Raw genomic sequence first — 43,668 nt, 5'->3', positions numbered from 1 at the left:
TTTTTTATGGCCATTTAACACACTGTATATTCATGATTTTTTAGGTGAGTCGATGACACTTGCTGGGGTGGCACTTCTTGTGAACTCCGCACTCGCAATCGTCGGAAACTACATCGGAGGGACATTATTCGACCGAATCGGTGGAAAGATGACGCTCATGATTTCTGTCGGTTTGTTGCTTGCGAGCTCACTCGGATTTTTACTGTTCCACGCCACGTTCTTCGGCTATTTGGTATGGCTTGGTATGATTGGGTTCTCAGGTGGACTCGTCTTTCCGACCGTTTACGCGTTTGCGGGACTCATCTGGCCAGAAGGTGGACGCCGTTCGTTTAACGCGATTTACGTTGCGCAAAACGTAGGTGTCGCACTCGGTACGGCCATGAGTGGTCAAATCGCGCGCTTTAACATCGAATGGATCTTTTATGCAAACTTCTTCTTGTCGGTCTTATTTGTCGTGGTCCTTTTATTTGGACTTCGCTACCTGAAAAACCCGGCACGTCCTGTCGTTCAATCACAGTTAGAGGCAGCTGCCACGACGCTCTCGAGCGCAACGATGAAGTCGATGTGGTATGTCGCAGTCGGTTACGCCGTGCTTTGGTTCGTTTACGTACAGTGGCAAGGGACAATCGCCGTTCATTCAAAAGACCTTGGTGTCACAATCAGCCAGTATTCACTGCTTTGGACGGTGAACGGGGCGATGATCGTATTCGCACAGCCGTTACTCAACCGTGTATTGCGACAGTTTGAGGATGACTTAAAACGTCAACTGATTATCGGAGCCTCGATTTTCCTCGGTGCTTTCTTGATCGTGCCGTTCGCAGGCGGATTTGGCATGTTCATGGTCGCGATGGTCGTCATGACAATCGGGGAAATGTTCGTCTGGCCAGCAGTCCCGACGATTGCTGCGAAACTTGCCCCTCCTGGTAAGGCGGGACAGTATCAAGGGCTCGTCAATATTGCAGCATCTGTCGGTCGGATGATTGGACCGACATTCTCGGGCTTATTATTCGATGCGTTCGGGATGAACGCAGTATTTACGTTGATTATTTTGCTGATCATTACGGCTAATATTGTCTTTTTACGTATTCGTTCATTAAATGTTCAAAGTTCGTGACGTTTCGCATATTCTCTACAGATTTAAACCTTCGTCTTATTGACTTTCGTAGATAAAATTTAGATGAAGGATCCTTTCAACCACATATGTTTGTTGTCGGTCAGCTCTGAGGTAAAGGGGATGGGTATGATGAACGAGGAAGTCAATTTACTCGTGTTGGCAACGCAGTATATGTTTTGGGTTGGTTTTGTAGGAATGGCGGCAGCGACATTATATTTTCTAGTTGAACGGAGCAGTCTTGATCCTGAATACCGTTCGGTCGCGACTGTTGCGGCACTTGTTACGTTTGTGGCAGCGATTCACTATTACTTTATGAAAGACGCAGTCGGAGATTCTGGATTGCTGTCGGAAATCACAGGATTTCCGACGGAGATTCGGTACATCGATTGGCTCGTGACGACACCGTTACTATTGATTAAGTTCCCGCTACTTCTTAGTTTGCAAGGAAAGATGAAGACTGGATTATTAACGAAGTTGATTATCGCAGATATCATCATGATTGTAGCTGGGTATCTCGGTGAGTCATCGATTAACTTGAACGGTGGCTTTACGCAACTTGGACTTTGGGGATATCTTGTCGGTTGTATCGCTTGGATTTATATTATTTACTTGCTCTTCACGAATGTCACGAAGGCGGCTGAGTCTTCACCTCCACCTATTCGAAAAGCATTGCTCAACATGCGTCTCTTCATTTTGATTGGATGGGCGATTTACCCAATCGGCTATGCTGTGACGTTGTTCGCTACAGGGATCGAAGTTCAACTCGTGCGCGAATTGATATACAACGTGGCAGACTTGATCAATAAAGTAGGATTTGGGTTGATTGCGTTCTTCGCTGTTAAAACCATTTCGACGCAGAAACAAGTCAAAGCTTGAAAACTTCAAGTTGACGTTGAATTTCAGAATGGGCTAAAATAGACTACGATGAATAGCAAGCGATGAAGAGGATTAGTAGCGAACGTTCCGTTTCAAAGAGAGTCGATGGTTGGTGTGAATCGATAAATGGAGGTCGTGAACTCGCCTTGGAGCTGTTTTCCTGAACCGAGTAGGGAAAACCGGGGTTACGCCTCGTTATCGGCGTCTCAAGTGGCAGCAATGCAACATGGGTGGTACCGCGGAGAGCTTTCAAGCCTTTCGTCCCATTTTCGGGGACGGAAGGCTTTTTATTATGCAGAGGAGGAAGAATGTTGAGCTATTTTAAACATCAAGAAATCGAGCCGAAATGGCAAAAGCGTTGGGAAGAGAAAGACGCATTCAAAACGACAGAAGACCCGGAGAAGGATTGTTTCTACGTCCTCGATATGTTCCCGTACCCATCAGGTGCTGGCCTTCACGTTGGTCACCCGGAAGGTTACACGGCGACGGATATCATCGCCCGTATGAAGCGGATGCAAGGATATAATGTCCTCCACCCGATCGGCTGGGATGCGTTCGGTCTTCCTGCCGAACAATACGCACTCGACACAGGGAATGACCCACGCGAATTCACAGCGCGTAACATCGAGACGTTCCGCCGTCAGTTGAAAGAACTTGGTTTCTCGTATGACTGGGCCCGTGAAATCAGTACGACGGACCCGAAATATTATAAATGGACACAATGGATTTTCACGCAATTGTTCGAGCGTGACCTCGCATACGTCGACGAAGTTGCCGTTAACTGGTGCCCTGCACTCGGTACGGTCCTTGCGAACGAAGAAGTCATCGACGGCTTGTCAGAGCGTGGGAACCACCCGGTATACCGTGTCCCGATGAAACAGTGGGTGCTTCGCATCACAGAATACGCGGAGCGTTTGCTTGAAGACTTGGAAGATCTTGACTGGCCAGAGAGCGTAAAAGAGATGCAACGCAACTGGATCGGGAAATCAGTCGGTGCCGAGGTCGATTTCAAGGTCGACGGTCACGACAAGATTGTCACGGTCTTCACGACACGTCCGGACACACTTCACGGAGCGACATATGTGACGCTCGCACCGGAGCATCCGTTCACAAAAGTGATCACAACACCTGAACAATCAACAGCAGTTGAGGCTTACATCGAGGAAGTTTCGAAGAAGACGGACCTTGAGCGTACAGACCTTGCGAAAGAGAAGACAGGAGTCTTCACGGGCGCTTATGCGATCAACCCGGTAAACGGTGAGAAACTTCCGATTTGGACAGCAGACTATGTCCTCTCGACATACGGGACAGGTGCAGTCATGGCCGTTCCTGGGCACGATGAGCGTGATTATGAGTTTGCGAAAACGTTCGACCTCCCGATTCGTGAAGTCGTCAAAGGTGGAAACTTGGAAGAGGCGGCTTATGTCGAAGACGGGGAGCACGTCAACTCAGGTAGCTTGAACGGACTCAATAAAGCCGATGCGATCAAGACGATTATTGAAGAACTTGAAGCTGCGGGTACGGGTCGTGCGAAGACGACATACCGTCTTCGTGACTGGTTGTTCAGCCGTCAACGTTACTGGGGCGAGCCGATTCCAGTCGTCCACATGGAAGACGGAACGATGAAGACGGTACCGGTCGAAGAGCTTCCGCTCGAACTTCCAATCATCGATGAAATCAAACCATCTGGTACAGGTGAGTCGCCACTCGCGAACGCAGAAGAGTGGTTGACGTACACAGATCCTGTCACGGGGGAAAAAGGTCGTCGCGAGACGAACACGATGCCACAATGGGCAGGTAGCTGCTGGTACTACATCCGTTACATCGATCCAGATAACGAAGAAATGATTGCGGACCCTGAAAAACTCAAGCGTTGGCTTCCAGTCGACTTGTATATCGGTGGTACGGAACATGCCGTTCTTCACTTGCTCTATGCACGTTTCTGGCATAAAGTCCTTTACGATATCGGTGTCGTTCCGACGAACGAGCCGTTCCAAAAATTGTACAACCAAGGCATGATCCTTGGTGAGAACAACGAGAAGATGTCGAAATCTCGTGGGAACGTCGTCAACCCAGATGATATCGTGAAATCACACGGGGCGGATACACTCCGTCTTTATGAAATGTTCATGGGGCCACTTGACGCGGCAATCGCATGGTCAACGAATGGTCTTGACGGGGCACGTCGCTTCCTCGACCGCGTATGGCGTTTGTTCGATCAAACGAACTTTGCGGATGTGGCACCGACTGCCGACTTTGAACGTACGTATCATCAGACGGTGAAAAAAGTCACTGAAGACTATGAAGCACTTCGCTTCAACACAGCAATCTCGCAGTTGATGGTCTTTGTCAATGAAGCGAATAAGCAAGAGACGTTGCCAAAATCGCAAATGGTCGACTTCATCAAGATGCTTTCACCTGTCGCTCCACACTTGTCTGAAGAGTTGTGGGAGAAGATGGGCATGACGGAAGAGTTGACGTATGCGGCTTGGCCGACGTACGATGAGTCAAAACTTGTGAGTGACACGATTGAAGTCGTCATTCAAGTAAACGGGAAACTTCGTGCGAAAATGCACGTTTCGCGTGACGCATCAAAAGAAGCGCTTGAAGCGGAGGCACTCGGCAACGAGCGTGTCCAAGAGTTCACAGAAGGCAAGACGGTTCGTAAAGTCATTGTCGTTCCTGGAAAACTCGTCAATATTGTAGTGGGATAATTAAAAGAATGTGTGACATTGTCGCACATTCTTTTCTTTTTGGTGAGGTCATTTTCTTTTACGGTCGGTTTTGATACACTAAAGGGCGATACTGAAGTAGAAGGGGACGACATGTCCATGAAACGTTCTTATGTGCTATACACGACACTATGTGCTGTCGTGGTCGGTGTGATCCTTTGCTATGTCTTTGTCTTCTCTGATGAAGAGATTCAGCGGCAGGTCGCCTCGACATTTGAAAAAATCGACATTCAAACGAGTCATCAAACGGCATCCCTCCCACCTGTGGAGGCAGCACAAGATGACGAAGATATTGATACGACCGATGCGCTCGAGCAAATCAACCAAATCGATGAAGTGTACTACAGCGATACGATTGGGGCTTATCTCGTGCTTACCGAGCAGGCTGAATTTTTCGAAGTGAGCGGGAACGGCACACGCGTCAACTCAGTGCTTCAACTCGAAAATACGGGACAGGCGCGACTCGATGATTTTATCGGGATGCGGATGGTCGAAGAGAACCTAGTATATGCGGTGACTGCAAACGGGACACTCATCACAATTGAGCGGGAAGAAGGACGCTGGGTCGAACGACCACGTAAACAAATCAAAGGTCTCGTATCGGAAGACCGAATCTTTGGTCTCGGCTATGACCGAGAATCGAATCGTCTCTTCATGATGAATCGATTAGCAGACACGCCGGACCTTGAGCTCCTCTATATTGAAGAGCGTGAAATCGAGCCGGAAGTGCCTGCGGAAAACGAGTCAGAAGAATCGACAGAATCTGATGATAATGTTGAAGGCACTGAAGAATCAACAGAAGAAGCGACGACAGAAAATGTCTCGACGAATGACAATGTCTCTAGTGAGACGGCCGCTGCGGAAGAAGAGGCACCTGAGAATGAGCAGGATACGCCAGATGAGGCAGTCGAGGAAAAAGAATCGGAAACGGAATGGATGCTCGATTCGCGTCAAGCGTTATCGGCTGACGGGATGAGCGCCTCAATCCAGCAAAAGTTTGAGCGATTCGAAGGCGTTGGGCTTGTCGAGCGACAAGGCCGAATATACGTGCTCGACTCGGAAGAACTCGTCCTCTATACGGTCAACCCGGAAGAAGGTACTATCAACGGTCAGATGGTGACACCTCGCGTGTATGACTCGACCGGCATGTTTTTACAAGACAATGAAATCTTTGCAATCGTCCACCCGGAAGTATTTGATTTGGATGCTTTCGTCTCTGTGGACTAACAATGGGGGAAAGACAGATGAGCAAACGTTACTTTTTTGAAGAAGTGAAACAATTCCACGAGACTTTCGGACATCCAGGAGCAAAATCTCCGCAACCGTTGACACTTGATCGTGCGACGAAACGATCAGTTTGGACGGCAGAGGAAGCGGTCGTTGAATTTTTACACCAATCGTCACAGACAGAAGAAGAGTTCTTACAGGCCATCGAGCAATTCCAAGAAGGATTCCAAAAAGCGGTCCAAAAATCATTACAAGACGCACCACCGTCAGATGATGTGGAACGTCTCGTCGGTCAAGGGGATGCGTTAACGGACGCGCTATATTTTGTGATGGGCAGTTTCGTTGAACTTGGACTTGATCCGGTGCCGTTGTTTGAAATCGTCCAGCGTGCCAATATGGCGAAGCTTGGACCGGACGGGAAACCGATCTTACGCGAATCGGACAATAAAGTCATGAAACCTGAAGGTTGGATGCCACCGGAGCCGGAGCTCGAAAAAGAAGTGCGTCGTCAAATCGCAGGGAAAGAATAATCACAAACGGCTTGAGCCCTCATTAGAAAGGGTTTGAGTCGTTTTTTGTTGTGAAGGTCATAATGACATCATGGTATTAGATGAGATTAGGAAGGTCATGAGAGTAATTAATGGTATAATTTAACATAAGCAAGCGAACGATGAATATTAATCATTGAGATGGAGGTCATTCAGCTGAAAAAATTATTCGGTATTCTATGTTGTAGTTCAGTACTTCTGTTAGCATCATGTAGCAATGATGAAAAAACGTCAGAATCTAAAACGTCTGAGCCTGACGTTTCAATCGAAACGATAAAAATCAACGAAGAGAATGAATTGACAATCGTTCCACTTTACACCCAATACCAACAATATTTGAATGCATCCCTTGAAACAACCGATGCGGAGGAGAACAAACAAAACTTCAAAAAATACGTACTAGATTACATAGGAGAGGTCGGAAAGGAAGAAAAGATCGATACATCCCTCATCAAAACAAATTTTTTACTAAAGCCGACTCCTCATAAGCAACAATTGCTGAAGCAGTTGGACGCATTAATCGAGCGGCATGACGAGATTAATGAGATTATTACATCAACATATATCGATTCAAATCAAATCCTTCCTAAAAAGAAGGGTATGGTGTTTGTTGCCCCTTACAATCCTGAATTCTTCTACGATAGTGAAGCGTTGGAAGGTGTGGCCGGCCAAGCCTATAATGATACCTTCATCTTGTTTCTCGATACAGATTTTGACAAAGGTGTGCTAGCCCATTCGACGGCTCATGAGTATCATCATCTGATTCTTTATGATCAACCTGAGTTCCGTCTTAATACAATTCTTGATTCTGTCATCATTGAAGGGAAAGCCGATACGTTTGCCGACCGCATTGTCAAAGGGGTAACGCCACCATGGTATGTACCAATCGATGATGCGACCATGGAACATATCGCGAGCCGAGTGAATGATTATGAAACGTCCCACACCGATTTTGTAGTCGGTAATTATCAAAAGGATATGCCACGTTGGAGTAACTATATTCTAGGGAGAGATGTGCTCCATGACTATTTGACGGCGCACCCAGAGCTGTCGATTTCCGAATGGACGTTCAAAGAAGGTCATGAAATTTTAGAAGGATACAAATATCGAGATGTGATGGAATTGGAAAATTAAGTTGAAAAAGAATGTTAAAAGGCTTGACCCTGAATGATACAGGATCAAGCCTTTTAATTGTTAGTGATCACGATAGAACGCAGACGATGCGTTGGGCCGAATCCTTTACCGCTCTGTCGCCAGTTCAGCTGCGTGCGATCCGGCACAATGTCCAGTTGTGAAGGCGGCCGTGATGTTGTAGCCACCTGTGTATCCATGAATGTCGAGCACTTCACCGGCAAAGAATAGACCTGGCGCCTTCTTTGACATCATCGTCTGTGGCGCAACTTCCTTAACCGAAACACCACCACCTGTGACGAACGCTTTGTCAAAGTCGAGTGTCCCGACGGCGTGCATCTCGAACATTTTTAGACGCGTTGCGAAATCAATGACGGATTGCTTCTTCAACTGACTCGCATCTTCTTCTCCAAATGCGAGCTCTTCTAATAACAAGTCAAGAAGTCGCTCGGGGATATAGCCTTTCCATACGTTTTTGACGGCACGCTTCGGTTGGCTCTGTACTTGATTCCACAATTCTTGGACGAGCGCATCTCGTGATGTGTCCGGGAAGAAGTCGAGTGACAAGAGTACGACTTGTTCTTTGCTGCGTTTCCGTTCTTTGATTGTGTACTGACTGCAACGGAGCGCGATCGGACCCGAGATCCCGAAATGGGTAAAGATCATGTCACCTTGGTGCGTCTTGATCGCTTTTCCTTTTTTGCCGTGCACCGTCAACGCGACGTCACGTAACGATAATCCTTGAAGTTGTTTCGTTCCGATGAATGAATCATTCAATTTGATTGGCACTTCTGTCGGGAATAGCTCCGTAATCGTATGCCCAGCTTTTTGTGCCCATGGATAGCCGTCACCTGTTGAACCTGTATGAGGAACAGATTGTCCACCGACCGCGACGACACAAGCTTTCGCTTCAATCATTTCACCGTCCATCAACTCGACCGCGTGAAACTCATTTTCTTCATTAAAATGTAGCGTTTTGACTTCTGCCTTTTTTCGAATCTCGACACCGAGGTCTTCGATTGCGCGAAGCAACGTGTTGACCACGTCCTGTGCCTTATCCGTTACAGGGAACATTCGCCCGTTGTCCTCTTCTTTTAGCGGGATGCCAAATCCTGTAAAGAGGTCGATGATGGATTGGTTATCGAACTGGGCGAGGGCGCTATATAAAAAGCGGCCATTCCCAGGGATGAACTGAATCAATTCATCGATTGGTTTTCGGTTCGTGACATTACAACGCCCTCCACCTGAAATCGCTAATTTCCGACCGAGTTTAGACCCTTTATCAATCAACAAGGTCGATGCGCCGCTCTTTGCAGCTGCATACGTTGCCATAAGTCCGCTTGGACCTCCGCCGATGACGATGACATCTTTCATGTAAAATCTCCTCATTTCTTCATCTATATGATTAGTAAAATTATCGTAACTTTATTATCCGTAACAGTAAGAGTATAATGAGAAGCGGTTGTTTTGTAAAACCGAATTCATATGAATAGTTGATTTATAGATGGAGGTGCCTCATGTCATCAAGCGCCAAACAAGATTCTGGAAGAGCCTCCTTCGTCAAAGGAACGCTTCTTTTATCGGCGGGAAACTTGATTTCCCGGATGTTAGGGCTGTTGTACACATTCCCGTTCCAAGCGATGGTCGGGATTGCCGGAGTGACGTTGTATCAAGCGGCTTATACGTATTACGCAATCATGATCTCCATATCGACGGCAGGGATTCCTGTTGCCGTCTCGAAATTTATCGCCAAATATAATGCGCTAGGGGAATACGGAACGAGTCAACGATTGTTCCGACAAGGAATGAAGCTGATGCTTGCGACCGGTGTCGTCGCTTTTTTATTACTCTTTTTTGCGGCACCATGGCTATCCGAGCTGATGGTCCGAAATTCGGAGAACAATCAGCAATACATTGACTCGCTCACACTCGTGACGAGAAGCGTCAGTTTTGCGTTACTACTCATCCCAGCGATGAGTATGGTTCGTGGTTATTTCCAAGGACATCAAGACATGGCTCCAACGGCAATCTCACAAGTCGTCGAACAGATTGTACGCATTCTATTTCTTCTCAGCGGGACGATGCTTGTCTTGTTCGTCTTTGCGGACTCTGACTTCATTCGACCAATCGCGAACGCTCTTGGAGGGACGCAATCCGTCGAGACGACTGAACTGAATGGATTGAAAGTCATTGCCGTCACGATTGCGACGTTTAGTGCTTTTGTTGGGGCGATCGGTAGTTTCGTCGTACTCATGATGTATTGGAAGCGTCGAAAAGACATCCATCGTCAGACGGATAATCCAGCGGGCACACCTGTCCGTTCGATGAAGTCGTTGTTACTCGAGTTGCTCAGTTACTCGATCCCAATCGTGATGGTCGGGGTATCGACCCCTCTCTATCAGCTGATTGATCAGTTGACGATGGTCAATACGTTACTCAGTTCGGGTGCGACCGTATCCGAAGCGACTTCAGCTTATGGATTCTTAACCGGAAACGCACATAAAATTGTATTGATCCCTGTGTCGATTGCGGCGAGTGTCTCGATGGCGACAATCCCGCTCGTGACTCGTTCCTTCACGACAGGAGATATGCTGAAGGTACGAAATCAGGTCAACCATATTTTCCAAGTTTCGTTCTTCGTGACGATTCCTGCTGTCATTGGTCTCGTGGCTCTCGCGGAACCATTGTTTGGGACGTTGTTCCCGGGAGACCGTGAAGGCTGGGTGTATTTACTTCATTATGCACCGAGTGCTTTCTTCTTAGCCTATTACTCGGTTGCGGCTGCGATCCTCCAAGGGATTAACCGTCAGTACTTCACCATCTTTGCTACATCGATGGGGCTATTGGCGAAACTCGCCCTGAACGTGCCGTTCGTCTATTGGCTCGGTGGCATCGGGGCGGGTTATGCGACGATTGCTGGATACATTGTGGCGATCGTGCTCATGGTATGGATGATTCAGCGCTCTCTTCACTTCCCGTATAAGCAATTGCTTCGTCGGACCATCTTGATGTTCTTGATGGGGGCGGCGATGTTTGCGGCTGTTTACCTTTCTCTTCTCGTCACGTTGCAAGAAGAAGCGAGTTGGGGAAATGACATCTTTGCGACAATCGTCGGTGTCATCGTCGGGATTCTCGTATACGGATATCTCGGCTGGCGCAGCCATCTTGCAGGGAAATTATTAGGGAAACGCTTTGAATATCGGAGGAACGGATAATGCGAATTGATAAATTGCTATCGAACATGGGATATGGGTCACGAAAAGATGTAAAAATCCTATTAAAACAAGGGGCAGTACGAGTCGATGATGCACCTGTAAAAGATGCGAAACGACACGTTAACCCAGAATCAGAGCGAGTCACGGTGTTCGGGGAAGTCGTTGAATATCGTCCATTCATCTATTTCATGATGAACAAGCCTGAAGGGGTCATCAGTGCGACGGAAGATCAAGTCGAGACGACAGTCATCGAGTTAATTGATCCGGAGTATGCCCATTACGACCTTTTCCCGGTCGGACGGCTCGATAAAGATACGACGGGACTTCTCCTCATAACGAACGACGGCGCGTTCAACCATGCGCTCATGTCACCACGTAAACATGTCGACAAAGTGTATATTGCTGAAGTCGATGGGGAGATGACGGCTGAGGACATCAAAACGTTTGCGAACGGCGTCGAATTAGAGGATGGATATACGACGAAGCCGGCCCGACTCGAGATTTTGAGTCGGAGCGGGCGTCGCTCTGTCATCCGTCTCACGTTGTCTGAAGGGAAATATCATCAAGTGAAACGAATGGTCGCGGCGGTAGGCAAACACGTCGAGCGATTAGAGCGTGTACAAATCGGGGAGCTTGAACTCGATGAGACGCTCGAGCTCGGGGCATATCGTGAGTTGACGGAAGAAGAGGTTCAATTGTTTCTTCAATAATTAAAGAGGTGAGAGGGAATCTGTCCAATTGGGCGGATTCTCTTTTTGTATAAAAAGCTCTAATTTTCGATCATATCTTTTTGAAAATGGCATCAAAATCAGCACGCCAATAGTTAACTAACCAGTCGTTGTATTTGTGATATAAAGGGACTAATGGTTCAACTTCATTTGAACTTAAGGTACAACCTCGATCATCATACATATGAAAAACGATGTTCTTTTCAGTGCTTATAAAGTATACCGTTTGTCCAATAGAAGGTTCTCTTCCTTGCTCGTAATTTCCTATACCTCTAAGGATTTTCTCGTAAGAGATTGACTTTATCTGCGAGGATACAAATTTCGCTTTATATTCATGTTTGATTTTTATAATTTCCCCTGTTTTTTCGTCTATATCTTCATCTAATTCGAATAACGTTTCTTCTTCAATCTGTTGCTTCATGAATAAACCATACAAATATTCGGGAGTGGTATTCCCGAACATGATGTCCTCTGTTTCGTTCCAATCCTTGATAAAGATATGGATGTAATCATCAGATTGAAACACTTCCTCAAACAATGTAGTCACTCTTTTCACCACTTGCTCTATTCTCTCATCCGTTCCGTTTTTATACGGTTCGCCGAGTTCGAATCTTAGATGGACTTCTCCAGATAGGTTTGGAAAATGATTATCTATGTACTTCATTATTTCTTCTTTCACATCATCACCTCATCTTGAACATTTGATACAACCCAAAACCACAAGACCTTCTTTCATAAAAAAGAGACCTGAATGTCAGGTCTCTTGAATCTACATATACGTTTCAATTTGCCGTCTTGAGTGAACGTTTCGATGAAGTCCACGTGCCACGGCTAGGGCTCTCCACAAGATTATTGTACTCAAGCACGTTCAAATCACGTTGCACAGTGCGCGACGTAATACCGAACTCTTCTACTAGTTCTGAAGTGGTAACTGTCTCCCTTTCATTGATGAACAAATAAATGGACTTGATGCGCGTTAACATCCGATCTGTTGAGCCTTTCATTGGATAACCTCCCAATGTGTAGAATAATGATAAACCATACCTACAGACGACAAAATGAAATATAAAATTGTTATTTTCTAAAATTACACCTTTAGTATACCGCTCCTGTACAAAAATGCAAGTAGAAAGCACGAACAATCTGTTTGTAAAGATTTGATTATGAACGTAAATATCGAATGAAGATTGTTTTTTTGTATTTAAAATGAGGTCAAACACGAACGAAAAAAACTTTTCTAAATGAATGTTCGTCTTTCATTCATTTGGATATACTAGTAAGGGAGAGAACATTCGCAAAAGGGGAGATGAACATGAATTGGAGACAAGAAGTCGACAATCGTAAAGATGCATTTTTAGAAGATTTAAAAGGATTATTACAAATCCCTAGCGTGCTCGATGAATCAAAAGCCGCGCCGAACATGCCATTCGGGCCAGAGGTTCGAAAAGCGCTCGACTACATGTTTGAGCTTGGTGAGCGAGATGGCTTTAAAACGAAAGACGTCGGTGGATATGCAGGACACTTGGAGTATGGGGACGGTGAGGACATCGTCGGGATCTTATGTCACCTTGATGTCGTCCCTGCAGGCGAAGGGTGGACGTATGGTGCGTTCAATCCGACGATTACATCGGACGGAAAAATCGTCGCTCGTGGAAGTAATGATGATAAAGGACCATCGATGGCTGCTTACTATGGTTTACGCATCGTCAAAGAACTCGGGTTACCACTCTCGAAACGTGTCCGCCTGATCGCAGGTTGTGACGAGGAGAGCGAGTGGCGCTGTGTCCGCGAATATTTTAAACAAGAACAGATGCCGACATACGGCTTTGCACCAGACGCTGACTTCCCAATCATTAACGCAGAGAAAGGGCTATATGACGGTGTATTGACACAACTTCCGATTCAACGCGCACCAGAGTCGGCGTATCACCTTCTCTCATTCACGAGTGGAGAGCGTCCGAATATGGTGCCGGACTTCGCGAAAGCTGAATTGAAAACAGACGAGGTACTCGAAGAAAAGTTCGAGGCTTATCTTGAAAAGTATGAAGCGGACGGGACGTGCGTGTATGATCGCGGCACATATACGTTCACGATGAAAGGAAAAGCGGCACACGCGATGGAACCGGATAACGGGATCAACGCGGCCTACGTCCTCGCTGGATTCTTGTTGCACCTTCCTCTCGATATTCAAGGGGAACGCTATATTGAACTCGTTCGTCATGTGTTTGCCGATTCTCGCGGCATTTCGCTCGGGATTGAGGCGAGTGACGAGACAGGTGATTTGACAATCAACGGTGGTGTGTTCCGCTATCACGAAGATGAGCGCACGGCTACGGTTAACCTTCGCTACCCTTATACGGCGAAGTTTGAAGAGCGGTTGCAAAACCTACGTGAAATCGCGTTGTCGCTCGGTTTCGAATTGAAGACGCGTCAACATATGCCACCGCATCACGTGGCTGAAGATCATCCGCTCGTGAAGACGCTCGCGAGTGTTTACGAACGTCAGACGGGGGAGCATGCCAACTTGATGGCAATTGGTGGGGGAACTTACGCCCGTTCACTCGAGGCGGGGGTCGCATTCGGTGCATTGTTCCCAGGCGCTAAAGATGTGGCGCATCAGGTCGATGAATATATGGAGATAGAAGATTTATTACGCGCAGCAGCGATTTATGCTGAAGCGATTTACGAGCTCGCTAAATAAGAACCGTGGAGAGCTGACTGATGTAGTCGGCTCTCTGTCCTTTAGGAAGGAAGTTATCATTGAATTCGCAAAAAAGATTGTTTCAATCTGTATATGTCGCCATTTTCTTCGCACAAGGGGCATTGATCCCTTACATGGCTTTATATTTTTCACAAGATCAATTCGGACTGAGTCCTAGTCAAGTCGGAAATATCGTGGCCATTCTTCCCATTCTTTCGATTGGTGTACAACCACTTTGGGGAATGTTGACCGACCGCACCGGGCGGGTGAAGGCGTGGCTCATGTTAGCGATGTTAAGCGCAGCCCTTATTTCGTTTACTTTTTTAGTGGCAACTTCATATGTATGGATTGTGATGCTCATGGTGATTTGGTCTGTATTCCAATGTGCACACATTCCGCTCGTCGATATGATGACACTCGACTATACGACACGTTCAAAAGTGGATTATGGAGCGATTCGTTTGTATGGGTCGGCAGGTTTTGCCATCGCGGTGTTTGCGATGGGGTGGATTTCCGATACGACGTGGGGCCTTGCTAGTACGTTCGTATTAAGTGCCGTCCTACTGATCCTCGGAAGTGTGTTCGTCCGAATGATTCCGGAAAAGAGCTCGATTCGTGACGTCACGTTAGCTCCGATCTCATGGACAGCTGTATGGAATAAGTCCTTCTTATTCTTTCTGCTCGGGGGCATGCTCGTCTTCGGACCAATTTATGCGAACAACTATTATTTTGGATTGTACGTGACAAGTAGCGGGGGATCGACGACGCTCGTCGGAACACTATTCCTCGTCGCGGTTTTGTTTGAAATTCCCTTCATGAAAGTGGCGTCACAATTTGTAGAACGCTTTGGCAGTGTCCCGGTACTCGTCGGGGCGGCAGCCATCTCGGCCATGCGAAATGGAATCCTTGCATTAGAGCCGCCCATTTGGGTTGTTTGGCTTCTGGCGATTGCACAAGGTCTTGTCGTCGGACTTTTAATTCCGGTCGCGCTTCAGTTCGTCCGGAAACTTGTCGACCGTCAAGTCTCTTCAACGGCAATCGGTGTTTACATGGCGTTGACTTCGGGACTTGCGACAGCGGGATTCAACAAGTTGAGTGGTACAATCATCGAACTCGATGACATCATCGGCGTATTTTGGATGTATACGATCGTCACGGCAATCGGGGCAGTGATTTGGATTGGACTGACACGTCGCGCACTGAAAGGATGAATCAGATGAGCACGCATTATTTTATTGCGATTCCAATCGAAGCGGCCGAACTCGCCGCTGTGCAACAAGCCATCTTACCGTATTACTCGTATCGGCGAATTTATCGACCGGACGAGTTTCATTTGACGATACAATTTTTAGGGGGGATCGATGGTGAAGAGCTGGATGAAGTGAAAGAAATCACTAGAAGAATCAGTCAAGAAACCCTTCCGTTCACGTTGACGTTTCATGCCATCGACCATTTCGGGAGAACGGACCGTCCACGCGTGTTGACGATTGTACCTGATGCGTCAGATGCTCTTCAGCGATTTGCGACGGCGCTGCGTCAAGAGCTCGTCGCATTGATTCCGAATTTAGACCGAAAAACATTCGTCCCTCATGTCACTCTCGCAAAAAAGTGGGACAAAGGGGAACGGGTTGCTTACGTCCCACCCGAGTTCAGCGTAACCGAGTCGGTGGAAGAAGTGATCTTGTATGAAGTGCAGCCGAATCATACTCCGTCCTATAGGGCGATTGAAGTATTTCCGTTAAGACGGCCAGAGGAGGACATATGGCAATCCCGGTTAAAATTTTTGACGTAATCTCAAAATATGAACGTGATGTATTAGATCAATACAATCGCTATTTGGAATATGTAGAATCCGATACGGCCCGATTGCAGCGTCTTCATGAAAACAATCGACTAAGTCCAGTCGAAGTGCTTGAGATTGATCGGCCGTGGTGGAAATTTTGGGCGAAGTCGGAACGGATTGAACTAGAACCGAAACCACTCGCCGAATCACAGTATCAGAAATTACTTCGAGAGCGCCGACACATTCAAAAACTGCAATTTGCTTGTGAAGGAGTACTTGAGGCAGATTTACCACATTTGGCATTCACGAGAGATTTTGCATATCGCGTGATGCGTTCCGAATGGAATGAACGACACTTCTTCTTTTATCGTCCCGTCATTGAGTGGAACGGTGCGACCGTTGAATTAAGTCATCTCCTTGTCGGTCCTACGCATCTCTATATCATAGAGTGGCTCGAGGGAGACAGAAGCATCTATCACATATCGAAAGAGAAGACGTGGGTTCATCAACCGCTGAAAGGGGAAAATACTCGTGTAGTGAACCCGCTCATTGCGTTGACTCGCACCGAAGAACTTGTTCGACAAATTATACCGAACTATGCGGGTGTCCTTCAAAAGGTCGTCATTGCAGCAGATGGTTATTTTGATAACGTCCCGAGCGTTCGAACGACGCATTATGTGGGACGAAATGAGTATAAAGAGTGGATGAAACAAGTGAATGGGCGTGCAACAATTGTAAAAGCGCAACAAGTTCGCGATGTCGCTACATTGTTAGAAGTGACAGCCAAGATGCCGTTTCGTCAATTTATGGATCAGTGATTGAGAGGAAGGGACGCATATGCATCACACACCAGATCAAAAGACTGCCTCGCATGTAACGATTGAGAGCGCGTCTTTCGTATCATTTGAGACCATACAACTTGAGATTGTGCGCGAATATGAATCCGTTCCAGTACAAATTGAACAGAATGGACGCCCGATCGACTACATGGTCGAACAGCAACATGTGAACGAATCAGGGATGATTGAACAAATTCTGCGACTATATGAACCCATTTCTTTAGACATGATGTATACAGTGTTTCATCCGGGACAAAAGACGACGGTCATCGTTCCACGAGAAATAGTGCGCTCCGAAGAGTTCGAACGTCGGTTCTCATATGATGGGCCACTTGGTGTGTCATTTACGCCACACGGGATGGAAGTGACCGTATGGTCGCCTGTCGCACTCTCGATGTGGATTACCGTCCATGATGACACGAACCACCGTGAACTCGAACGCTTCCATATGCACCGCGGCACACGTGGGGAATGGAGTGGTGAAATACCACAAGCGTTCCAAGGAATGTTATATCGCATAGAAGTGAAGACACCGGTCGACACGAGGCAAGTCGTCGACCCTTATGCGCGAGCCGTCAGTTTGAACGGTGAGTATGGTGTATTGCAAGATGTGGCACGATTTGTCCAGAAACAGGTCGAACAAGCCGTGCGCCCCCCTTTATGGAAGGCAACGGATGCCGTCATCTATGAACTTCACATCCGAGACTTCACAAGCCATCCCTCATCCTTGAGTCAATTGAAAGGACTGTACGGTGGGGTGTCTGAAAAAGGAGTTCGGACGAAAGCAGGCAATAGTGCCGGACTCGACTATTTAAAAGAACTTGGCGTGACGCATGTCCAGTTGCTCCCTGTCCATGATTTTGGAAGTGTCGATGAGGCAACTCGTATGCCGTACAACTGGGGCTATGACCCAATTCATTGGTTCGGACTTGAAGGAAGTTATGCCTCAAGACCCGATGTGCCGATGAGTCGGGTATTCGAGTACGCGTCACTTGTCGCGGACCTCCACCGGTCAGGTCTTCGTGTCGTCACAGACGTCGTGATGAATCACATCTATATTCGTGAACATTCACCGCTCGAGGCGCTCGTCCCTTATTATTATTTTCGGTATGAGCATGACGGAACGGTCGCAAACGGGACCGGTGTCGGGAATGATACGGCATCGGAACGTTATATGATGCGGCGAATGATTGTCGACTTCGTTTCATACTTTGCCACAACTTATCGAGTGGACGGATTCCGTTTCGACTTGATGGGAATCCATGACGTCGAGACGATGAATCAGGTGCGAGCCGCCCTTGATAAAGTTGACCCGTCCATCCTTGTGTATGGAGAAGGGTGGGACTTGGCGACACCTCTCGGACAGTCCTTGAAGGCGACTTCGCAAAATGCAGCCCGAATGCCTCGTATCGGACACTTTAACGATATGATTCGAGATGCTCTAAAAGGCTCGACCTTCAATGACCGAGAACGTGGATTCATTTCAGGAAATGAGTGGCGAGAATGGGAGCTCCGTGAATGTCTGACCGGGGCCGTCCATATCCCGAACGTGACGGTTGGACGTTTCCCGAGTCCGACGTATTCAATCAACTATGCCGAAGCCCATGACAATTATACGATTTATGACAAATTACAGTTGTCGTGTGAAGGGGTTGATGAAGCGACTCGCCTCGCAATGCAGCGACTCGCCAATGCGGTCGTCATCACGTCTCAAGGGATCCCATTTATCCACGCGGGTCAAGAGTTCGGTCGAACGAAACATGGCGTGGAGAATAGCTATAATTCACCAGATCACATCAATCATTTCGATTGGGACTTACGCGATGCGCGAATCAGTGAGATCGAGTATGTGAAGACGCTATTGAAATTGCGACGACTGCATACATGCTTCCGTTACGATTCACGTCAGGAAGTCATCGACCATTTCACATTCCTGCCGTCGCCGCCGGGCGTCATCATTTATGAACTGACGGCGAGCCACTCGTATGACGCTTGGCAGCGGGTACGCGTATATATTAATGGAACGTTCGAAAAACTGTCATTCGAGAGCGATGCGAAATGGAACGTCTACGTTCAGGGGGAGACTGCTAGCCTCGTCCCGATTGAAAGAAACCCGTCACACATTCAAGTCGAGTCGTTGTCAATGACGATTCTCGCGTGTTAAGATGTTGATTGTATCTCTTTAATTCAAGTAAGATTTGAGCGTGATGAATATGTATTCAGATATAGTCGGTGCGCTCGGTAAAGAGTGGACAGTCGCTTCTGCCGGAGGTATTACGGGCGAAGCGTATGTAGCGACGACGCGCCAACAGAAGATTTTTGTGAAACGGAACTCTTCTCCATTCTTGGCAATTCTTTCAGCGGAAGGAATTGTTCCGAAACTTCTTTGGACAAAGCGGATGTTTAACGGGGACGTATTAAGTGCCCAACAATTCATTGAGAGCCGCGAACTTTCACCAGAAGATATGAAGCGACCAGATGTCGCGGCACAACTCGGAAAGATTCATGATTCGAAAGAGCTATTATTCATGTTACAACAATTAAATCACACACCGGTGACGCCGCACTTGTTGCTTCGTCAGTGTGAAGCATATGAACAAGACGAGACAGATCCAACGATTGGAGAGGCGATTCAATGGTTAAAACACCATTTGCCTAAAGTCGACGAGCAAGAGTTCGTCGTATGCCACTCTGATTTAAATCACAACAATTGGATCGAAGATGAAAACGGTCTTCTCTATTTGACGGATTGGGACGATGCGATCATCGCGGACCGTGCCTTTGATTTGGCGATGGTAGTCTATAGCTATGTCGAAGAGGCGGAATGGGAGCGTTGGTTCACGCATTATGGGGTCGAGGTTTCGAGTGAACTTCATAATCGAATGCATTGGTATGCGATTGCCCAAACGATTTTAACGATTTATGGGGAACGAAACGATGCAGCACGAACAGAAGGTTTTCATGTACTGCGCGAATTAATCGATGAGGCGTATGAACGAATCAATTAAAAGGGATGGCTGTGCGCCACCCCTTTTTGAATGTGTTTAGATGTCGTCCGGATTCATGAAGTAAGCCCAAACGAACGTTGCGATAACGCCTGCGAAAAACGTAAGTGGAGCGGCATAAAAAATTAAGAATTGATCTAATGTACTCATCGTATCTAACCTCCTTGTGAAGGATGATTCACGTTCATTAAACTATGATTTCGTGTATAATCGCAAGAGGACTGCTCGTACGTAACGTGCATATTCCCATTAAACTTGAACATTTGATGAACGAAAGGTAGGATTTCCATGCGTTTACGACATAAGCCTTGGGCAAAAGAATATATGGAAGCTCAAGAACACGTATTTATTCAACATCCTGAACAATTAAAAGGGAAGTGGGACGCCGAGTTCGGCAATGACCACCCGCTCTTTATCGAAGTCGGTTCAGGGAAAGGACAATTCATTTTAGGGATGGCAAAACAACATCCGGACGTGAACTTTATCGCAATCGAACTATTTGAAAGCGTAGCTGTCTCAATCGTTCAAAAGCTCGTCGAGACACCGATGCCGAACGTAAGAGTACTGACGGTTGATGCGAAGCGACTCGTCGAATATTTTGAAGCTGGAGAAGTCGACCGCGTATACTTAAACTTCTCGGACCCTTGGCCGAAAACACGCCATGCGAAACGTCGCTTGACGTACAAGACATTTTTAGCGACATATGAAGCGATTCTTCCGAAAGCAGGGGAGATTCATTTCAAGACGGACAACCGCGGACTCTTTGAATACTCTCTTCAAAGCATGAGTCAATACGGGATGTTCTTCACAGAAATTTCACTTGATTTGCATGTAAATGAACCGGAAGATAATATTCGAACAGAGTATGAAGAGCGCTTCAGTGCGCTCGGTCAGCCGATTTATCGAATGGAAGCTGTATTCCGTCCGAAAAATTGACACGCTTTTTTCTTATTTTAATAGTATTTTCTTCACACTTTTTTCTTTCTTCTTGGTACAATAGGAATGACGCTAAACTGGAATAAGAGAAGGGGGAACATGGGGATGTTGAAAAAAGCATGGGCAAGCCTGCTTGCAGTAATCTTCATTCTAACAATCGCACCAATGAATACCTCAGCGAACGAAGCGTTCTTGGACGCACTCGAAGAGGATTTGAAAGCGACGCATTACGATTATAAAGAAGGAACAGCTGAAATCATCAAAGAAGAGACGCTTCGCCATTCAAATGGCAACGAAGTGATCGCGGCTGTCGTAGAACTCGATACGATTCGTGATGGGATCTTCATCACACGTAAAACCGAGTATCATTACTTTGATACGACAGACAACAAGATCCTCTCATCAGCAGATCTCGTAGAAGTTGAAGGAGCAGCCGAATTCGCAGATGCGAACATCGATATGCTCGGTCAACAAATTGTCTACTGGTTGCCGGTATTGGTATTGCTTCTATTGATTGCGATTCCAGCACTCATTTTGTTCTTGGTCGTACCACGTTTCTATTCAACAAGCTCATATATGAATGCCGTATATGAAAAGAATGACAACGGTACTTTTTCATTGTTGCTTCAACTGTTCGACGATATCTGTGAGAGACATGTCGTTTCCTGAGGAAACTGAAGCGATGAATGCACTTTCGACAATCGGACCGTCGAAAAATGCGACCTCTTTACTTCCTTCGTACATGTCGATGGCAAGTTCGGCGTTCATCGTCGCCGAACCGATATCGCTGAGAAGAAGCGCTTCCCCTTCGACTTGGTCGAGTGCCTCCAAGATGCGCGTGACGTCTGTTCCAATCGAACCGTCTTCGAGACCGCCGGCTAGATGGATGGGGACGGATGGTGCCATCTCTTTCATGAGATCTTGGATCCCTTCCGCAATTTTTGCACTGTGCGAGACGATAATCAATTCGACGATGTCAATCGACCTCCTTCATAATCGCGGCTAACAGAATCGAACTGGAGAGGGCACCTGGGTCGACCGTCCCACGCGAATTTTCACCGAAGTAGGAAGCTCGACCTTTCGTTGCCACCATATCTTCCGTTTTTTGCACAAGTTCGTCTAACTGTTGTTTGTAGTCGTCCCCTTGTTTCACATGTTCGAGGAACGGGTCCCAAACGTCGACCATCGTTTTCTGACCGACTTCTGACTTTCCTCGCGCTTTAATCGAATTTGAACCTTCTTGGAGTGCTTCTTTGAGAAGGTCAAAGTCGGCTTCGGTCGCATCCCCGAACTTGGTCGCCATCTTGACGAAAGCAGAACCATATAATGGACCAGCCGCACCGCCTACTTTTGACATCAGGGTCATCCCTACTTTTTTACTAAGCGCACCGAGAGAGTCATACTCTTCATCTAAAATGGAAGAGACCGCGTCGAAACCACGGGACATGTTGATCCCGTGATCTCCATCCCCGATGGCACGGTCTAAATCTGTCAGTGTGTCTTTTTGGTCTTCAATCCCGACTTGTGTGTCGCGTAACGCTTGCTTCATCCGATCAATCGTCAACATAAAACAAACACCTCATTCATCAAAGTTTAAATCCAAGTGCTTCCGATGGAGCATCCAGATAAGTGGTCATCTCATCATCAAGCGGTAAAAGGGTAATCGAGAATCCGTGCATCTCGAGTGACGTCATGTAGTTCCCGACATATTTACGTTTCAGCGTATATCCAGCAGCTTCGAGTTTTTGCGCGACGAAATGATACGTCACATATAGTTCGGACAATGGAGTCCCACCCATTCCATTTACCATAACGGCGACTTCGCCAGGCTCAACTTCTTTTTTCAAATGGCCGAGAAGGTCATCGACGATTTGGTCGACATCACTCGTTGGTTTACGTTCGACACCGCGCTCCCCGTGAATCCCGATCCCGATTTCCATTTCTTCCTCGTTCAAGTCGAAACCTGGTTTTCCACTCACTGGCATGTAGCAAGGTTCTACCGCCATCCCCATTGAGCGGACGTGTGATGCGACTTTTTCTGCAATCGATTTAACTTCCTCGAGTGATTTACCGCTTGCTGCAGCGGCACCTGCGATTTTATGAACGAAGACGGTACCAGCAACACCACGACGGTCTTCCTTGTTTGAAATCGCGACGTCATCGGCGACGACGACATGGTCGACTTTAATCCCGTCTCCTTCAGCCAATTCGGCGGCGAGTTCGAAGTTCATGACATCCCCCGAATAATTTTTGACGATCAACAAGACACCGTTGCCACCGTCAGCTGCTTTGATTCCTTCAAGCACCATGTCCGGAGTAGGGGATGTAAAGACTTCCCCGCAAACTGCCGCATCGAGCATGCCGTCTCCGACATAACCGGCGTGTGCCGGTTCGTGTCCGCTACCACCACCCGAGACGAGCCCGACCTTACCGGATTTTGCACCGTTCGCCCGACAGATGACATTGAATCCTTCGACACGACCGTACAGTTCAGGATGGGCATGGACCATTCCTTCTACCATTTGCGATACGAGTTCACTTGCCTCACCGATTAGCTTTTTCACGCGAGATCACTCCTTTTTTAAATTGAAAACTACCAATTTCAATTTTCCACTCTTTCGCTGTAACTAAACAAAAAAACCGACGAATCATTCGTCGGTTTCGTGTCATGCATATTCGAGTAAAGCGCCAGTCTCAGAGTCGACTGTGAACTCATACGTTTTTTCTTCGTCGTTCTCAAGAACCGAGATTCCACCTTTGTAGACATCGTATTCACGACCGTCGTATGTGTAAATCTCAGGTGATGCAGAGATCCATGCCCCTTGGACATGACCTTTAGCTGAGAAAGCACGTTTTGTGTATTCCAACGCGTTTTCTGCAGATAAGCTACGTTCATCTAAAGCCTTTTTCGTCATAAGTGCGGCAATGACGGCAACCCCGATTCCAATAAACCAATACCTTTTTTTCATATGACTACCTCCCCTTGAACTATGGCTATCATGTACATCGTACCAAAACCTGTACCCGAATGGAATGAAAAGCATTCGCATCCTATCAAAACTTTTGTATATAATGAGACAAGAACGGTTAAGAAGGGATGATAAAAGATGGATCAAAAGACGAGAGATTTATTCAAGACGTTAACAGAACTACCGGGAGCTCCGGGGTTCGAGTCAGAAGTTCGTCAGTTCGTACGTGAACGAATTGAACCACACTCAGATGAAATCGTCACGGATGGCATCGGATCAATTTTTGGGAAACGTGTTGGGGACGAAGCGGGACCTAAAGTAATGGTAGCCGGTCACATGGATGAGGTTGCCTTCATGGTGACACGCATCACGGAGAATGGAATGTTATACATACAACCGCTTGGCGGATGGTGGAGCCAAGTGCTCATGGCACAACGTTTTGACATCATCACTTCGAACGGGAAAATCCCAGGTGTCGTCGCGTCGACACCGCCTCACTTACTCGGACCAGATGCGATGAGTAAACCGATGGATATCAAACAAATGTTCATCGATATCGGTGCCGATTCAAAAGAAGAAGCAGAATCATGGGGAGTACGTCCGGGTGTTCCTGCAGTACCATCGAGCGCATTTACACCACTTCATCACCCGAAAAAAATTATGGCGAAAGCATGGGATAACCGTTACGGTGTCGGTCTTGCTGTCGAATTGTTAGAAGAGACGACAAAAGCAGATCACCCGAACATCTTGTTCTCGGGTGCTACCGTACAAGAAGAAGTTGGATTACGTGGAGCGCAGACAGCATCTGAATTGATTCAGCCAGACGTGGCACTCGTACTCGATGCTTCACCGGCGAACGATGCATCTGGAAGTAAGACGGAGTTTGGACAACTCGGTGAGGGTGCCTTGATTCGAATTTTAGACCGGGTCATGGTCATGTCGCCTGAAATGCGTGACTTCTTGCTCGACACGGCTTCTGATGAAAATATTAAGACGCAGTATTTCGTCTCGCCAGGCGGTACGGATGCTGGACGCGTGCATATGAGTGGCGAAGGTGTGCCGACAGCCGTCATCGGTGTCGCATCACGCTACATCCATACACATGCTTCAATTCTTCATACAGAAACGACTTGACCGTTCGACGCTTGAAACACTACGTCCGTCTCGCTAAACGTACATGCCGTTCACTCATGATGTTGAGTGGACGGTTTTTTGTATAGATGTTCTTGCTATTTCAAGAAAACACCTTATACTGATAGAGGTGTTTATACATGTTGTTTACTCGTGTCAATACACCTGTATTATTGTAAGGAGGATCTCATATGTTCAAGAAAAAAGGAATCTCACTTAGCCCGTCTGTTTATTTTGTGACGGCACTTAGTTATATGGCATTAGGGTTGTTCAGTACATTGATTATCGGCTTGATTATGAAGACGATTGGTGGTCAGCTTGAAGGGACCGCTCTTGCGGGAATAAGCGCGACGCTCGTTCAAATTGGGGACGTGGCGATGAGCCTGACGGGTCCAGCTATCGGGATTGCGATTGCTTATGCCCTTGAGGCGCCGCCTCTTATTCTATTTTCTGCACTCGTTGTCGGGACGTTCGGATACGAATTCGGACCTGCTGGTAGTTACATCGCCACACTTTTAGCTGTTGAGGTATCAAAACTTGTATCGAAATCGACGAAGCTTGATATTTTGGTGACGCCGTTTACGACAATCGCAGTCGGTTTTTTCACAGCGACATATATCGGAAAATATGTGGGGATGTTCATGACGCAGCTCGGTAGTTGGATCGAGTGGGGGACGGAGCAACAACCATTGTTCATGGGAGTCGTCGTAGCGACACTCATGGGATTGGCATTGACTGCGCCAATTTCGAGTGCGGCCATCGCTTTGATGCTCGGGTTGAATGGTATTGCGGCTGGTGCCGCGACGGTCGGATGTGCAGCTCAAATGATTGGGTTTGCGATTACGAGTTATCGCGATAACGGAGTCGGCGGAGCGATTGCGCAAGGAATCGGTACGTCGATGCTCCAAGTCGGGAATATCGTGAAAAATCCGTGGATTCTTTTACCCCCTACATTAGCTGGGGCTGTCCTCGCACCAATTGCGATTCTATTGTTTGAATTAGAAAGTGTGGCAGCCGGGGCAGGGATGGGGACGAGTGGACTCGTCGGACCGATTGTCATGCTTGAAACGATGGGCTTTAGTTGGTACACCTTTATCATTGTCCTCGGCTTCCTAGTCATTGGACCTGCTCTGTTAAGTTATGCGGTATACGCTGTATTGAGAAGGACTGGACGTATTCAACCGAACGATATGAAAATTGACTATTAAAAGAGCGGCGCTTTTTCATGTTATCCGATACCGAATAAGACTTTGACAGAATCCACCGTCTCGCGAGGGACGCGGAAGCTGATGAGGAACAGTAAAAGGACGATTACATAGATTGGGATCAAATATCGTTTTCGTACAATCGGTAAATGACGGGCGAGTTGCTTGAGCCACTTTTCGAGGACATAAATGACGGCAAAGCCCACAACTAGCCAAATCAAGATCTCGAGTCTCGTTTTATCGGTATCAATAAATAAATATCCATATCGCAAGATGGCGAGCATGCCAAAGACGCCGACCATCTGTTCGAGCAAATGTTTCATTTCAGGATTCAATTTTTCTCGTGTCAATTTCATATGGTTTCACCTGTTTCAACTAGTTTCGGCTTTGATTATAACAAACAGCAGAGCAGAATGTGTGACAGGACTTATGCTATTATAAGTGAGGAAAAAACGAACAGGAGTGGTTAATCATGAAACAACTATCAACAATGGCAGAATATACAGAAGCAAAAGAATCAAAAAGTATTTTCATGTTCTCGGCAACATGGTGTGGAGATTGCCGTTTCCTCGACCCGTTCATGCCTGAAATCGAACAGAAATTTGAAGACTGGACGTTTTATTATGTCGATCGTGACGAGTTTATGGAACTTGCGCAAGAACTCGATATTTTTGGGATTCCAAGCTTTGTCGCATTTGAAAATGGTAAGGAAATCGATCGCTATGTCGGTCGCGAACGGAAGACGCCGGAACAGGTCGAAGCATTCTTGAATGGATTAGGGTGAGCCTGTATGGAACGGAATGAGTTAAGACGCTATTTAGAAGCGAATTTTAAAGAGGATTATCGCACATCTTATGACCGCGAGAATGAGGTGTTGCGCGTCGAACGGAAAACTGATCGCTTTGGTGTGAATATTCGACTCGCACCAATCGTCGCGAAAGCGAAAACGCGGGGCAAAGTGGCAGTCGATGAAGTCATTGAATACATCGAGTCGGCAATGAAGGCAGATGATCACATCTCACTCGCTGGAAAATTGGATGCCATCTATCCGGTCATTCGTTCGAACTCGTTCGCAAAGACGACGAAAAGTGGGGAACCGCTAATTTTCAGTCCGCATACGGCGGAGACCGCCATCTTTTACGCGCTCGATCGCGGGAACGGCTATCGTTTAATCGAGGAGAAGCATGTATCCGGTGATTTGACGCTTGAAACGATTGAGCGCATCGCCCGGGAAAACGTCAAAAAACTCCCGACCGAGATGAAACAAGATGAAGTTGCCGGCAACCCATTCTACTTTTTATCGACGCGAGACGGCTACGAGGCATCGCGCATTTTAAACGATGATTTTCTTCGAATGATGGAGCGCCGAGTCGAAGGGGATATGCTCGTCGGTGTACCGCATCAAGATGTGATGATCATCGCCGATATCCGAAACGACCAAGGGTATGATGCGATGCAACAATTGATGTTTGACTTCTTTACCAATGGTCGTGTCCCAGTGACTGCACTCGCCTTTCATTATGAGGCAGGGCAACTTGAGCCGATTTTTATTGTCGGAAAAAAGACCCCGCCATCGAACACATAATCTGATAAAATAAGTGAGATGAGTTTGAAAGAAGGGACGTAGGAACGTATGCAAATGAATGTATTTTACAACCGAGAAGGAATCGGCGATGTACTCATGGTGTTATTGAAAGAGGGAGAACGTCACCATCAATCTGTAGAACGAACAGGTGACGTTGCCATCGTCAAATCTGAAGACGGAGCCGTTAACGGATATAATTTGTTTCAAGCAAGTGAGCATTTTGACGTCACAGGTTGGAACGGTCCGGTTGATTTGACGACGGAATTGGTTGAACAGGTACAAGCTGTCTTGAAGGAACATGGAATTGACGAAGACTTCTCATGGGTAGATGTGACACCGAAGTTTGTCGTCGGTTATGTGGAAAGTGCGGAAAAACATCCGGATGCGGATAAATTATCCGTTTGCCAAGTTCAAATCGACCAAGGCACTGTGCAAATCGTATGTGGCGCACCAAACGTCGCGACTGGCCAAAAGGTAGTCGTAGCCAAACCAGGAGCGGTCATGCCGACCGGTTTGATTATTCGACCATCGGCACTTCGCGGAGAGAGCTCGCATGGCATGATTTGCTCGGCGCGTGAATTAAATCTTCCAAATGCCCCGCAAGAAAAAGGGATTTTAGTATTAGATAACGAATATGAAGTAGGTACAGCATTTGAAATCGGTCGCTAAACTCGACCGATTTTTTGTTAAATATGGATTGAGTGAAAAAGCGAGGAATCAAGTATGGATGCATATGAACGTTCATTGAAACAACAAGCAGATCGAATCAAACGAGAGCTGTCGAGAGAAGGAAAGCCAGTCTCACCACCTCCGAAGGTAGATATCACCGATGAATTCATTCCGACTGATGTTCCTTCACCGATTTATGGATATGCCCGTCCGAAACCGAAGATTGTTCTACCGGTCGAGCATTCTCCTGAAACGAGAGAACCGCTCGAAATGAGCACAGCATCTGAAGTGGTTCTGCCAGAAGAGTCACTTCAAGATGAAGAGACCACTAATGCGATTAGTCCTGAAATAGACGCAGAACATGTTGAAGACATTTCCGGGGAAACAACCGAAGAAGAAAAATCGATTCTCGGTCAGGTTTCGATTTTAGATAACGGTTTCTCGTCTGTCTTTATGCAATCGACGGATTTATCCCGCTCGAAAAAAGAAGAGGTCGTGGAAGTTCAGCAAAGTGCAACGCCAGACGAAAGTTTAGACATCGACGGTTCTGTGGAACAAATCGGGGAATCGATTGAGCAGATTGCAGAAAAATTACAAACGCCATCTGAACAAGAAGAATTACCGGCTGATACCGAATTGACACCGGCTGTTCAAGTTTCGTTTAAAGCCGACCAACCGCCTGTAAACGTGATGATGACGCCAAAAGATCGCATGGCGATGTATCGTAGCCGACGACTTGCGCAAAAAAACAATAATCTGTAATAGCACGACTCAGTGAGTTTTGCTATAATGACAAAGGTTTGTCGCATTTTGACGAGCCGCAATGAATTAGGGGGGCTATTTACAGATGAACCGTTATCACTTCGTCGGAATTAAAGGAACGGGCATGAGTCCTTTAGCTCAAATTTTATTTGATATGAATAATGAGGTCCGTGGATCGGACGTTGAAAAAGCATTTTTTACAGAAGAAGCATTGAAACGAAAAGGGATTGAAATTTTGCCATTCGACCCTGAAAATATTTCTGAAGATCAAATCGTCGTACAAGGAAATGCGTTCAGCGACGATCATCCAGAAATCGTACGCGCGCGTGAACTCGGATTGACGATTTATAAGTACTACGAGTTTTTAGGTGAGCTCGCGAATCATTACACAAGTGTCGCCATCACAGGGTCACACGGTAAAACATCGACTACAGGTTTGCTTGCACACGTCATGCGTGGAATCGAACCGACATCATTCTTGATTGGTGATGGAACAGGTGAAGGTGTTGCCGATTCGAAGAACTTTGTCTTCGAGGCTTGCGAATATAAGCGTCACTTCTTATATTACCGTCCAGACTATGCCATCATGACAAATATCGACTTTGACCATTCGGATTACTTCTCTGGTTTAGACGATGTCATCGATGCATTCCAGGAGATGGCGAAGCAAGTGAAGAAAGGAATCATTGCCTGTGGTGATGATGAGAATCTTCAGCATATTCAAGCGAACGTACCACTCGTCTATTACGGGTTTGGGACGCATAATGATTTCCGTGCGGAAAACGTTACGTCGACAGAAAACGGAACGACGTTCGATGTCTTTTTACGTGATGATTTCTATGGAACGTTCCGCATTCCTGGATACGGCGACCATAGCGTGTTGAACGCTCTTGCTGTTATCGCTACATGTGATTACGAGAACTTGCCTAAAGAGTTGGTGAAAGAGCGTCTTGCATCATTCAACGGGGTGAAGCGTCGTTTTAGTGAATCAACGCTTAACAATCAAGTACTCGTTGACGATTATGCACACCACCCACGTGAGATTAGTGCAACGGTCGAAGCGGCTCGGAAGAAGTATGGAGAACGGGAAGTCGTTGCGATTTTCCAACCACATACGTACACACGTCTTAAATCATTCATGGATGACTTTGCAACAGCATTGGCTGAAGCAGATACGGTCTATCTTTGTGATATCTTCGGTTCAGCCCGTGAACAAGAAGGGACTGTCACAATCGAGGACCTTCAATCACGCATCGACGGTGCGCATATTTTGAAACGTGGTGGTACGAGCGTCTTACGCAACCATGACAAGGCAGTACTTTTGTTCATGGGTGCGGGTGACATCCAAACGTACCAACGCGAATATGAAGAAATCGTAAAACTTGAAGCATAAGACGGGGGAGGGACGAATGTCTCTCCTTTTTTATGTTTAGCCAACCAAAATCTCGGTAATAGTAGTATCGATGAATATGACAAAGGAGATGTTTGGAATGGCTAGTCAAGGTGCACTCAATACGTTAAACAAGGAAGTCGCAAACTATGGGTTACTGTTTGTGAAACTGCATAATTATCATTGGTACATTAGCGGTCCTCACTTCTTTACGTATCATGAGAAACTCGAAGAGCTGTATAACTTAGTCGCGGAACTCTACGATGACGTAGCGGAAAGACTTCTTATGAATGACGGTGAACCGTTTGCGACGATGAAAGAGTATTTGGAGCACTCGACGCTGACAGAAGGAGATCGTCATGCGGAGACGGATCAGATGATTAAAGATATCATCAACGACTTCAAACAAATTCGCCAAGAGATGCAAGATGCGATGGAAAACTTTGAAGACGGGGATGAAGCGATTGAAGATACGTTCGTCTCTCATATCGAGCGACTCGAAAAAGAGATTTGGATGATGTCTGCCGCACTCGGTAAAAAAACAAAATTGTAACCACCAAAATGGTGCGCCTGACGAAGGCGCACCATTTTTATATTATTTCAAGTTTTCCGGATTGAGTGGAAGCAACGCATCGATGACGAAACGTCCGTCTTTACGAATGAGGACATCATCGAACCAGATCTCACCACCGCCATAATCCGGGCGTTGGATGTTGACGAGGTCCCAGTGAACTGACGAGTTATTGCCATTATAGGCATCGTCATACGCTTGACCTGGCGTGAAGTGGAAGCTGCCGTCAATTTTCTCATCGAAGAGGATATCTTTCATCGGATGTTGAATGTATGGGTTCACACCGATTGCGAACTCACCGACGTAACGAGCTCCTTCATCTGTATTGAACACTTCATTGATTCGTTCTGTATCATTGGCCGTCGCGTCCACGATTTTGCCGTCTTTGAACGTCAATTTCACATTCTCGAACGTGAATCCTTGGTATGGAGATGGAGTGTTGTACGTGATCACACCATTGACCGAATCTTTTACCGGTGCCGTAAACACTTCACCGTCTGGAATGTTCATTTGACCAGAGCACTTGATTGCCGGAATATCTTTAATAGAGAACGAGAGGTCCGTTCCTGGTCCTTTCAATGTGACGCGGTCCGTCTTGTTCATCAATTCGACCAATCCGTCCATTGCACGGTCCATTTTGCCGTAGTCGAGTGTACATACATTGAAGTAGAAGTCTTCGAACGCTTCTGTTGATTTACCTGCCAATTGTGCCATTGATGGAGAAGGGTAGCGAAGTACGACCCATTTCGTCCCTTTGACACGGTCTTCCGTGTGCATTTTACCGAGCGTGGCACCGACGAGTTTTTGTTGCTCACTCGGCACATCAGAGAGTTCGTTGATGTTATCACCGGCACGTAAGCCGATGTACGCATCCATTGCCTGCATCTGTTTCCGTTCGATGTCAGCCATGAGTTCGAGTTGCTCACGACTTGCTCCCGTATACAATTTGCGTAAGATGCGGCTTTCTTTCAACAAGACGAATGGGTGTCCGCCGGCCTCATATGCTTTTTCGACGAGTGCCTCGACGAGCGATTCCTCTACGCCAAAATTCTCAATCAGTACTTTTTCCCCCGGTTGTAACTTGACGGAATAATTGATTAAACCGTCTGCTAATTGTGTAATTCTTGGATCTCTCACACGACCACCCCTAATTTTTTTTATGAATTTCTATTTTAGTGTAATCGAAAACATAAAAACGGGTAAAGGAATAATCAGACCGAATGGCGAAAACGGTTGTAGCAAATCTTTTCAGTCATAATGGTGCTATAATGAAACAAGAAACGATTGAATAGGAGGAATGGATTGAATGGAGATCACATTAGGAGGCATCGCCGGCCTGATTGCGGCCCTCGCGTTTGTCGTACTCGTCATCTTCTTGGCACGTGTCTTATCGAATGTAAACCGTACACTCGGTAGCGTCGCCAATACGACAGAAAACTTAGAACGCCAGCTCGACGGAATCACAATGGAAGTGACGGCGCTCTTACATAAGACGAACCGTCTCGTTGACAACGTGGAAGAAAAAACAGAGTTGCTCGCACCTGTTGCTCATGCACTCGACGAATTAGGTACATCGCTGAACGAGGTAACCGAATCGGTCCGTACCGTCTCAACTTCTGTCCACTCGGCAGCGGATGAAAACAAAGAACAGATTGCTCAAGCGGTTCGATGGGGATCGGTCGCGGTAGAATTGTTCAAGAAAAACAAACCAGAATCTTCAACTACGAAAGAACGTCCACGTCGTCGAACGCGACGTGAAAAGAAAGAAGAAGCACCTGTATCGCCCGACATGATTAACACGGACGATACGATCAAATAACGATACATCGGGGAGGAACTCACACATGACAGACCAAAAACAACCAACAGAACAGAATCAATCAAGTAGTGGATTTTTGACGGGTGTCATTCTTGGAGGGATCGTCGGAGCGGCTGTCGCACTATTGACATCACCGAAAAGCGGACGAGAAGTAAGAACATACCTAGATGAAAAGACATCTACATCGCGTGAACGATTGACTGTCAAATCGAAGGAAATGCGTGAGAAGGCAGAGCCAGTCGTCGGCGAGTGGATTAAAGTAGCGAGCGATAAAGCGGCACCGGTCCTCAATATCGTGAAAGATAAGGCGCGTGAAGCGGCCGAATTGAAACAACAGATGGACGAGGATGACCTCTCAATCGAAGAAGCGATGGAGAAAGCGGATCAACTCGTCGCGGAAGCGGAATCCGAAGTGAAAGAACAGATGGACCGCGCGGCTGAAGAAGAGACGACGGACTCATCACTTGAATCTGAGTCGGACGATTCACTCGAAGCACCTGTCAATGAGATGCTCGATGATGAGTCGAAAGAAGAACTCAATGATTTGAAGAAAGACCTTAAGAAGGAAGAATAATGTAGAAGGATCGTGAACTGAACCCTGAATGATTGTCACTTGATAAAAAGTGCTCATTCAGGGTTTTTGAATGTGATCGAATCGATATGATGAATCTATTCGTTCAGACGAGAGTTTCGAAACGTAAATCACTCCACTATGAAACACGAAATTAAAGACTACTCAGTATTGGCGAAATTGAGAAAGATAGAAAAAATCGTGAGAAAAGTGTATAAAGACGGTTATAATATTTTTTGTTTGTAGGAGGATATATGATTATTGAAATTGACGGATACTATAAGCAATATCTACTAAGGGGAAATGAATGTACTTTTAGTGAACTCAAAGAAATCTATGCAGCAATTTTAAAAGTGACAGATTCTGCTTTTGAAGTAGGTTCAATATTATGCAGTAATTATAATTTTGAAGAAATCTCATTAAATGAAGTTGTGAATGTACGATACGTTATTGATACAGACACACAAATTGTCTATGAACCATCAAATTAAAATTTCATATTTATAGTTTGATGGTAGAAAAAATATTAGTTATCTAGATAACTATCAAAACGCACACACTATTTGAGGCATTCGTTATTAAATTTTCCCTAAATTAGGTTTCAGTTCAGAACGCGTTCGGTCCTTTTTTGGTGATTTTGTGACGTAGAAGGTTTCCTTATGACAAAGCGCACAAAGTTCGATATAATTAGGTTTCTGGAAAGAACGGCTTAAGAATGTGAGGGAAACGAATGAGTCCACAAGATCAATTGAATCGATTACGTCGAGAAATGGATGAATTGAACCATGAAATGCTCGACTTGCTAAGTCGGCGTGGTGCACTTGCCGTCGAAATTGGAAAAATCAAACGTCTTCAAGGCGTCGAACGATACGACCCGGTCCGGGAACGAGAAATGCTCGACTTCATCGCAGCTTCGAATCAAGGACCGTTCGAAACGTCACGTCTTCAACATATTTTTAAAGAAGTATTCAAAGCGTCTGCTGAACTACAAGGCGAAGATCGGGATAAGACGTTACTCGTTTCGCGTAAACGTCAACCGGAAGATACGTTGGTCCATGTGAAGGACGTGACGATTGGGAATGGACGTCCGCAGCTGATTGCGGGGCCATGTGCCGTCGAATCGTTCGAACAAGTGAACGCGGTCGCAGAGAAGCTCGCGTTGTCTGGAGTGAAAGTGATGCGAGGCGGGGCATACAAACCACGTACATCGCCGTATGACTTCCAAGGCTTAGGCTTTGAAGGGTTGAAAATGCTGAAGGCGGCTGCAGACCGTCATGATTTACGCGTCATCACGGAGATTATGACGCCAGGAGCAGTCGAGTCGGCCTTGCCATATGTCGATATCATTCAAGTTGGTGCTCGGAATATGCAAAACTTTGATTTGTTGAAGGAAGTCGGTAAGACAGACAAACCGGTCTTGTTGAAGCGTGGATTATCCGCTACAATCGAAGAGTTCATTTATGCGGCAGAGTACATCATGGCGAGTGGGAACAGCCAAGTCATCTTGTGCGAGCGAGGGATTCGGACGTATGAGCGTGCGACACGCAATACGTTAGACATCACGGCGGTGCCGATTTTGAAACAAGAGACGCATTTACCGGTTATGGTAGACGTCACCCATTCGACAGGTCGTCGTGACTTGTTGTTACCGGCTGCAAAAGCAGCGCTTGCCATCGGGGCAGACGGTGTCATGGTCGAAGTACACCCGAATCCTGCCATTGCATTATCGGATGCGCAACAACAATTGGATTTCGATCAATTCGATCAATTTGTGGAAGGACTGACGGTCCAGTTTCCCCAACTTGATTTGTTGAAAAAGTAAGCTTTCCAAATGGAAACGTTTTATATCGCATGAAGACAGGGTAAATGGATGACAGATACCTGTCTTCCTTTTTTAAGACGTTTTATGAAAACTTTTTGAAAATCAGGACTTGTAGGAGGAGTAGTTTATGAATAGTAACAACGTAACGATTTACGATGTCGCACGAGAAGCCGGGGTGTCCATGGCAACCGTCTCTCGTGTCGTCAACGGGAACCCGAACGTCAAACCGACGACACGCAAGAAAGTACAAGACGCGATTGACCGTCTTGGGTATCGTCCGAACGCAGTCGCGCGTGGACTAGCAAGTAAGAAAACGACGACGGTCGGTGTCATCGTACCGGACATCTCAAATATTTTCTTCGCCGATTTGGCACGAGGCATTGAAGATGTGGCGACGATGTACAAATACAACATCATCCTTGGAAACTCGGATTCAAGTCGTGACAAAGAAGTCCATTTACTGAACACACTTTTAGGTAAACAAGTGGATGGCATCATCTTTATGGGTGGACGTTTGCATGAAGATCTCGTCGAAGAGTTCAAAAAATCACCGGTTCCAATCGTTCTCGCAGCGACGTTGAACCAAGGATATGACCTCCCGGCCGTCAACATCGATTATGAGCAAGCGGCATATGACGCGACTCAGATGTTGATCAACCACGGGCATGACCGTGTTGGATTCATCACTGGGCCACTCGAGCAACAGATTAATGGTGAGAAAAAATTCGCGGGATACCGTCGCGCCCTTGAAGATGCAGGTCTTCCATTCCACGACAACGATATGATTCTCGGGAATTACACATACGCATCAGGTCTTGAAGCGATGCAAAAAATGTTGCAGCGAGACGATTGCCCGAAAGCAATCTTTGCTGGGACTGATGAGATGGCCCTCGGTGTCATCCATGCCATTCAAGATGCCGGCTTCTCGGTTCCGAACGACTTTGAAGTCGTCGGTCACGATAACACGCGTCTCGCGACGATGATTCGTCCGAAGTTGACGACTGTCGTTCAACCGATGTACGATATCGGAGCCGTCGCGATGCGTCTCTTGACAAAGATCTTGAACGCAGAAGAAATCGAAGAGAAAAACGTCGTGCTTCCTCACCGGATTGAGCGTCGTGATTCGCTTCGCCAAGACTAACGAAAAGCCTCCCCATCCGTCACGTCATGTGAGGGATGGGGAGGCTTATTTTTATAGGTATATTGACTTTCGATCATTTGAAATAAACGGCCAAAAGGCTCGTTTCGTGACTTCCCAATTTTTTTCTTCGATTTGTTGACGCCGTGGGATATGGTCAAACGCATAAAGAGAGTCGTCCCACTGAGTAGGCAACGGTTGACCAGCGATACTTGACCATTGCTCAATCCACTCTTGCGGGATATCCCCAGAATAGGGCGCTTCTCTCGTCAACCCTGCCCATACTTGAGCCCAAGCGCGTGGCACGGCACGATACCAGTCATACCCGCCGCCACCAAGGGCGACGAGACGGCCATCTGTATATTCATCAGCCAGGCGTGAGGCAATCTGTGGGATTTGTTCAAACGTCCGTATCGTTGATGCCAGATGGGTGAGCGGATCAAAGACATGGGCGTCTGCACCGTTTTGGGTCAAGATGATATCGGGTTTAAACCATTCGCACGCCTCGCGCAAGACAGTCTCATAGCACGTCAAGAAAGAATCATCTTGCGTGAACGCATCGATCGGTACATTCCAACTGTAGCCGTATCCTTTGCCGTTCCCTCGTTCTGTCACCATTCCGGTGCCGGGGAACAAATAGCGTCCCGTCTCATGAATCGACAGTGTCATCACGTCATCATCGTCATAGAAGAGCCATTGAACGCCGTCTCCATGATGCGCATCGGTATCCACATAAAGGACGCGCGACCCGTATTGTTTCCTGACATGAGCAATCGCGACGGCTGCGTCATTGTATACACAAAATCCGGATGCCTTGCGCCGCATACCATGATGTAAGCCGCCACCGACATGGAAAGCGCGCTCCGCTTTCCCGCTCGCGACCAAATCGAGCGCATGAATCGTCCCGCCGACAAGACGAGCGGCTCCCTCATGAATCGTCGGAAAGATCGGTGTGTCTTCCGTACCAAGACCAAACTTATTCGCTTTCAGCGTAGAAAGTTCTCCCGCAGCCGCAGCTTGGACGGCTTCGATATAATCGAGGTCGTGAACGAGCGCTAATTCTTCAACCGAGGCGAGTGGAGGAGCCACACACTCCGATTTGGAAAGTTTTCCGGCTGCAATCAAAAGTGATGTCGTCAATTCCAGCCGTAGCGGATTGAACGGATGATCCTCATGAAAGCGATAAGACGTTTCGTCTTCGCCAAATATGTAAATCGGTCTCATCGCGACATCTCCGGACCGAGGACATCATAGCCTTCACGTTTCAACCGTTCGATGATTCGGAGCGGATTCATCGTCTGGACGCGGAACGAGATGATGCGTTTATACGGATCGCTCGTCGGATGAACGAAGACGTTGATGATATTGACGTTTGTTTTAGCAAGGAGGCGGGTCACTTTTTCAAGTGTCCCGGTCGTATTTTCGACGAGGATCTCGATTTGCGAACTCGGCTCGAGTGCGCCGGTCAATTGTACGAAATAGCGTAATAAATCGGTCTCTGTCAATACACCGACGAGCTTCCCTTGTTCGACGATGGGGAGACAGGTTAGCCGGTTTTCATAAAACAAAGCTGCGGCATCTTCAAAGAAGTCGAAAGGATGCGCTGTCGGTACCTCTGAACGCATGATACTCGATACAGGGTTTTGAAAGTCTGCATTTTCACTTTCGGGATGAAAGACGCTCGTCGCACCACTCATCTCAAATTGTCCGACGATCCCGACGACTTGGCGGGCCGGATTTGTCACAATCAAATGTCGGACACGATGCTCGCGCATCAATTTGGCGGCATGAGCGATCGTATTGGTCGGTTGAATCGTCACAACATGTCGATTCATCATCTGTTCGATTAGCATGAAATCCCTCCTTAGTCGTACATGAATCGCCGGCGAAGCCGTAGCGAATCAAAATGGTCAATGGATTCTTGGCGCACGTTTTTGCCGATGCGAGCCATCAAACAGTTGGCAGGGTGAGAGGCGATTTCAGGATCGTCTGTCGGGAAGAAGACAAGTCCACCGTGATTCATCATCTTCTCCATGACTTTTCGATAATCCCAAATCGAGAGTCCGCTACCTTTCAAATCCCAGTGCCAATAATATTCAGTCGTTAAAATCAAAAAGTCATCCATATGTGGGTCCATCATCGATACTTCGAGTAATTGTTTTCCAATTCGTTGACCACGGAAGCGGGGACTCACCTCGATTGCCCCAAGTTCAAGAATGTATGGGTCGTTTCCTTCACTCCACCGCTCATATGGGTCAGGATAGAGGAATGTCACGTAACCGATCACGAGATCATCCTGTCTGGCGACAATGATTCTTCCTTCTTTCAACCCAGCAATATCGACAAGAGCCTCGTGCTGATCTTCTGGTTCACGAAAAGCCGTCAATCCTTCATCAAGACGATACGTCTGCAACACGTTGGGCGCAACCGGACCGTCAATCGTGACGTCACCTTGTGAGGTCTGCCACACTTTTGAATGATATTGTTTTTTCATTGGGTCACCACCTTTTCCACCTCTTATTATAGCGCTTTCATCAAGTAGGAATCATCCTGTTTTGATGAAATTGGAAATTCATTGATTTGTCATAATTTTAACACTATACTGAAAGTGGTTATACCAATCTGTACAGGGGAGGCGAATCTTTAGCGATGGAAAAATTGAAAGCGTTAACAGGGGAACATCAATTAGCGTCGTATGAAGAGGCTTGTCAGTCGTTTGAATGGACACAAGCAGAAGCTTTATTTTCTTGGAACTTAACGGGGAATGTCAATTTGGCATACGAAGCAATCGATCGTCATGCGGAAAGTGAATTGGCGACGAAAGTGGCATTGCTCTATTTCGATGGGGATCGGGAAGAGCGCTACACGTATGCGGATATGAAGCAAGAAAGTAATCGTTCTGGAAATGTTCTGAAGTCGATTGGTGTGGAGAAAGGCGACCGCGTCTTTATCTTTATGCCACGTCAACCAGAACTTTATTTTATTTTACTCGGTGCCATCAAACTCGGTGCCATCGTAGGACCGTTGTTTGAGGCGTTCATGGAACAGGCGGTACACGATCGATTGCTCGACTCTGAAGCAAAAGTGATCGTGACGACGAAAGAATTGTTGCCGCGTGTACCGGTCGATCAGTTGCCGCACCTCGAGACGATTCTGCTCGTCGGTGACGATGTCGAAGAGTCAGAGAAAGTGCTCGACTATCGGAAATTGGCGAACGAGGCGACGACAGAACTCGGGTTAACATGGGTCGATCGAGAAGACGGTCTGATTTTACACTATACATCGGGATCAACAGGGAAGCCAAAAGGGGTCCTTCACGTTCATAACGCCATGATTCAACATATGATGACCGGTAAATGGGTGCTTGACCTTCAGCCAGACGATATTTACTGGTGCACCGCTGACCCAGGCTGGGTAACTGGGACAAGCTACGGGATTTTTGCACCGTTCTTGAACGGGGCGACGAACGTCATCGTCGGGGGCCGATTCAACCCTGAGTTCTGGTATTCGGTCATCGAACGATTCGGTGTGACGGTCTGGTATAGTGCGCCGACGGCGTTCCGCATGCTCATGGGCGCGGGAGATGAGGCGTTTGAAAAGTATGACTTGTCGTCATTGCGTCATATTTTATCGGTCGGTGAGCCGTTGAACCCTGAAGTCATTCGTTGGGGCCACGAGGCGTTCGACCTCCGAATCCATGACACATGGTGGATGACAGAAACGGGCGCGATGATGATTTGTAACTATCCGACGATGGACATCAAACCTGGTTCAATGGGGAAACCGATCCCAGGATGCGAAGCTGCGATTTTGGATGATCGGGGTCAACCACTTCCGCCACACCGAATGGGGAATTTGGCACTCAAAACGCCTTGGCCATCGATGATGCGGAAAATCTGGAAGAATGATGCGAAGTATGAGAGCTATTTCTGGGGAGATTGGTACGTATCGGGCGACTCGGCTTACATGGATGAAGACGGATACTTCTGGTTCCAAGGACGTGTGGATGACGTCATTATGACGGCTGGAGAGCGTGTCGGTCCTTTTGAAGTCGAAAGCCGACTCGTGGAGCACCCGGCTGTCGCTGAGGCGGGTGTCATCGGGAAACCGGACCCAATCCGAGGCGAAATCATCAAAGCGTTCATTGCGCTTCGGAAAGGCTATGAGCCGTCAGATGAGTTAAAACAAGAAATCCAGCAATTCGTCAAAGAAGGATTAGCTGCGCATGCGGCACCACGTGAAATTGAATTCAAAGACAAGTTGCCGAAAACGCGAAGCGGTAAGATCATGCGTCGCGTCTTGAAAGCTTGGGAGTTGAATCTGGAGACAGGTGACCTCTCAACGATGGAAGATTAAGATATACAAAACGGTCGACACGCGATGTGTCGACCGTTTGTTTATGCACCGTCCGAATCGGCATTCCCTTCAGCTGGTTGCTCAGCTTCTTGTTGCGCCTCTTCTTCAGCTTTCTTCTTCGCTTCTTCCTCGGCTTTTTTCTTTGCCTCGGCTTCAGCTTTTGCTCTAGCTTCTTCTTCTTTTTTCTTAGCGGCAGCATCGGCAGCGGCTTCTTGTTTCTTCTCTTCAGCCTCTTCCTTCGCTTCCTCCGCCTCTCGTTTCTTCTCTTCTTCTTCCTTCTTCTTCTCTTCCTCTTCTTTTTCTTTCTCTTCTACTTTCTTCTTCTCAGAGAATGAACCGGAGTCTTTGAAGTCTTTCGCAGTTACGCTAGAAGGTTGATTGAAGCGGGCATTTGATGCAAAAATTTCAGGTTTGACACCGTAGACATTATTAGCAATTTGAGACCACATATTTTGCGTTCGTTGATAATAACGTCCGTATCTACCTGTGTCATCTAACCCATTTTCTTTATCATAGCCTGTCCATACAGCTAATGTGACGCCAGGGGTAGAACCAACTAAATAGGAGTCTCGACGATCTTGGGTTGTACCGGTTTTCCCCATCCAATCTCCAGGTACTTGTAGTAAAGAGTTGGCATATGTGGCTGTTCCAGATGTGTAGACATCCCGGAGCATATCGATGATCAGATATGCTGTCCGATCTTCATAGATTCGAGTTTTCTTCTCTTGATGTTGATAGATTGGTTCACCTTGATACTCCACGCTCTCGACAATATAGGGTTCAACGTGTTCGCCCATGTTTGCGAGCATAGCATAACCTGATGCGAGAGATGATAAGGAAACTGAACTTACTCCAAGTGCCATAGAAGGAGCAGTTCGATCGGCATCGGGAACATTCATCCCCATTTTTACTAGTTTTTCAGTATCTTGAACAAAGTTAGCACGTTCTTCATAAATTTTTACTGCTGGTACGTTACGAGAACGCTTCAATGCTTCACGTGCAGTCATTGGACCAGCGTATTTTAAGTCCTCGTTCCGCACGGGAATGGTATCGGGTTCAGAACCATATTGATAGTTGTATTTTTCATCTACAATCACAGTATCTGTCGTAATGAGGTCTTGTTCGATTGCATTCGCATACACAAGAAGTGGCTTCGCGGTTGACCCGATCTGACGCTCCATTTGGCGGGCGCGGTTAAAATCATCTGTCTTACCATTTATATAGCGTCCACCAACAAAACCAAGAATTTTTCCGGTTTTATTTTCAAGCATGATTGACGATGTTTGTTCTGGTCCATTTTCAGGGTCTTTTACATTGTTTGGGCCAAAGTTTCCATCGTTTTTCGCTGGTTTTTGCATTGCCTCATAAATCCCTTTATCTAGCGTCAACTTGATGTTGTAACCACCCTGACGAAGGGCGTTATGCGCACGACGAGCATACGTACTGAGTACTTCTTGTCGGTCCTCGGTGTTCAGTTCGCTGACGTCTACCCCGTCTTGTGCCAATAAGTGATCACGTACAATCAAGCGAGCTTCATCTTCCGCCCACTGCACGACGTACGGATATTTATCCCGTGGTTTCGACTGCGTCTTCATGAAGTCTTGCGTAATGTCATAGTTATACGCTGCGTCATACTCTTCTTGTGTAATCTTTCCAGCGACATACATCCGGTTCAAGACGGTCTTCATTCGGTTGACCGCACCTGACACATCTTCTTTAATGACCCCACCTTGATAGTAAGGTGTATAGAAGAATGGGTTTTTCGGAATACCTGCTAAAAATGCTGCTTGTGGAAGCGTTAATTTCTCGGCAGATGTATTGAATACGCCGTTTGCAGCAGCTTCGATACCTGAAATGTTACGCCCCATCGAGTTACGACCGAATGAGACGACGTTTAGGTATGCATTTAAAATTTCATCTTTATCCATCGCTTTTTCAAGACGAAGGGCAAGTAGGATTTCTTTTGCTTTCCGTTCGAACGATACTTCATTCGTCAACATTTGGTTTTTAATCAATTGTTGCGTCAAGGTCGAACCACCTGTGCGATCCTCTGACCCTGTCGCTTCTTGTAAGATGGCACGAAGCGTCGCTTTCGGCACGACTCCATCGTGTTCATAGAATTCAACGTCCTCAGTCGCTAGAAGCGCATCGACCACATAGGGTGACACTTTTTCCATAGGGATTGGAACTCGGACTTCATCGGTCGTATAGTTCCCGATGCGTTCACCGCTCCCGAAATAAATATTCGACGTCGACGTATACGTATTGATTTGTGACGTCATCGTTTTATAGGCAGGGGTCGGCATATCTTTGACAAGGGATGCGAAATATCCGACACCGATTCCGGCACCTAAAAATCCGATTAGTACAACAGAAATGATGGTGAGGAGTAAGACGTTCCACGACACATCATAGATCACATTGGCATAGCGACGTGTTTTCATGGACGTCGGATTATTCCATAAGTCTCGAATCTTCTGCAGCATGACAGCCTCCTTAATATGGTGTAAAACTATTTTAGACAGTAATATATTCGATTATAGCACAATTCAACCTACACCTTACCTTGAAACCGAAGTCTCGTGCAAGTTTCATTATGGGAGTTGACAAGTTGAAAACGATGCTTATAAAATGAATAGCATAGTCAACGATATCATGACGCGATGAAGAAAGCGAAGTAGTCGGTGGGCCTCTTGTCCAGAAAGCTAGTGGTTGCTGTGAACTAGCCAATGCCAAACGATGAATTACACTTTCAGAGCGTGCCTTTAGGCCGGTTCGAGACCGTTATCTCTCGCTCAAGCGGTCGCAAATTGCGACAAGTAGGGTGGTACCGCGGAATCTCCGT

Annotated in this window: 44 protein-coding genes and 2 other annotated features; of the genes, 30 read left to right on the top strand and 14 right to left on the bottom strand. The window is 46.8% G+C overall.

Translation table 11 applies throughout. The annotated features are described in order from the left end of the window. The 6 genes from ON063_RS05450 to ON063_RS05425 form a co-directional block, all read left to right on the top strand. On the top strand, positions 1-1,114 hold a 1,114-nt coding region (locus ON063_RS05450), incomplete at its 5' end, for an MFS transporter (RefSeq protein WP_274664488.1). A gap of 129 nt (positions 1,115-1,243) precedes the next feature. After that, on the top strand, positions 1,244-1,990 hold the full coding sequence (locus ON063_RS05445; protein ID WP_274664487.1) for a bacteriorhodopsin-like: 747 nt from the start codon (positions 1,244-1,246) through the stop codon (positions 1,988-1,990). Positions 1,991-2,043: 53 nt separating this feature from the next. Continuing rightward, positions 2,044-2,259: a binding site (T-box leader), on the top strand. A gap of 39 nt (positions 2,260-2,298) precedes the next feature. After that, on the top strand, positions 2,299-4,704 hold the full coding sequence (leuS, locus tag ON063_RS05440) for a leucine--tRNA ligase (protein WP_274664486.1): 2,406 nt from the start codon (positions 2,299-2,301) through the stop codon (positions 4,702-4,704). 117 nt (positions 4,705-4,821) lie between these two features. Next, the gene (locus tag ON063_RS05435) at positions 4,822-5,949 is read left to right on the top strand and encodes a hypothetical protein (protein WP_274664485.1); all 1,128 of its coding nucleotides are present in this window, start codon (positions 4,822-4,824) and stop codon (positions 5,947-5,949) included. A 17-nt stretch (positions 5,950-5,966) separates the two neighbouring features. Next, the gene (locus ON063_RS05430) at positions 5,967-6,479 is read left to right on the top strand and encodes a hypothetical protein (RefSeq protein WP_214693364.1); all 513 of its coding nucleotides are present in this window, start codon (positions 5,967-5,969) and stop codon (positions 6,477-6,479) included. A gap of 315 nt (positions 6,480-6,794) precedes the next feature. Further along, positions 6,795-7,631, top strand: coding sequence for a DUF2268 domain-containing protein (locus ON063_RS05425; protein ID WP_274664484.1), 837 nt, complete (start codon positions 6,795-6,797; stop codon positions 7,629-7,631). A gap of 105 nt (positions 7,632-7,736) precedes the next feature. Here the strand turns inward: ON063_RS05425 and ON063_RS05420 are convergent, their stop codons facing one another. After that, positions 7,737-9,002 (bottom strand): NAD(P)/FAD-dependent oxidoreductase, encoded by a 1,266-nt coding sequence (locus tag ON063_RS05420; RefSeq protein WP_214693360.1) that lies wholly within the window; start codon positions 9,000-9,002, stop codon positions 7,737-7,739. 143 nt (positions 9,003-9,145) lie between these two features. Between ON063_RS05420 and ON063_RS05415 the strand changes: the two genes are divergently transcribed. Both ON063_RS05415 and ON063_RS05410 read left to right on the top strand, forming a co-directional pair. Then, entirely contained in the window at positions 9,146-10,843 is a 1,698-nt protein-coding gene (locus tag ON063_RS05415; RefSeq protein ID WP_214693358.1) for a putative polysaccharide biosynthesis protein, read from the top strand. Next, a complete protein-coding gene (locus tag ON063_RS05410; protein WP_274664483.1) occupies positions 10,843-11,553 on the top strand; it encodes a pseudouridine synthase in 711 nt (236 codons plus the stop codon). Before ON063_RS05415 ends, ON063_RS05410 begins: the two co-directional genes overlap by 1 nt. Positions 11,554-11,623: 70 nt before the next feature. On the opposite strand, the gene ON063_RS05405 is transcribed toward ON063_RS05410, so the two are convergent. Both ON063_RS05405 and ON063_RS05400 read right to left on the bottom strand, forming a co-directional pair. Then, positions 11,624-12,250, bottom strand: coding sequence for a DUF3885 domain-containing protein (locus tag ON063_RS05405; RefSeq protein ID WP_274664482.1), 627 nt, complete (start codon positions 12,248-12,250; stop codon positions 11,624-11,626). Between the two features lie 103 nt (positions 12,251-12,353). Further along, the gene (locus tag ON063_RS05400; RefSeq protein WP_074033475.1) at positions 12,354-12,575 is read right to left on the bottom strand and encodes a DeoR family transcriptional regulator; all 222 of its coding nucleotides are present in this window, start codon (positions 12,573-12,575) and stop codon (positions 12,354-12,356) included. Between the two features lie 308 nt (positions 12,576-12,883). Here ON063_RS05400 and pepV point away from each other — a divergent pair, with 308 nt between their 5' ends. From pepV to ON063_RS05370, 6 genes are read left to right on the top strand one after another with little or no spacing between them, the layout of a single operon-like run. Then, positions 12,884-14,272, top strand: coding sequence for a dipeptidase PepV (gene pepV, locus ON063_RS05395; protein WP_274664481.1), 1,389 nt, complete (start codon positions 12,884-12,886; stop codon positions 14,270-14,272). Between the two features lie 59 nt (positions 14,273-14,331). Then, positions 14,332-15,483 carry an MFS transporter gene (locus tag ON063_RS05390; protein ID WP_274664480.1) on the top strand — a complete coding sequence of 384 codons (1,152 nt, stop codon included), beginning with the start codon at positions 14,332-14,334 and terminating at the stop codon, positions 15,481-15,483. A 5-nt stretch (positions 15,484-15,488) separates the two neighbouring features. After that, positions 15,489-16,064 carry an RNA 2',3'-cyclic phosphodiesterase gene (gene thpR / locus ON063_RS05385; protein WP_274664479.1) on the top strand — a complete coding sequence of 192 codons (576 nt, stop codon included), beginning with the start codon at positions 15,489-15,491 and terminating at the stop codon, positions 16,062-16,064. Then, positions 16,034-16,873, top strand: coding sequence for an NERD domain-containing protein (locus ON063_RS05380; protein WP_274664478.1), 840 nt, complete (start codon positions 16,034-16,036; stop codon positions 16,871-16,873). The genes thpR and ON063_RS05380 overlap by 31 nt, the downstream gene beginning before the upstream one ends. Positions 16,874-16,892: 19 nt before the next feature. Continuing rightward, positions 16,893-19,058: a type I pullulanase gene (gene pulA / locus ON063_RS05375; protein ID WP_274664477.1), complete on the top strand. Its 2,166-nt coding sequence runs from the start codon at positions 16,893-16,895 to the stop codon at positions 19,056-19,058. 49 nt (positions 19,059-19,107) lie between these two features. Beyond that, positions 19,108-19,902: a phosphotransferase family protein gene (locus ON063_RS05370; protein ID WP_214782134.1), complete on the top strand. Its 795-nt coding sequence runs from the start codon at positions 19,108-19,110 to the stop codon at positions 19,900-19,902. Positions 19,903-19,938: 36 nt separating this feature from the next. On the opposite strand, the gene ON063_RS14900 is transcribed toward ON063_RS05370, so the two are convergent. Beyond that, entirely contained in the window at positions 19,939-20,049 is a 111-nt protein-coding gene (locus ON063_RS14900) for a hypothetical protein (protein WP_012726769.1), read from the bottom strand. 138 nt (positions 20,050-20,187) lie between these two features. Here ON063_RS14900 and trmB point away from each other — a divergent pair, with 138 nt between their 5' ends. Together trmB and ON063_RS05360 are read left to right on the top strand one after the other, a co-directional pair. Then, complete coding sequence (trmB, locus tag ON063_RS05365; RefSeq protein ID WP_074033469.1) at positions 20,188-20,835, top strand: tRNA (guanosine(46)-N7)-methyltransferase TrmB; 648 nt, start codon at positions 20,188-20,190, stop codon at positions 20,833-20,835. A 105-nt stretch (positions 20,836-20,940) separates the two neighbouring features. Further along, positions 20,941-21,504, top strand: a complete 564-nt coding sequence (locus tag ON063_RS05360) for a hypothetical protein (protein ID WP_274664476.1) — start codon at positions 20,941-20,943, stop codon at positions 21,502-21,504. Here ON063_RS05360 and ON063_RS05355 read toward each other — a convergent pair. The 4 genes from ON063_RS05355 to ON063_RS05340 form a co-directional block, all read right to left on the bottom strand. Further along, a complete protein-coding gene (locus tag ON063_RS05355; RefSeq protein ID WP_251126884.1) occupies positions 21,451-21,750 on the bottom strand; it encodes a PTS sugar transporter subunit IIA domain-containing protein in 300 nt (99 codons plus the stop codon). The two genes, ON063_RS05360 and ON063_RS05355, sit on opposite strands and share 54 nt — an antisense overlap. 61 nt (positions 21,751-21,811) lie before the next feature. Beyond that, positions 21,812-22,402: a dihydroxyacetone kinase subunit DhaL gene (gene dhaL, locus ON063_RS05350; RefSeq protein WP_214746384.1), complete on the bottom strand. Its 591-nt coding sequence runs from the start codon at positions 22,400-22,402 to the stop codon at positions 21,812-21,814. Between the two features lie 19 nt (positions 22,403-22,421). Next, complete coding sequence (dhaK, locus tag ON063_RS05345; protein WP_274664475.1) at positions 22,422-23,399, bottom strand: dihydroxyacetone kinase subunit DhaK; 978 nt, start codon at positions 23,397-23,399, stop codon at positions 22,422-22,424. A 102-nt stretch (positions 23,400-23,501) separates the two neighbouring features. Then, positions 23,502-23,804, bottom strand: a complete 303-nt coding sequence (locus ON063_RS05340) for a PepSY domain-containing protein (RefSeq protein WP_012726763.1) — start codon at positions 23,802-23,804, stop codon at positions 23,502-23,504. Positions 23,805-23,942: 138 nt separating this feature from the next. On the opposite strand from ON063_RS05340, the gene ON063_RS05335 reads away from it, so the two are divergent. Continuing rightward, the gene (locus ON063_RS05335; RefSeq protein WP_274664474.1) at positions 23,943-24,938 is read left to right on the top strand and encodes a M42 family metallopeptidase; all 996 of its coding nucleotides are present in this window, start codon (positions 23,943-23,945) and stop codon (positions 24,936-24,938) included. A gap of 188 nt (positions 24,939-25,126) precedes the next feature. Beyond that, positions 25,127-26,143 (top strand): PTS transporter subunit IIC, encoded by a 1,017-nt coding sequence (locus ON063_RS05330; protein ID WP_274664473.1) that lies wholly within the window; start codon positions 25,127-25,129, stop codon positions 26,141-26,143. Between the two features lie 20 nt (positions 26,144-26,163). On the opposite strand, the gene ON063_RS05325 is transcribed toward ON063_RS05330, so the two are convergent. Continuing rightward, positions 26,164-26,496, bottom strand: a complete 333-nt coding sequence (locus tag ON063_RS05325) for a hypothetical protein (protein ID WP_274664472.1) — start codon at positions 26,494-26,496, stop codon at positions 26,164-26,166. Between the two features lie 116 nt (positions 26,497-26,612). Between ON063_RS05325 and ON063_RS05320 the strand changes: the two genes are divergently transcribed. From ON063_RS05320 to ON063_RS05295, 6 genes are all read left to right on the top strand, one after another. Then, the gene (locus ON063_RS05320; RefSeq protein ID WP_074033461.1) at positions 26,613-26,924 is read left to right on the top strand and encodes a thioredoxin family protein; all 312 of its coding nucleotides are present in this window, start codon (positions 26,613-26,615) and stop codon (positions 26,922-26,924) included. A gap of 6 nt (positions 26,925-26,930) precedes the next feature. Then, entirely contained in the window at positions 26,931-27,725 is a 795-nt protein-coding gene (locus ON063_RS05315) for a DUF1444 family protein (RefSeq protein ID WP_214782144.1), read from the top strand. A 54-nt stretch (positions 27,726-27,779) separates the two neighbouring features. Further along, the gene (ytpR, locus tag ON063_RS05310; RefSeq protein ID WP_274664489.1) at positions 27,780-28,394 is read left to right on the top strand and encodes a YtpR family tRNA-binding protein; all 615 of its coding nucleotides are present in this window, start codon (positions 27,780-27,782) and stop codon (positions 28,392-28,394) included. 54 nt (positions 28,395-28,448) lie between these two features. Continuing rightward, the gene (locus ON063_RS05305) at positions 28,449-29,156 is read left to right on the top strand and encodes a hypothetical protein (RefSeq protein WP_274664471.1); all 708 of its coding nucleotides are present in this window, start codon (positions 28,449-28,451) and stop codon (positions 29,154-29,156) included. Between the two features lie 85 nt (positions 29,157-29,241). Continuing rightward, entirely contained in the window at positions 29,242-30,549 is a 1,308-nt protein-coding gene (gene murC / locus ON063_RS05300; RefSeq protein ID WP_214746404.1) for a UDP-N-acetylmuramate--L-alanine ligase, read from the top strand. Between the two features lie 97 nt (positions 30,550-30,646). After that, positions 30,647-31,099 (top strand): Dps family protein, encoded by a 453-nt coding sequence (locus tag ON063_RS05295; RefSeq protein ID WP_214693309.1) that lies wholly within the window; start codon positions 30,647-30,649, stop codon positions 31,097-31,099. 42 nt (positions 31,100-31,141) lie between these two features. On the opposite strand, the gene ON063_RS05290 is transcribed toward ON063_RS05295, so the two are convergent. Beyond that, positions 31,142-32,254, bottom strand: coding sequence for an aminopeptidase (locus tag ON063_RS05290; protein WP_214746407.1), 1,113 nt, complete (start codon positions 32,252-32,254; stop codon positions 31,142-31,144). 169 nt (positions 32,255-32,423) lie between these two features. Between ON063_RS05290 and ON063_RS05285 the strand changes: the two genes are divergently transcribed. The 5 genes from ON063_RS05285 to ccpA all read left to right on the top strand — a co-directional run bounded on the left by ON063_RS05285 (position 32,424) and on the right by ccpA (position 36,470). Continuing rightward, complete coding sequence (locus ON063_RS05285; RefSeq protein ID WP_214782151.1) at positions 32,424-32,936, top strand: DUF948 domain-containing protein; 513 nt, start codon at positions 32,424-32,426, stop codon at positions 32,934-32,936. A 25-nt stretch (positions 32,937-32,961) separates the two neighbouring features. Further along, positions 32,962-33,510 carry a YtxH domain-containing protein gene (locus ON063_RS05280; RefSeq protein WP_214746413.1) on the top strand — a complete coding sequence of 183 codons (549 nt, stop codon included), beginning with the start codon at positions 32,962-32,964 and terminating at the stop codon, positions 33,508-33,510. Between the two features lie 251 nt (positions 33,511-33,761). Further along, the gene (locus ON063_RS05275; RefSeq protein WP_274664470.1) at positions 33,762-33,998 is read left to right on the top strand and encodes a hypothetical protein; all 237 of its coding nucleotides are present in this window, start codon (positions 33,762-33,764) and stop codon (positions 33,996-33,998) included. Positions 33,999-34,237: 239 nt separating this feature from the next. Then, positions 34,238-35,329 (top strand): bifunctional 3-deoxy-7-phosphoheptulonate synthase/chorismate mutase, encoded by a 1,092-nt coding sequence (locus tag ON063_RS05270; RefSeq protein ID WP_274664469.1) that lies wholly within the window; start codon positions 34,238-34,240, stop codon positions 35,327-35,329. A 127-nt stretch (positions 35,330-35,456) separates the two neighbouring features. Next, the gene (ccpA, locus tag ON063_RS05265; protein ID WP_214746416.1) at positions 35,457-36,470 is read left to right on the top strand and encodes a catabolite control protein A; all 1,014 of its coding nucleotides are present in this window, start codon (positions 35,457-35,459) and stop codon (positions 36,468-36,470) included. Positions 36,471-36,521: 51 nt separating this feature from the next. On the opposite strand, the gene ON063_RS05260 is transcribed toward ccpA, so the two are convergent. The 3 genes from ON063_RS05260 to ON063_RS05250 are packed head-to-tail and all read right to left on the bottom strand — an operon-like array spanning position 36,522 to position 38,961. After that, a complete protein-coding gene (locus ON063_RS05260; protein WP_274664468.1) occupies positions 36,522-37,691 on the bottom strand; it encodes an acetoin utilization protein AcuC in 1,170 nt (389 codons plus the stop codon). Next, a complete protein-coding gene (locus ON063_RS05255) occupies positions 37,688-38,320 on the bottom strand; it encodes an acetoin utilization AcuB family protein (RefSeq protein WP_012726747.1) in 633 nt (210 codons plus the stop codon). The genes ON063_RS05260 and ON063_RS05255 overlap by 4 nt, the downstream gene beginning before the upstream one ends. Before the next feature lie 11 nt (positions 38,321-38,331). Beyond that, positions 38,332-38,961: a GNAT family N-acetyltransferase gene (locus tag ON063_RS05250; protein WP_274664467.1), complete on the bottom strand. Its 630-nt coding sequence runs from the start codon at positions 38,959-38,961 to the stop codon at positions 38,332-38,334. A gap of 155 nt (positions 38,962-39,116) precedes the next feature. On the opposite strand from ON063_RS05250, the gene acsA reads away from it, so the two are divergent. After that, complete coding sequence (acsA, locus tag ON063_RS05245) at positions 39,117-40,823, top strand: acetate--CoA ligase (RefSeq protein WP_274664466.1); 1,707 nt, start codon at positions 39,117-39,119, stop codon at positions 40,821-40,823. 41 nt (positions 40,824-40,864) lie between these two features. On the opposite strand, the gene ON063_RS05240 is transcribed toward acsA, so the two are convergent. After that, positions 40,865-43,309 carry a transglycosylase domain-containing protein gene (locus ON063_RS05240; protein ID WP_274664465.1) on the bottom strand — a complete coding sequence of 815 codons (2,445 nt, stop codon included), beginning with the start codon at positions 43,307-43,309 and terminating at the stop codon, positions 40,865-40,867. 168 nt (positions 43,310-43,477) lie between these two features. Further along, positions 43,478-43,668 (top strand) — a binding site (T-box leader). This feature is flagged as partial in the annotation.

Origin of the sequence: Exiguobacterium sp. B2(2022) (assembly GCF_028823655.1) — a bacterium.
Lineage (GTDB): Bacteria > Bacillota > Bacilli > Exiguobacteriales > Exiguobacteriaceae > Exiguobacterium > Exiguobacterium aestuarii_A.
This window is presented reverse-complemented; position numbering and strand designations above follow the sequence as displayed.

Bases quoted from the DNA above. Each gene is read 5' to 3' on its own strand.
- ytpR (WP_274664489.1), top strand. From the start codon at position 27,780: ATGAATGTATTTTACAACCGAGAAGGAATCGGCGATGTACTCATGGTG.
- ON063_RS05410 (WP_274664483.1), top strand. From the start codon at position 10,843: ATGCGAATTGATAAATTGCTATCGAACATGGGATATGGGTCACGAAAA.
- murC (WP_214746404.1), top strand. From the start codon at position 29,242: ATGAACCGTTATCACTTCGTCGGAATTAAAGGAACGGGCATGAGTCCT.
- ON063_RS05420 (WP_214693360.1), bottom strand. From the start codon at position 9,002: ATGAAAGATGTCATCGTCATCGGCGGAGGTCCAAGCGGACTTATGGCA.
- ON063_RS05435 (WP_274664485.1), top strand. From the start codon at position 4,822: ATGAAACGTTCTTATGTGCTATACACGACACTATGTGCTGTCGTGGTC.
- acsA (WP_274664466.1), top strand. From the start codon at position 39,117: ATGGAAAAATTGAAAGCGTTAACAGGGGAACATCAATTAGCGTCGTAT.
- ON063_RS05270 (WP_274664469.1), top strand. From the start codon at position 34,238: ATGAGTCCACAAGATCAATTGAATCGATTACGTCGAGAAATGGATGAA.
- pulA (WP_274664477.1), top strand. From the start codon at position 16,893: ATGCATCACACACCAGATCAAAAGACTGCCTCGCATGTAACGATTGAG.
- ON063_RS05240 (WP_274664465.1), bottom strand. From the start codon at position 43,309: ATGCTGCAGAAGATTCGAGACTTATGGAATAATCCGACGTCCATGAAA.
- ON063_RS05360 (WP_274664476.1), top strand. From the start codon at position 20,941: ATGTTGAAAAAAGCATGGGCAAGCCTGCTTGCAGTAATCTTCATTCTA.
- ON063_RS05285 (WP_214782151.1), top strand. From the start codon at position 32,424: ATGGAGATCACATTAGGAGGCATCGCCGGCCTGATTGCGGCCCTCGCG.
- ON063_RS05260 (WP_274664468.1), bottom strand. From the start codon at position 37,691: ATGAGACCGATTTACATATTTGGCGAAGACGAAACGTCTTATCGCTTT.
- ON063_RS14900 (WP_012726769.1), bottom strand. From the start codon at position 20,049: ATGAGTACATTAGATCAATTCTTAATTTTTTATGCCGCTCCACTTACG.
- ON063_RS05320 (WP_074033461.1), top strand. From the start codon at position 26,613: ATGAAACAACTATCAACAATGGCAGAATATACAGAAGCAAAAGAATCA.
- ON063_RS05400 (WP_074033475.1), bottom strand. From the start codon at position 12,575: ATGAAAGGCTCAACAGATCGGATGTTAACGCGCATCAAGTCCATTTAT.
- ON063_RS05370 (WP_214782134.1), top strand. From the start codon at position 19,108: ATGTATTCAGATATAGTCGGTGCGCTCGGTAAAGAGTGGACAGTCGCT.
- trmB (WP_074033469.1), top strand. From the start codon at position 20,188: ATGCGTTTACGACATAAGCCTTGGGCAAAAGAATATATGGAAGCTCAA.
- ON063_RS05380 (WP_274664478.1), top strand. From the start codon at position 16,034: ATGGCAATCCCGGTTAAAATTTTTGACGTAATCTCAAAATATGAACGT.
- ON063_RS05250 (WP_274664467.1), bottom strand. From the start codon at position 38,961: ATGAAAAAACAATATCATTCAAAAGTGTGGCAGACCTCACAAGGTGAC.
- ON063_RS05325 (WP_274664472.1), bottom strand. From the start codon at position 26,496: ATGAAATTGACACGAGAAAAATTGAATCCTGAAATGAAACATTTGCTC.
- ON063_RS05280 (WP_214746413.1), top strand. From the start codon at position 32,962: ATGACAGACCAAAAACAACCAACAGAACAGAATCAATCAAGTAGTGGA.
- ON063_RS05355 (WP_251126884.1), bottom strand. From the start codon at position 21,750: ATGAAAGAGATGGCACCATCCGTCCCCATCCATCTAGCCGGCGGTCTC.
- ON063_RS05335 (WP_274664474.1), top strand. From the start codon at position 23,943: ATGGATCAAAAGACGAGAGATTTATTCAAGACGTTAACAGAACTACCG.
- leuS (WP_274664486.1), top strand. From the start codon at position 2,299: ATGTTGAGCTATTTTAAACATCAAGAAATCGAGCCGAAATGGCAAAAG.
- ON063_RS05315 (WP_214782144.1), top strand. From the start codon at position 26,931: ATGGAACGGAATGAGTTAAGACGCTATTTAGAAGCGAATTTTAAAGAG.
- ON063_RS05340 (WP_012726763.1), bottom strand. From the start codon at position 23,804: ATGAAAAAAAGGTATTGGTTTATTGGAATCGGGGTTGCCGTCATTGCC.
- ON063_RS05305 (WP_274664471.1), top strand. From the start codon at position 28,449: ATGGATGCATATGAACGTTCATTGAAACAACAAGCAGATCGAATCAAA.
- ON063_RS05430 (WP_214693364.1), top strand. From the start codon at position 5,967: ATGAGCAAACGTTACTTTTTTGAAGAAGTGAAACAATTCCACGAGACT.
- thpR (WP_274664479.1), top strand. From the start codon at position 15,489: ATGAGCACGCATTATTTTATTGCGATTCCAATCGAAGCGGCCGAACTC.
- ON063_RS05330 (WP_274664473.1), top strand. From the start codon at position 25,127: ATGTTCAAGAAAAAAGGAATCTCACTTAGCCCGTCTGTTTATTTTGTG.
- ccpA (WP_214746416.1), top strand. From the start codon at position 35,457: ATGAATAGTAACAACGTAACGATTTACGATGTCGCACGAGAAGCCGGG.
- ON063_RS05275 (WP_274664470.1), top strand. From the start codon at position 33,762: ATGATTATTGAAATTGACGGATACTATAAGCAATATCTACTAAGGGGA.
- dhaL (WP_214746384.1), bottom strand. From the start codon at position 22,402: ATGTTGACGATTGATCGGATGAAGCAAGCGTTACGCGACACACAAGTC.
- ON063_RS05415 (WP_214693358.1), top strand. From the start codon at position 9,146: ATGTCATCAAGCGCCAAACAAGATTCTGGAAGAGCCTCCTTCGTCAAA.
- ON063_RS05295 (WP_214693309.1), top strand. From the start codon at position 30,647: ATGGCTAGTCAAGGTGCACTCAATACGTTAAACAAGGAAGTCGCAAAC.
- ON063_RS05445 (WP_274664487.1), top strand. From the start codon at position 1,244: ATGAACGAGGAAGTCAATTTACTCGTGTTGGCAACGCAGTATATGTTT.
- ON063_RS05255 (WP_012726747.1), bottom strand. From the start codon at position 38,320: ATGCTAATCGAACAGATGATGAATCGACATGTTGTGACGATTCAACCG.
- pepV (WP_274664481.1), top strand. From the start codon at position 12,884: ATGAATTGGAGACAAGAAGTCGACAATCGTAAAGATGCATTTTTAGAA.